Annotated in this window: 55 protein-coding genes (1 of these 55 cut by a window edge); 26 read left to right on the forward strand and 29 right to left on the reverse strand. The window is 37.4% G+C overall.

The genetic code is table 11. From position 1 onward, the window contains the following. From yegD to B0169_RS05930, 3 genes are all read left to right on the forward strand, one after another. Positions 1–1,001, forward strand: the 3' portion of a protein-coding gene (gene yegD, locus B0169_RS05920; RefSeq protein WP_235838488.1) for a molecular chaperone. The gene continues 406 nt to the left of window position 1, outside the view; 1,001 of the gene's 1,407 nt are visible here — the last part of the coding sequence; its start codon lies beyond the left edge, outside the window; the stop codon is at positions 999–1,001. A gap of 557 nt (positions 1,002–1,558) precedes the next feature. Then, positions 1,559–2,524 carry an SEL1-like repeat protein gene (locus B0169_RS05925; protein WP_077285046.1) on the forward strand — a complete coding sequence of 322 codons (966 nt, stop codon included), beginning with the start codon at positions 1,559–1,561 and terminating at the stop codon, positions 2,522–2,524. Positions 2,525–2,674: 150 nt separating this feature from the next. Next, entirely contained in the window at positions 2,675–3,337 is a 663-nt protein-coding gene (locus B0169_RS05930; protein WP_158077057.1) for a Rossmann-fold NAD(P)-binding domain-containing protein, read from the forward strand. Here B0169_RS05930 and B0169_RS05935 read toward each other — a convergent pair. Together B0169_RS05935 and B0169_RS05940 are read right to left on the reverse strand one after the other, a co-directional pair. Continuing rightward, the gene (locus tag B0169_RS05935; protein ID WP_077285048.1) at positions 3,306–3,797 is read right to left on the reverse strand and encodes a GNAT family N-acetyltransferase; all 492 of its coding nucleotides are present in this window, start codon (positions 3,795–3,797) and stop codon (positions 3,306–3,308) included. The genes B0169_RS05930 and B0169_RS05935 overlap by 32 nt on opposite strands. Positions 3,798–3,851: 54 nt before the next feature. Then, entirely contained in the window at positions 3,852–4,745 is an 894-nt protein-coding gene (locus B0169_RS05940) for a LysR family transcriptional regulator ArgP (protein WP_077285049.1), read from the reverse strand. Positions 4,746–4,898: 153 nt separating this feature from the next. Here B0169_RS05940 and B0169_RS05945 point away from each other — a divergent pair, with 153 nt between their 5' ends. Continuing rightward, positions 4,899–5,513, forward strand: coding sequence for a LysE/ArgO family amino acid transporter (locus B0169_RS05945; protein WP_077285050.1), 615 nt, complete (start codon positions 4,899–4,901; stop codon positions 5,511–5,513). A 60-nt stretch (positions 5,514–5,573) separates the two neighbouring features. Here the strand turns inward: B0169_RS05945 and B0169_RS05950 are convergent, their stop codons facing one another. From B0169_RS05950 to B0169_RS05970, 5 genes are all read right to left on the reverse strand, one after another. Continuing rightward, complete coding sequence (locus tag B0169_RS05950; RefSeq protein WP_077285051.1) at positions 5,574–5,915, reverse strand: Fis family transcriptional regulator; 342 nt, start codon at positions 5,913–5,915, stop codon at positions 5,574–5,576. 55 nt (positions 5,916–5,970) lie between these two features. Further along, positions 5,971–6,798 (reverse strand): GGDEF domain-containing protein, encoded by an 828-nt coding sequence (locus B0169_RS05955; RefSeq protein WP_077285052.1) that lies wholly within the window; start codon positions 6,796–6,798, stop codon positions 5,971–5,973. A 152-nt stretch (positions 6,799–6,950) separates the two neighbouring features. After that, a complete protein-coding gene (locus B0169_RS05960) occupies positions 6,951–7,256 on the reverse strand; it encodes a putative signal transducing protein (RefSeq protein WP_077285053.1) in 306 nt (101 codons plus the stop codon). A gap of 125 nt (positions 7,257–7,381) precedes the next feature. Next, a complete protein-coding gene (locus B0169_RS05965; RefSeq protein WP_077285054.1) occupies positions 7,382–8,365 on the reverse strand; it encodes a response regulator in 984 nt (327 codons plus the stop codon). Between the two features lie 22 nt (positions 8,366–8,387). Next, positions 8,388–11,723 (reverse strand): MHYT domain-containing protein, encoded by a 3,336-nt coding sequence (locus B0169_RS05970; RefSeq protein ID WP_077285055.1) that lies wholly within the window; start codon positions 11,721–11,723, stop codon positions 8,388–8,390. 523 nt (positions 11,724–12,246) lie between these two features. Here B0169_RS05970 and B0169_RS05975 point away from each other — a divergent pair. Then, positions 12,247–13,623 carry a hypothetical protein gene (locus B0169_RS05975; RefSeq protein ID WP_077285056.1) on the forward strand — a complete coding sequence of 459 codons (1,377 nt, stop codon included), beginning with the start codon at positions 12,247–12,249 and terminating at the stop codon, positions 13,621–13,623. 32 nt (positions 13,624–13,655) lie between these two features. On the opposite strand, the gene B0169_RS05980 is transcribed toward B0169_RS05975, so the two are convergent. Then, positions 13,656–14,546 (reverse strand): alpha/beta fold hydrolase, encoded by an 891-nt coding sequence (locus B0169_RS05980; RefSeq protein ID WP_077285057.1) that lies wholly within the window; start codon positions 14,544–14,546, stop codon positions 13,656–13,658. 105 nt (positions 14,547–14,651) lie between these two features. Here B0169_RS05980 and B0169_RS05985 point away from each other — a divergent pair, with 105 nt between their 5' ends. Together B0169_RS05985 and B0169_RS05990 are read left to right on the forward strand one after the other, a co-directional pair. Next, positions 14,652–14,843 carry a hypothetical protein gene (locus tag B0169_RS05985; RefSeq protein WP_077285058.1) on the forward strand — a complete coding sequence of 64 codons (192 nt, stop codon included), beginning with the start codon at positions 14,652–14,654 and terminating at the stop codon, positions 14,841–14,843. Positions 14,844–15,541: 698 nt separating this feature from the next. Beyond that, positions 15,542–16,711, forward strand: coding sequence for a hypothetical protein (locus tag B0169_RS05990; RefSeq protein ID WP_077285059.1), 1,170 nt, complete (start codon positions 15,542–15,544; stop codon positions 16,709–16,711). Positions 16,712–16,907: 196 nt separating this feature from the next. Here B0169_RS05990 and B0169_RS05995 read toward each other — a convergent pair whose 3' ends face one another. Together B0169_RS05995 and B0169_RS06000 are read right to left on the reverse strand one after the other, a co-directional pair. Continuing rightward, positions 16,908–17,186 (reverse strand): hypothetical protein, encoded by a 279-nt coding sequence (locus tag B0169_RS05995; RefSeq protein ID WP_077285060.1) that lies wholly within the window; start codon positions 17,184–17,186, stop codon positions 16,908–16,910. Positions 17,187–17,250: 64 nt separating this feature from the next. Further along, the gene (locus tag B0169_RS06000) at positions 17,251–18,159 is read right to left on the reverse strand and encodes a MipA/OmpV family protein (RefSeq protein ID WP_077285061.1); all 909 of its coding nucleotides are present in this window, start codon (positions 18,157–18,159) and stop codon (positions 17,251–17,253) included. 294 nt (positions 18,160–18,453) lie between these two features. Between B0169_RS06000 and B0169_RS06005 the strand changes: the two genes are divergently transcribed. Both B0169_RS06005 and B0169_RS06010 read left to right on the forward strand, forming a co-directional pair. Then, positions 18,454–20,289 carry a GNAT family N-acetyltransferase gene (locus B0169_RS06005; RefSeq protein WP_077285062.1) on the forward strand — a complete coding sequence of 612 codons (1,836 nt, stop codon included), beginning with the start codon at positions 18,454–18,456 and terminating at the stop codon, positions 20,287–20,289. A 73-nt stretch (positions 20,290–20,362) separates the two neighbouring features. Next, positions 20,363–21,286: a histone deacetylase family protein gene (locus B0169_RS06010; RefSeq protein WP_077285063.1), complete on the forward strand. Its 924-nt coding sequence runs from the start codon at positions 20,363–20,365 to the stop codon at positions 21,284–21,286. Between the two features lie 18 nt (positions 21,287–21,304). On the opposite strand, the gene B0169_RS19435 is transcribed toward B0169_RS06010, so the two are convergent. The 5 genes from B0169_RS19435 to B0169_RS06035 all read right to left on the reverse strand — a co-directional run bounded on the left by B0169_RS19435 (position 21,305) and on the right by B0169_RS06035 (position 24,637). Beyond that, positions 21,305–21,577 carry a hypothetical protein gene (locus B0169_RS19435; RefSeq protein ID WP_179143626.1) on the reverse strand — a complete coding sequence of 91 codons (273 nt, stop codon included), beginning with the start codon at positions 21,575–21,577 and terminating at the stop codon, positions 21,305–21,307. Positions 21,578–22,142: 565 nt separating this feature from the next. Next, entirely contained in the window at positions 22,143–22,433 is a 291-nt protein-coding gene (locus B0169_RS06020) for a DUF6172 family protein (protein WP_077285064.1), read from the reverse strand. Between the two features lie 404 nt (positions 22,434–22,837). Further along, positions 22,838–23,173, reverse strand: coding sequence for a ribosome hibernation-promoting factor, HPF/YfiA family (gene hpf, locus B0169_RS06025; RefSeq protein WP_077285065.1), 336 nt, complete (start codon positions 23,171–23,173; stop codon positions 22,838–22,840). Between the two features lie 135 nt (positions 23,174–23,308). Continuing rightward, positions 23,309–24,259, reverse strand: coding sequence for a DUF808 domain-containing protein (locus B0169_RS06030; protein ID WP_077285066.1), 951 nt, complete (start codon positions 24,257–24,259; stop codon positions 23,309–23,311). Positions 24,260–24,292: 33 nt separating this feature from the next. Further along, on the reverse strand, positions 24,293–24,637 hold the full coding sequence (locus tag B0169_RS06035) for a YajD family HNH nuclease (protein ID WP_077285241.1): 345 nt from the start codon (positions 24,635–24,637) through the stop codon (positions 24,293–24,295). 204 nt (positions 24,638–24,841) lie between these two features. Here B0169_RS06035 and B0169_RS06040 point away from each other — a divergent pair, with 204 nt between their 5' ends. Beyond that, complete coding sequence (locus B0169_RS06040) at positions 24,842–25,372, forward strand: Mpo1 family 2-hydroxy fatty acid dioxygenase (RefSeq protein WP_077285067.1); 531 nt, start codon at positions 24,842–24,844, stop codon at positions 25,370–25,372. A gap of 123 nt (positions 25,373–25,495) precedes the next feature. Here B0169_RS06040 and B0169_RS06045 read toward each other — a convergent pair whose 3' ends face one another. The 5 genes from B0169_RS06045 to B0169_RS06065 form a co-directional block, all read right to left on the reverse strand. Further along, complete coding sequence (locus B0169_RS06045) at positions 25,496–27,727, reverse strand: bifunctional diguanylate cyclase/phosphodiesterase (protein WP_077285068.1); 2,232 nt, start codon at positions 27,725–27,727, stop codon at positions 25,496–25,498. Positions 27,728–27,729: 2 nt separating this feature from the next. Further along, positions 27,730–29,709, reverse strand: a complete 1,980-nt coding sequence (locus B0169_RS06050; protein WP_077285069.1) for a methyl-accepting chemotaxis protein — start codon at positions 29,707–29,709, stop codon at positions 27,730–27,732. 335 nt (positions 29,710–30,044) lie between these two features. Then, a complete protein-coding gene (locus B0169_RS06055; RefSeq protein WP_412842115.1) occupies positions 30,045–31,487 on the reverse strand; it encodes an alanine/glycine:cation symporter family protein in 1,443 nt (480 codons plus the stop codon). Between the two features lie 91 nt (positions 31,488–31,578). Beyond that, positions 31,579–32,487 (reverse strand): cation diffusion facilitator family transporter, encoded by a 909-nt coding sequence (locus B0169_RS06060; protein WP_077285070.1) that lies wholly within the window; start codon positions 32,485–32,487, stop codon positions 31,579–31,581. Positions 32,488–33,737: 1,250 nt separating this feature from the next. Beyond that, positions 33,738–34,148 carry a hypothetical protein gene (locus tag B0169_RS06065; protein ID WP_085328659.1) on the reverse strand — a complete coding sequence of 137 codons (411 nt, stop codon included), beginning with the start codon at positions 34,146–34,148 and terminating at the stop codon, positions 33,738–33,740. Between the two features lie 311 nt (positions 34,149–34,459). On the opposite strand from B0169_RS06065, the gene B0169_RS06070 reads away from it, so the two are divergent. After that, positions 34,460–35,293: a DUF417 family protein gene (locus tag B0169_RS06070; RefSeq protein WP_077285072.1), complete on the forward strand. Its 834-nt coding sequence runs from the start codon at positions 34,460–34,462 to the stop codon at positions 35,291–35,293. Between the two features lie 70 nt (positions 35,294–35,363). Here the strand turns inward: B0169_RS06070 and B0169_RS06075 are convergent, their stop codons facing one another. Then, complete coding sequence (locus B0169_RS06075; RefSeq protein WP_077285073.1) at positions 35,364–35,945, reverse strand: TetR/AcrR family transcriptional regulator; 582 nt, start codon at positions 35,943–35,945, stop codon at positions 35,364–35,366. Positions 35,946–36,075: 130 nt separating this feature from the next. Between B0169_RS06075 and B0169_RS06080 the strand changes: the two genes are divergently transcribed. Further along, positions 36,076–37,119 (forward strand): alkene reductase, encoded by a 1,044-nt coding sequence (locus B0169_RS06080; protein ID WP_077285243.1) that lies wholly within the window; start codon positions 36,076–36,078, stop codon positions 37,117–37,119. A gap of 74 nt (positions 37,120–37,193) precedes the next feature. Here B0169_RS06080 and B0169_RS19355 read toward each other — a convergent pair whose 3' ends face one another. Beyond that, positions 37,194–37,343 carry a hypothetical protein gene (locus tag B0169_RS19355; protein ID WP_164474797.1) on the reverse strand — a complete coding sequence of 50 codons (150 nt, stop codon included), beginning with the start codon at positions 37,341–37,343 and terminating at the stop codon, positions 37,194–37,196. Positions 37,344–37,640: 297 nt separating this feature from the next. Here B0169_RS19355 and B0169_RS06085 point away from each other — a divergent pair, with 297 nt between their 5' ends. From B0169_RS06085 to B0169_RS06095, 3 genes are all read left to right on the forward strand, one after another. After that, positions 37,641–38,156 (forward strand): NUDIX domain-containing protein, encoded by a 516-nt coding sequence (locus B0169_RS06085; RefSeq protein ID WP_077285074.1) that lies wholly within the window; start codon positions 37,641–37,643, stop codon positions 38,154–38,156. Positions 38,157–38,259: 103 nt separating this feature from the next. Further along, entirely contained in the window at positions 38,260–39,933 is a 1,674-nt protein-coding gene (gene ggt, locus B0169_RS06090) for a gamma-glutamyltransferase (protein WP_077285075.1), read from the forward strand. A 215-nt stretch (positions 39,934–40,148) separates the two neighbouring features. Further along, complete coding sequence (locus tag B0169_RS06095; RefSeq protein ID WP_077285076.1) at positions 40,149–40,880, forward strand: EAL domain-containing protein; 732 nt, start codon at positions 40,149–40,151, stop codon at positions 40,878–40,880. 112 nt (positions 40,881–40,992) lie between these two features. On the opposite strand, the gene efpL is transcribed toward B0169_RS06095, so the two are convergent. Then, positions 40,993–41,565: an elongation factor P-like protein EfpL gene (efpL, locus tag B0169_RS06100; RefSeq protein WP_077285077.1), complete on the reverse strand. Its 573-nt coding sequence runs from the start codon at positions 41,563–41,565 to the stop codon at positions 40,993–40,995. A 193-nt stretch (positions 41,566–41,758) separates the two neighbouring features. After that, entirely contained in the window at positions 41,759–42,676 is a 918-nt protein-coding gene (locus tag B0169_RS06105) for a M14 family metallopeptidase (RefSeq protein WP_077285078.1), read from the reverse strand. Positions 42,677–43,179: 503 nt separating this feature from the next. On the opposite strand from B0169_RS06105, the gene B0169_RS06110 reads away from it, so the two are divergent. From B0169_RS06110 to B0169_RS06145, 8 genes are all read left to right on the forward strand, one after another. Continuing rightward, positions 43,180–44,256: an OmpA family protein gene (locus B0169_RS06110; protein ID WP_077285079.1), complete on the forward strand. Its 1,077-nt coding sequence runs from the start codon at positions 43,180–43,182 to the stop codon at positions 44,254–44,256. 129 nt (positions 44,257–44,385) lie between these two features. Then, the gene (locus B0169_RS06115) at positions 44,386–44,979 is read left to right on the forward strand and encodes a uracil-DNA glycosylase family protein (RefSeq protein WP_077285244.1); all 594 of its coding nucleotides are present in this window, start codon (positions 44,386–44,388) and stop codon (positions 44,977–44,979) included. Between the two features lie 147 nt (positions 44,980–45,126). Beyond that, on the forward strand, positions 45,127–46,305 hold the full coding sequence (locus B0169_RS06120) for a paraquat-inducible protein A (protein WP_235838490.1): 1,179 nt from the start codon (positions 45,127–45,129) through the stop codon (positions 46,303–46,305). Then, a complete protein-coding gene (gene pqiB, locus B0169_RS06125) occupies positions 46,298–47,956 on the forward strand; it encodes an intermembrane transport protein PqiB (protein WP_077285081.1) in 1,659 nt (552 codons plus the stop codon). Before B0169_RS06120 ends, pqiB begins: the two co-directional genes overlap by 8 nt. After that, entirely contained in the window at positions 47,953–48,561 is a 609-nt protein-coding gene (locus B0169_RS06130; RefSeq protein ID WP_077285082.1) for a PqiC family protein, read from the forward strand. The genes pqiB and B0169_RS06130 overlap by 4 nt, the downstream gene beginning before the upstream one ends. Before the next feature lie 49 nt (positions 48,562–48,610). Next, positions 48,611–49,081, forward strand: coding sequence for a Cys-tRNA(Pro) deacylase (ybaK, locus tag B0169_RS06135; RefSeq protein ID WP_077285083.1), 471 nt, complete (start codon positions 48,611–48,613; stop codon positions 49,079–49,081). A gap of 58 nt (positions 49,082–49,139) precedes the next feature. After that, a complete protein-coding gene (locus B0169_RS06140) occupies positions 49,140–49,850 on the forward strand; it encodes a substrate-binding periplasmic protein (protein ID WP_158077058.1) in 711 nt (236 codons plus the stop codon). A 224-nt stretch (positions 49,851–50,074) separates the two neighbouring features. After that, the gene (locus B0169_RS06145) at positions 50,075–50,494 is read left to right on the forward strand and encodes a hypothetical protein (protein WP_077285085.1); all 420 of its coding nucleotides are present in this window, start codon (positions 50,075–50,077) and stop codon (positions 50,492–50,494) included. A gap of 56 nt (positions 50,495–50,550) precedes the next feature. On the opposite strand, the gene B0169_RS06150 is transcribed toward B0169_RS06145, so the two are convergent. Further along, positions 50,551–51,171, reverse strand: a complete 621-nt coding sequence (locus B0169_RS06150) for a 3'-5' exonuclease (RefSeq protein WP_077285086.1) — start codon at positions 51,169–51,171, stop codon at positions 50,551–50,553. Positions 51,172–51,961: 790 nt separating this feature from the next. Between B0169_RS06150 and B0169_RS06155 the strand changes: the two genes are divergently transcribed. Both B0169_RS06155 and B0169_RS06160 read left to right on the forward strand, forming a co-directional pair. Continuing rightward, a complete protein-coding gene (locus B0169_RS06155; RefSeq protein WP_077285087.1) occupies positions 51,962–52,432 on the forward strand; it encodes a Dps family protein in 471 nt (156 codons plus the stop codon). A 281-nt stretch (positions 52,433–52,713) separates the two neighbouring features. Beyond that, positions 52,714–53,673: a LysR family transcriptional regulator gene (locus tag B0169_RS06160; RefSeq protein WP_077285088.1), complete on the forward strand. Its 960-nt coding sequence runs from the start codon at positions 52,714–52,716 to the stop codon at positions 53,671–53,673. A 152-nt stretch (positions 53,674–53,825) separates the two neighbouring features. Here B0169_RS06160 and B0169_RS06165 read toward each other — a convergent pair whose 3' ends face one another. The 3 genes from B0169_RS06165 to B0169_RS06175 all read right to left on the reverse strand — a co-directional run bounded on the left by B0169_RS06165 (position 53,826) and on the right by B0169_RS06175 (position 56,397). Next, entirely contained in the window at positions 53,826–54,455 is a 630-nt protein-coding gene (locus tag B0169_RS06165) for a putative quinol monooxygenase (protein WP_077285089.1), read from the reverse strand. A gap of 225 nt (positions 54,456–54,680) precedes the next feature. Further along, positions 54,681–55,349, reverse strand: coding sequence for an oxygen-insensitive NAD(P)H nitroreductase (gene nfsB / locus B0169_RS06170; RefSeq protein ID WP_077285090.1), 669 nt, complete (start codon positions 55,347–55,349; stop codon positions 54,681–54,683). A 40-nt stretch (positions 55,350–55,389) separates the two neighbouring features. Further along, complete coding sequence (locus tag B0169_RS06175; protein ID WP_077285091.1) at positions 55,390–56,397, reverse strand: zinc-binding alcohol dehydrogenase family protein; 1,008 nt, start codon at positions 56,395–56,397, stop codon at positions 55,390–55,392. Between the two features lie 459 nt (positions 56,398–56,856). On the opposite strand from B0169_RS06175, the gene B0169_RS06180 reads away from it, so the two are divergent. Continuing rightward, entirely contained in the window at positions 56,857–57,288 is a 432-nt protein-coding gene (locus B0169_RS06180) for a hypothetical protein (RefSeq protein WP_077285092.1), read from the forward strand. 138 nt (positions 57,289–57,426) lie between these two features. Here the strand turns inward: B0169_RS06180 and B0169_RS06185 are convergent, their stop codons facing one another. Beyond that, entirely contained in the window at positions 57,427–57,606 is a 180-nt protein-coding gene (locus tag B0169_RS06185; protein WP_077285093.1) for a DUF6435 family protein, read from the reverse strand. Positions 57,607–57,671: the final 65 nt, after the last annotated feature.

A 57,671-nucleotide genomic window follows, 5' to 3' on the forward strand; every position in this document is an offset into this window, starting at 1 on the left:
TATTGCCGCAACAAGTGGACTTATTTGAAGATATTGTTGCAGCAATGATGAGTAACGTGAAAACGCTGACTGAAGCAGCACTTGGCAGAAGCGTAGAGCAAACCGTTATCGGGCGCCCAATCAACTTTCAGGGTTTACGTGGTGAAGAGAGTAATCAGCAGGCATTAACAATATTAACGAATGCAGCTAAACGTGTTGGTTTTAAAGATGTTGAATTTCAATTTGAACCTGTTGCTGCCGGCTTTGAATATGAAGCGAGCTTAACAAAAGAAACAAAAGTGCTAGTTGTTGATATTGGTGGTGGAACCACCGATTGCTCGATGTTATTGATGGGACCCAAACAAGCCGCTTTATCAGATAGAAGCCATGACCTATTAAGTCATAGTGGTGAGCGCGTTGGCGGTAACGACTTTGACATTGCTTTTGCACTAAAAGGTATTATGCCAAGCTTTGGTTTAGATAGCCGATTAAAAACCGGTAAACCTATGCCAAGTAACAGCTATTGGCAAGCGATGGCGATTAATAATATCAATCATCAAACGGAGTTTTACAGTGCTGCTAATGGTCGTTTTCTAGAACAGCTTATTCGTGATGCTGAGCAACCTGAGCTATTAACGCGCTTGCTAACCGTGCAGCAACAGAAATTAAGTTATCGCGTCGTTAACGCTGCAGAGCAAAGTAAAATCGCCATCACTGAGCAAACACAACAGCAAGTTGATTTATCTGATATTGATACTGGCCTCTCTATTACGCTCGACAGAGATGGCTTTGGCAAAGCCTGCCAAAGAGAACTCAATTCAATTGCGAGTTTAATGACAGATGCGATCACACAAGCTAATTGTCAGCCTGATGTGGTATTTGTTACTGGCGGCACGGCTAAATCTCCGGTATTGAATCAATTTCTTCAACAACAATTTAACCACGTACCTATTGTTATTGGTGATCATTTCGGTAGCGTTACCGCCGGTTTAACGCGTTGGGCAAAAACTATCTATGCCTAAAGCGGTAACTTACCGTGTTGAATGATACTAAGCTTTAGTCTCAATTTTTACTTACCACTTTGTCAGTAACGATAACTCGCCCCAACAAACGCCCCCAACAAAAGCTCATTAACCCAATAACAGGTAATGAGCTTTTTGCTTTGATAGCAGCAATTATGTGCTGGCTCTGTGCAATAAGGTTTTCTATCTAACAAGAATAAAATAACGCCGCACAGCTCATTCAACTGATTCAGTTTGCCCAACCTATTGCGGTGCAATAGATTAAAAACCCGTGAACAGCAAATGGATTCTGTTGCTAGCTACATACTTTCAGTTTGAAAACAGCGATCATGATTTGTAAATAATGCTGCTAGAAAAAGAAATTCTTGTTGGTTAATCAGTCATGAGCATATGCTTCAAAGATGATTATAAAAATCTTAGCCTTAGTATTATTGTTTTGATAAGGTAATGCTCTTCAAGCAATGTGTTTTCGCTACAAACTTTAACTTTTATATATTCATATATTCATCAAGCATTTATAGAACTGACATTACTTTACTCTACGGCATAAAATTTAAATGGCATCTAGTCGAACATACAAAACCTTATTCAAACTAGTTTTAATCGCAGCAATACTGGCTTATGCAGGTTATTACGCAAATATACTCTTTGATAGCCCTGCTTTCTTTGCCGGTAGTTCAAAAAAAGCGGGGGCAACTTCTTACCAAAGTAGCCAAACTAGCGCTCCCCCCATGGTAGCTGAACGCTTAAACACTATAGATGCCGCTAAAATAGGTAATGAAATAGCTCCATTGGGAAAGTTACGAGTTATAACTCAACCAAATTGGCATATATCAGGGCGCTTAAGTGAACAAATTTCAGCATTACAGTCACAATTTGAAGCCGGTGATTTAACGGCCGGCTATCTTCTTGCCATGAACTTAAGATATTGTTGGAATAGCCCTTTCAATCAACATGAATTTGATACTCGTAAACAAACACAACAAGAAACCCATGCAAGTGATGCAATGCTACAGCACTTAGAAGATAAATATGAAAAATGCCAAGGGGTTGAACTAAAACAACAAAAACAGTTTTATCATTATATGCGCTTAGCTGCTGAGCAAGGCTTTATACCTGCAAAAGAAAGTTTTGCTCAATTATATGCTGAGTTTTATATGACGTCACAAGGTCATGTGTCACTTCCTAGAGCTGAATATATTGCTATGCGTGAGCAGTTTATTAACACAAAAATCAATTTTCTCACTCAAGCTGCCGAGCACGGCAGTATCAAAGCGATGACCACACTAGCCAGCCTTTACTATTCGCAAAACTATGGTCCACAGGGCTGGGTAAAAGCTTTTGCTTATAATCAGGCTATTTTAGCGTTTACCGAAGACAATGCTCTGTATCAACGTAATCAATGGTATACAGAAAAATTAATAAAAAGTTTAAGCGCACAAGAATTGGCTGATGCACAAGCAATATCAGAAAATATAATACAAGCAATTAAGCAAAATGGTACTTTATACCTTGCAAACTAATTTAGGAGAAATGTCATTAACAACACGACAACTACTCAGCCAACTGAAAATGGCAAAGTCGCTTTAATTGTTGGTGCCAGTGGCTTAATTGGTCAACACTTATTAACAAAGCTACTCGCTAGCTCGCGCTATAGCAAAGTAATTGCTTTAGTGCGAAAACCACTCGTCATAACAGATCCTAAACTTGTTCAATGGCAAATAGATTTTTCTCAGCTAGCCGTTGAATTAGAACGCCGTTCACTAGAGCAGAGAAATGCTCAGGCAAAGGTTAATGCAATAACGCAATCAGAAAAGTCTTCGTCAATCAGTAAAAATCAATCTACGCTTAACGCGCCTTTAGCTAGCGATGAGCTAGCTATCGTTGATGATGTTTTTTGTACGTTGGGTAGCACAATAAAAAAAGCCGGCTCTAAAGACGCATTTACTGAAGTTGATTATCACTACCCGCTCATTATTGCCAAACACTTTTACCGCCAAAACGCATCATTGTTCGCCATCGTAACGGCAATGGCGGCAAACGAGTCATCCAAGCTATTCTATAATCAAGTTAAAGGTAAAGTTGAGACGAGTTTGCGCGCTATTGGCTATCAACATCTTGGCATATTTCGACCATCAATGTTATCTGGTCAGCGTGATGAATATCGCCTAGGTGAACACATTGGCACAATGTTCATGCAAGCTTTAGCTTTTATTATTCCGCAGAAATATCAAGTAATTGAAGCAGAAAAAGTAGCACGTGCCATGTTGGCCTATGCGGAAAATCCTGCTTTAAACGTTAGCGTTATTCAGTCTGATCAGCTGCAAAGTCATTAAGCGTTTTGCCTGTCATGCGATAGCCCACCCACTCTTCTTGAGCTACAGCTCCTAATGAATGATAAAACTCACGTGAAGGTGTATTCCAGTCTAAACAGCTCCACTCAAAGCGAGCGCAGTCTTTTTCTTTAGCGATATTCGCCATAGTTTTTAACAGTTTTACACCTGCGCCTTTACCACGATATTCAGGCATAACGTACAAGTCTTCTAAATACAGGCCAGACTTTGCTAACCAAGTTGAATAGTTAAAAAAATAAATTGCAGAGCCAATCGCAACACCATCAAGTTCACATATTAATGCGTAGACATGACTATCATGAGCAAAAATAGTTTGCTTAATTGTTTGTTCGGTCGCTAAAACTTCGTCTTCGGCTTTTTCATAAATAGCGAGATCTTTAATAAAGGTAAATAAAATTCCGGCATCGGCTGCGGTTGCCGCTCTCACGTACAAGTTGCTCATATTGTGCTCCTAATTGTTATCTTTCTAACGATAAATTGTTTTGTAAATAAAGCCTTATTGATTATTCAATGCTTGTTGCGCACGATTGATTATCGCCATTGAAAGTTGTTTAAATACACCTTTTAATAATACCCAATGATGCCAGTATAGTGTTCTGGTGATGGTATTTTCAGGCATTAAATTAATCAGCTGTCCATTATTAAGCTCTTGCTGTATTTGCAATTTAGGGATCAAGCAATACGCTAGGCCTTGTTTTGCAAAACCGACAAAAGCTTCCGATGATCGCACTGTGTGGCAAGGGTATGAGCCGCCTTTCAAGCCAAATATTTTTTCAATATATTTGATGTGCATGTCATCTTTTTGATCATAAGCAACGGCAGGTGCTCTAACTAATGCCTGTTCATTAATACCTTGAGGAAAATAATGTTCAACAAAATTAGGCGCGGCAACTAAGAGATACTGCATGTCACCGAGCTTTTCAAAAGTACAGCCCGGCAATGCGCTATTGTGTGTACTAATGGCACCAAATACTTCTCCATCTTTTAAATAATTGATGGTTCTATTTTCATCTGAAAGGCGAAAATTTACAGATACGTTATAGTGATGGCAAACATCACCAATAGCAGTAATTAACCAAGTCGCTAAGCTGTCAGCATTACTGGCAATACTGGCAGTGATTGTTTCACTGTTATTATTGCCTGAAATGTCTGGCAAAATATCTTGCTCTAGCAATTTCACTTGTTGGTAATGGCCAAGCAATTTTTTACCAATCGCTGTTGCCACTATAGGTTGTGCTCTGACTAATACCGGTTGCCCTATAGTTTGCTCTAAGCTTTTTATCCGTTGAGAAACAGCCGATTGTGTAATTGATAAAACTGATGCCGCTTTATCAAAATTTTGCTCATCAACCACCACGCTTAACGCATGCAATAACTTGTAATCTAACAACGTACTGTATTCCTATTCATATATTCACACATACCCAAAACACATCGACATTAGCAAAACTTATTAAAGATAAAAAGCATTAATTGTACTTATACTTGTTAACTTATTAAATTAGCCGCCTTACCCTGTAGGTTATTACTTTAGGAGCAACAAATGTTTTCCCCTTTGTTACAAGGATTAATTCTAGGCGCCGGTATGATTATTCCGATCGGCGCTCAAAACGCTCATGTACTTAATCATGGCATTAAAAGAAATCATCACTTCTTAGCGGCAACAATTTGTATGCTTTGTGATGTCATTCTCATTGCATTAGGGGTGTTTGGTGGTGCCAAGTTAATCGCAACATCACCAACCTTAGTGACCATTATTTCTTGGGGCGGCATCATATTTTTATTAACTTATGCTGGCTTATCTTTTCGTCAAGTATGGCAAAACAACTATGAAGAAAATCAGCAATTAGCAAATGAATTGAAGCACAAGCCTTGGTTAGTGATTATCGCAACGCTTTCTGTAACGCTATTAAATCCGCATGTCTATCTAGATACTGTGATGATATTAGGCAGTGTTGGCGGACAATTTCAAGGTCACGAAAGGTTCGCTTTTGCCGTAGGCACTATGCTGGCATCAATTATTTGGTTTTATAGCTTAGCCGGAGCCGCAGCGAAAATGTCACCTTGGCTTAATCAAGCAAGAGTAAAACGCTCTATTGATATGGTGGTAGGGGTGATCATGTGCGCAATAGCCATATCGCTATTTAGCAGCCTGTAAATAAAGTGCCGTCAGCCCTAATACAGCGCTGATAGTTAATCATCACTAGCAACAGCCCGGTCAAGAAAGTCTTTTTTGCCAATTGCCGGCATGATAAAGCCAGCAACTCTCTTCACTATCAAGCTCAACTTGGTTATTAACATTGCTCAGTTTCAAACCAATATTTGCCAGCTTGCTAGCAATAAGTTGTAGCAAATAATTTTTGTTATGTGATTTTGCATAGTCAGCTAACTGGCTATTATTGTCGAATACACAGGTAACTTTTAAACTTTGCTCAACATTATCAAAATTAACCGTATGCGTTAGCCATTGAAAACCATCAATATCTTCTAAGGCATGATGACAAACCTCAGTCAGAGCTTTAATGATTTGATTATCGAGTTTTTTATCTGATTTACGCATTATTTATCAACACTTATACTTACTATTATTGCAACGGGTCATAGTGCCTTGATAATTAGCTATTAGCAAAACCATTTGAAAAATTTTTACTCGCTGAATGAAGAGGATTATTACCCAAAAAATTATTTTTTCCTGCTTTTTTTGTTGCTAATAGGTATTCATCAGCGGCGTTTACTAAGTCATCAAAATTAAACGCTTTCGTTTTATCATGCAAAGCATAACCTGCTGATACAGTGACAGAAAGAGTTGCTTGCTCATATTCAATAAACATATCATTGATACTGGCAATAATTCTTTCTGCCAATTCACGCATTTGTATTTGGCTAATAGATTCACACACTAAAACAAACTCATCACCTCCCCAACGTAGTAAGAGATCATGCTCTCTGATCTGAGTTGATATTGTATTAACAATGGCTTTCAAGGCCTTATCACCACCTGCATGACCGAACGTATCATTTATAAACTTAAAGTCATCACAGTCAATAATTAACGCCCCTATAGATAATTCAGGGTTTGCTTCTCGTTCAAAGCGAGAACGCAAAGCAGGTAAATATACTTTTAAATAATTACGACAAAATACCCCAGTTAATTCATCTTTCATTGATGCCACTATTTGTGCTTTCAATCTACGGTGATGAACAATAAATAACACAACAACAGCGCAAATTATCACAACTAAACTGGCAATAATAAGACTTAATACTGCCGTGTTATTGACAGTTCCTTCGATCAGCACTTCATTAGTAGGTAATATGTCTTCGGATTTAACAGAGCTTGCTATCGTGTCTTGGGCATACACTTCGCTCAGCAAAAGCAGGGTTAAAATAAAGCAAGTAGGGATAAAAAAATTAAGAATAGGTTTTCGGTTAACTAATAGCATTTGGTAAATTCCATTTAAACAAACGTTCCATCGTCAACCCATAAATATACGCTATTAAATACGGCTATGTATATAAGAAAAGTACAAATTAGCAAAATTTTTTATCTGATGAGCCTGAACACTTAATGCCAAATGTGAGTAACGAGCGGCGCTTATGCTTGCTCATGTTGGCACTGCCAACATATTTCAAATGAGGCATCATTTTTTTCGCAACATTTATTGCAAATCCAGTCATCCATACTGATTGATTTTTGTGTGCTAGCAACAACCGCTATAGCTTTTTCGTAATCACTATCTTGCTGCACCCATATTTCGGGCCAGCAATCAAAGGCTGAAATTTCACCAGCAGCCCCTTGGCTAAATTCATTTTTCAGGAAAGTAACAATACCTGCAGCCTCAATAATATTTTTAGTATTGTTAACTAAAAATAAGCTTTCGTTGGTATAAACCATTTTCATATTGGGTACCTTAGCTGTATTGAATTAACTTAGCCGTATTGGGTTAACATACTATTGGCTTAACATAGTATTGAAAATTGGATTTTAGTTTCACCAACATATACTTACATTAAAAGTACACGAACTTAGTCTTTCCAACGCTCTTTTATCTCAATAATTTGCGCTATCTGTTGCTCAAATATTTCCACTAATTGAGGATCGAAATGTTTGTTTTTTTCACTATGAATAAACTCCATGGCCTTTGGAATTGACCATGCATCTTTATAAGGGCGAACACTGGTCAATGCATCAAAAACATCAGCTAAGGCAACTATACGCCCTTCAATAGGGATTTCAGTGCCTTTTAGTTGTTTTGGATAACCCGTGCCATCCCATTTTTCATGATGGGTCATTGATACGAGCTTCGCTAATTCAATCAAATCTGAATCAGAATCACCTAAAATTTCCGCCCCAATTTCTGGATGTTTCTTCATAATGGCAAACTCTTCTGTGGTGAGTTTACCGGGTTTAAGCATGATACTATCTGGAATACCAATTTTACCAATGTCATGCATCGGCGCAGCATTAAATAAGTTATCGGCCTCAGCCTTTGAAAAGCCATAATCTAAGGCAATAATACGCGCATAATGACTCATACGCATAACGTGCATACCGGTTTCATTATCTTTGTATTCAGATGCTCGACCAAGGCGTTGTATAACTTGTAAGCGTGTTCTTCGAAGCTCTTCAGCATCTACCAAAGATAAATGCGTTTTTACTCGAGCTTTTACCACAGCAGGTGAAATAGGCTTAGAGATATAGTCAACAGCGCCGAGGTTTAAGCCTTTAGCTTCATCATCAGGATCACTTAATGCGGTAATAAATATGATAGGTATCGACTTAAATTTGGGGTTTTGCTTCAAGTGCTCGCACACTTCATACCCTGTAAGCCCAGGCATCATCACGTCTAACAATATCAAGTCGGGTGCTTCTTTCTCAACTAGGGCTAGTGCCTCTTGACCACTTTTAGCAAAAATAAGCTTATAGCTATCATTCAGTATTTGATTTAAAACACGTAAGTTGGTCGGTTCGTCATCAACAATTAAAACACTTGATTTATTCTTTCGCATTTATCTTATCCTTTACCCAACGCTAGAGGGTTGATTTTAGAGCATCAATCAAATCTTGAATTTGCTGAGATGCTTGAGAAAATTCAAAATTATTACATGAATCAACAATAGCGTTGATTTCAGCAGGCTTAATAGCAGAAAAGCCGTGAAGTTCTTCTAATAAAGCTTCATTAAATTCATTATTACTTACATAAGGAGCAAGTTTTTGTAAAGTAGCTAACACCGCCTTGAGACTATCACTTCCAACATTAGTCTCCAATGTTGGTAGCAGCTTTTCCTTATCGCTCATGGTATTAACACAATTTTTAATCACATGAAATTCAGCAATAGCCTTGGCAATATTCACTTTACAAGCATCAAGGTCTTGCTCAGCACTTGAGCGCTCTAGCGCGTCAAAAATGGTCATAAAACGATTTAATGCAAGATTACCAGACCCACCTTTAAACTTATGACACTGCTGCTGCAATTTTTGCAGTGCTTGTTGTTCAAGTAAGCTATCGAATTCAAGTATCTCTGCTTCTGCCTGCTTAATAAAGCGACAAATTTCAGCGTAGAGACTGGTTTTTGATCCCCACAAAGCAATACCTTTTTCAACATCGATAACCAATGTCGATTTATCAACCGACTCAGGCTCAATGGCTAACTCATTACCTAAGACTAAAACATTTGAAATTTCATTATTAAGCTGCTGCATATCAATAGGTTTATTTGCAAAGCCATCCATGCCCGCCTGTTCTGCAGATAATCTATCTTGCGGTAAAACACTGGCGGTAAGTGCAATAATAGGTAATTTAATTAACTTATTTTCAGCTTCATATTCACGGCGTAATTTCGCCGCGGTTAAGCCGTCCATCACGGGCATTTGAATATCCATCAAAACAACGTCAAGCATATTGTTTTTCATTTGTACTAATGCTTGCTCACCATCACGCGCTTCGATAACCTTATGGCCATGACGTTTAAGTAATAAAGTTAATAAATCAATATTGTGGTCGATATCATCAACAACCAGAATATGTAATTCAGGTAAACTCTCAGATTTTTGTACAACAATGTTTTGAGCGCATGCTGTTACCGGTTGCAAAGGTAAGCTAAAGGTAAACGCAGACCCCTGCCCTTCAATACTTGTTGCCGATATACTCCCTTTCATTAACTCAACCAATTGCTTACTAATTGTTGTGCCAAGGCCTGTACCACCAAAACGTCGGCTCATAGATTCATCTGCTTGGGCAAAAGCATCAAATATTGTGCTCAATTGGGCTTGGGTCATTCCAATACCGCTATCTTGAATAATAAATGTCACGAACTGATTAGCTGAGTTCTTGATCTCAATATTGACTTTGCCGTGCTCCGTAAACTTAATGGCATTACCGATGAGGTTGGTCAACACTTGACGAATACGATCAGGCACGCCGTTATAATGCCCTTGAACATCACTATGAATATTTAGCGCTAGCTCTAAGCCCTTATTTTGCGCTTGTAGCCATAGCGTAGAAACCACCGCATCAACTTCTTCAACCAATGAAAAATCGCGATACTCAAGTTGAAACTTTCCTTTATCTAATTTAGCACTATCAAGCACATCATTAAGAATATGCAACAAGGACTTAGCCGATTGATTAATGGTATTAAGGTGCTTACGTTGGCTATCGCTTAACTCATCATCTAATAAAATATCACTAAAACCGATAACGGCGTTCATGGGTGTGCGAATTTCATGACTCATATTGGCTAAAAAGGCAGAGCGTGATTCAGCCGCATTTTCTGCAATTTCTTTCGCTGAAATAAGCTCCGACTCCATCTTTTTACGATCGCTAATATCCATGATAAAACCGTCTAAATAATGGTCATCACTACCTTCTTCTTTTATCGCTCGGCCGTAACCCAGCATCCATTTCATCGTACCGAAACGGTCGATAAATCTAAATTCAATTTGATAACCTTGTGGATTACGTAAATCAGTTTCTTCAATGATATGTAGATCATCTGGATGAATAAAATCACCTAAACTTCGTTTTGGCGACGGTAATAAAAAGTCGACAGCGGGATACCCGATCACCTTTTCAACTTCATCATTAATAAACAAATTAGGCCAGCCAGGACTGTCGATACATCGGTAAGCAATACCGGGAATATTGGTTAATAAAGCACGGATGCGGGCTTCATTTTTCCTGAGTTCAGCTTCCATTTCTCTACGCTCACGTAAATCGGCGATAAAAGCAACAAACATATGTTCATTGTTTAGTTCAACATGACCAATACCTAACCTTACTGGGATCTCTTCACCACATTTTGCAATGGCATCAACTTCTCGGCCGGTACCAATAATTTTAGCTTCACGAGTTTTTATATAGTTTTTAAGATATTGATCGTGATGCTGTTTAAACGGCGCCGGTACAATCATACTGACATTATTTCCGAGTAATTCTTTTTCTTGCCAACCTAAAATGGTTGTTACCGCTTTATTAACGCTAATGATTATGCCATTGGCATTAATCGTTATAATACCGTCAACGGCAGTATCCATGGTCGCCATAAGGCGCTTTTCATTACGAATGGCAATGGCTGATTTGTCTTTATAGCCAAACACTAAATTCGCTGCCAACACTAAACCAATAATAAAGACAGTAATAACTGTTATACCAAAAGCTAGATATAAAGATATTTGGCCCGTTTGTTGTGATATTTCAAAGCCGGGAGGTAAAACAAAACGCGCAGCTGCCATACCAGTATAATGCATACCTGAGATTGCAGCGCCCATTACACAACTTGAAATTAACATTTTTGCTGTTCGACTTTGCTCTGTTTTATCTAAGCGATCAAGACCAAAGCTTATCCAAAGTGACAAAATAGCCAGTATTACTGCTACCAATATCGAGACGGAAAACATGAATAAGTCATAGCGTAGCAATAACGCCATTTCCATAGCGGCCATACCAACATAGTGCATGGTACCTATACCAGCACCAACTAATACCCCACCTAACACCAGTTGACTTACTTTTAGGTTTTCACGGGTAATGAGGTTTAACGCTACCCAAGAAGCAGCGATAGCAGGCAATACTGAAAGTGCGGTTAAATCGAACTTGTATGAAACATCAGTACACAGCTCAAGTGCCAACATACCAATAAAGTGCATTGACCAAACACCACCACCTAAGGCAAAACTACCAAGTAATAATGATATATGTTTGCCAATAACGGAGCGGCTTGCCGCTTGAGAAGCCACTTGAAAGCCCATAAAAGAGGCAAATATCGCAATAGAAATTGACAAAAGCACTAACCATGGGTCGTGTGCTGCCGCAGCAAGCAGGCTTTCATGAGGGTATTGAAACACTTCAGGTATGTTATTTTGCATAAGACTCCATTGCTTTAGAAATATAGCTAAAATTAAGCTCAGATATGCCTAACTTAAGTATACAAATTACATCGGTTCGTAAAGGAGTAAAGCCAAATATGCTCAGATGCCTGTAGAAAAGAAATAACCCATGTTATATGTGAAAATGACCGTCAATATTATGGTTAATTGCCATTAAAATTTAATTTAATGTACCGATTGATATAGCCAGATAATAATTTTAAATTGCAGTCGTTTAATGTCAAGTTTAAATGCCAGTTAATGTGAAATAATCTTAGCCTTAATGGGCATAATCACCTTAGCACCATTTATTATGGCTAAGTATCGTTAAATCACAAATTCAGTCATAGGATGAAAAATCGCTATGATAAAGATGTTTTTATTTACTATCTCATTTATTATTTAGTTGAAATAGCGTAAGTTTATCTAAAGCATAAGTATAAACACCCAGCTATATTGATAATTTAAGTTTAACCCTACTACTGTGCTTAGCCATACTATTGATAAGGAACAGGCAATATAAGTGAATAACATAAAACTCACCCAAGACGAAAATCTCTCTATAAAAGTCAGTTACCAGTTATTGCCCAGTGACCATCAAAGACTTGATCTTTATTTTTCTTTACCTAATGAAATGGGCATCAGCCCTAAAACCTTAACTGAAGAGCATTATTTTCATAGCAGTATACAAAGCCATAGTGCTTATTATTCAGATCAACTGCACCTACCTTTAGTACGCAGTCGATTTATCAGTCAAAAAAAAGGTCAACAAAGTGACTATCGCTTGAACTTAAACTTGTTTTCTTATCAAATTAGAATCGCCTTAGATACCGATATAAAACAAACCATTAAGTTAAAAGAAAGCGAAGAATTTTACCCTCAAGCCATTGTTTTAGCTGAGCAAATAAAATCGTTACTTAAAAAACTTAGAAGGTATACACCACCGGATCAAAAACTGAGGTCATTTTTTGAAAATGCTGATAACTACCTTAGTTGGCAAGTAGAACAGTCGTTTTTAAAGTTGTTATCTCGCGGCCCTAAAAGTAGTGACTTCACCACTGAAAGAAACTTCTTAATTGCACTGTGTCGAAGCGAAAATGAATACCGCCAAGAAAACCAATATAATTCGCAAGTCACTTTAGAAGATCCTAACCGCATCACCAATAAAATGCGTTTACTAGAACGATTAATTGAATACGGCGTGGTATTTCAAAAAGAAGTCAAAAACCTCAATAGTAATTTAAAACGAGTTGTACGCGGAACTGTAACCGCTATTATCATGACCTTCGTGATGATGCTGGTATTAAATGCTCGAGCAAATTTTACCGAAGTCACCATAGCATTAGTTGGCATGCTAGGTGTTATTTATGGTTTAAGGGAAATTTTCAAGGAAGACATTACCCGTGTTATTTGGCGCAGTATTCAAAAAGGCCTACCTAAATGGAAAAATATCTATAGTAATAGTGTCAACAAAAGTCGCGTTGCGAGTCAAACCATCTGGCTTGAATACATTCGTAACAAAGATTTACCTAAACAAGTTGATAAGCTATTTCAAACACGACGACAACAAAATAAACAAGCAGCGCAACTGCTGCACTTTCGCAGCGATACTAAAGTTAATGTAAAGAGCTTTTTACCTGGCTACGATGAAATTCAACAACGTATATACTTTAATTTAACGCCCTTTATTCGTTTTTTAAAAAAAGGAGAAGGTCGGTTATATTCATTAGATGGTAGTAAGATAACCAAGCAAGCTGTTGAGCGCCGTTATCAAATAAATGTTGTTTTAATGCAAACAGATAAACAGTATCAACAAGAAATACAGCGTTTTAAAATCACTTTAAACCGCTCCAATATTATCAATATTGAAGCGATGAAAACTGATAATGAAGCGCTCTAATTAACTATGTCTGTGCGGTTATATAAGCCGCACTATTGACTATGTTGCCATAACCATCTGGTCAATTGTGGGAAATGGTCATCAACACTTTTAGCATGAGTTAAAATATCAATATGATCATAATCGACAAGATTTCCAGCTTGCTTCGATAACACGGATAATTTTGCCTCAGTATTACCACACTCATTAATAAACAACTTAACATCTTGTTGATGCCCTAATGCATGGTCATTAATACCAGTAAAGTGCCAAGTAGGTGGCCAAGAAATCTGTTGTGCTGCATTAAAATAATCAAAACTGTCGTGTAGATCACACCATGTGCTCGACTTGACCCAGACATTACTTTCTTTCAATGACTGTTTCGTTTCGCTATCTGAGCCAAAACGAAACTTTTTGGCATCAAAATAGCCTAATTTTTTTGCCAGTATAGGTGCAACGTAACGCCACATAAACCCGAGCTTAAAGTAGGCTTCGAAGGTTTTCGCGGTGACAACTCGCTTAGTACCAAAGCAAGTTTTACTGAGCACCTGCTCAAGCCATTGCGGGTAACGTGATAAAAAACTAGTTAATAGTACACCACCCCATGAGTGAGCAATAAGGTGAAGTTTTTGTTGATTTAATTGTTGAATTTTTTCCAAAAACAACGGAATGTCTCGAGTTATTGCTTCAAATTGTCCAAAGGTCGAATTACCATCAATTGCGGGTCTGCTTTTACCTCTGCCCCGTAGATCCGCCACATAGACATCAAACCCCTGTTCGGCAAGATAACAGGCTAAACCTTTGCCTTTTTCAGTGTAAAAAATAAGTCCATTTTCAATTAAACCATGCAACATAAAAATAGGCACACCGCCGGGCTTTGTCCAAATATGCCTTAAATGGAGTTCATGCCCACCATCAGCAATAAAAATTGATTCTTGTTGCATTAATACTTATTCCAAACTATTGATTAGATTTATAAATTCACATTATTTAAAGAGTGACCTAATACAGGTCGTACCAGAGTACTTATTTTTATTCAAAAGGACAAGGTGAAAAATACCGACCATTTAAATAACTATCAAACCTATGATTTTATCACGATAAATCAAGCACTGAACTCAATGCACGGCGCAATGACGACAGTAAAGTTAGCGCTTATCTTTATTGAAGCGACGAAAACGCCTACGATATTAGTTTATTTCTTATTTTTAGCGAGCTTAGTCCTAAAATTCCCCGCTTAACGGGGCGATCTTTCGCCCTTCTGTTTTTACCGTTATTCACCACGATATCTCGTCATAATGTTGTTATTTAATTGCAGCCATTATCTCAACGACAGTGAACGTAGATTTATCAATCTGGGCTTAACAATTAGCCATGTGGTTGACATTGCCTGATGTGCACAACGGTTAGTAGCAAAATAATGTCGGTTAAATGTTCAATAAATCAACGGCTAGCTCCATTAATTATCCAGCGGTATTAATAAATTAGCTTGATGATTTAGCCCATACCGTAGTTAAGGAGGTGAATTGTTTGCTTTGTTGCTATGATTTTTAGTTTTGAAAAACGTGTTATTGATCTGTTATTTATTATTAGGTGAAAAAATGTCTAAAACTGAAAAAAGAATCAAGTAAAGTAGCAGTTGTAAAACCGAGTAAAAGAAAAGGCTAAGCTTGTCTGGGCGCCAATAACGTTGGCGCCCTTTTTCATGCCATATCAGCAAAAAAACACTGATAATATTGTTAAACACGCTCTGGCTAACGCAAAAATATCACTAGCACACAACAATAGTTTAACTGTTGAATATGCCAACAGAAATTGTTGCTTAAGCCACCAGTTTAGACTTTATCTGCTTAATTAGGCTTTATCGCTTGCGTTAGACGATTTTACACGTATCATGCCGCCCTATTTTTATATTTTTACCGTCGGAAATCCTTGTTTCATGAGAAAATTGCTTACCTCTCCTAACGCCATGTCGCTTAGTGCTACCGAACAAACTATTTACCAGAGTGCTTTATCGTTTGTTGCTGACCTTAGTCTTAATTTAATGGCTGTAAAAGTTGAAAATCATCCTGATAATTTTCTTAACTGGTGCGGTGAGTTACATCGAATTTGTTTACACGACGTTAATCGCGATTTATTAGAGCCCAGCCAAGAGAAGCCGTTAAAGAAACTACAAGAAACATTATCTACCGGTGTTAGTGCCTGCCAGTTAAAGCTTGCTCGTGTTATTCCTTGGCCTATATTTGTTGGTTTTGTCCAAGAAGCATCAAGCTTACAAGCATTACCTGAAAGGCTGAAAATGTTAGATTATATTGCGAATATACGCAGCAATAACCTAGCAGACATGATTGAAGAAGACAGATTAGCTTTTGCTGGTAAACATACATCGCAGCATGACATTAGTGTTTATGACTTTGATGTTGAGTGGTTTGCCGGTACACGCGGCGCGAAAACATTTCATCAATTATTAAAATCTCACCCTGAAGCTTTTGATAGCGCGCTGGCTAATATCCCGCTCAGCGGCGATGTTGATTTAGCTGATTATGAAAACTTTGTACAAGCTTATAAAGCTATTTTCAGCACACACACCGATGGCGAAAAAGCGCCATTAAGTGCTGCAACGCGTTTATTAGCATTGCGCAGACCTGACCAATTTGTCGCTTTAACCAGTGGTAAATTAGACACACTTTCACAAGGCTTAGGGCTGGTAAAATTAAATAACCAGAGCTTTGATGATTACTGGCACGAGATGATAGTTTGTATTAGAAGCACACAATGGTGGCGTAGCGACATGCCCACTGACGAAAATGAATTACAGCTTTGGCAAAACCGTGCCATTTTAATTGATTTATTTTTGTTTGCTGACAATAGTTTAGCTGAAAATTCAAACTATATTCGCATGCGAGATAAGCCTAAAAAAGTAAAAATAGGTGTTGCTAAAGCAATGAAGCGAAGTCAAGAGTCAGCCGAAGCAATTGTTGATAAGGCCTTTGCTGCTGAAGACCTTCCTGAATTTATTATTAATATGCGCAGCACGATAGTAAACAGTGTCAAAGACGGTAAAACGGTTGATCAAGCCATCACATTGATGCGCAATATTTTTGGTTAAGAACAAGACTAGCAGTAAATTTGCTTATTAACCGCTGACGATTATCACCTGCAGATAATGAGCGTCAGTAAACACAATTAAGCTCAACTTTTGTTGAGCTTTTTTATCATACCTGCCTACCGAACTGCTAACTCGCTATGCCTTGTTATTTCCTTGTTATCGCCTTGTTCTATCGAAAAACATTATTTTTTTCTGTTTAACGCTTTTCTGTCATATTTTTTTCTATTTCGTTTTCTATTGCATTGTTTTGCTGATTAGCTTGCTCTCGTTTCATTAACAAAAACGTTAAGTACATTTTTGTTGGCAATGAAAAGATCAAACCAAAAGCAATGCAGCTGGCAGAAATAATAATACCACTAACGCCCATAGTAGCAGGAAGATCTGCATATGAAAGTAAATAATGGCCAAGTATCAGTAAGGATATTCCCAGCACAATAAATACTTTCATTAAACGTATTTGTATTAGTTCAGACATACAGTTCTCTGTAATTACATGCTTATCAATTCAAGCAATTACTCGCTTTATAATATTAAATAAATTAGTTAGTTTGAAATAGCGTCCACTTAAGTCCAACACCAACATCATAGTTAAAGTCTTTCTTGAATAGGGGGCTATCTTCATTGCTGGCGCCGGTATAAAAACCTAGCTTAGTACTGATAAACACTGAAACATCTTGACGTACAACAAAACGATTAACCAGTGTGATTTCAGAGCCTAAATAACCACCACCGGCATGATAAGCTGAGCGTTCATTGGTAATAAATTCGTTATCTACTTGATAGAAATATTGATGTGTTTTCTTGGTGGCAAACAACGGTGAAAAAGTTAATTTAAAGCGATCATTTTCACTCAATAGCCCTTTTCCTTGGTATGCTATTTCAGGTTGAAATATGTAGCCCCGATCATCAATTTTAGAAAAGTCAGTAGAAAACACTTTTCTAAACTGCAGGTTAAACCAAGTTTCGCTCTGCTCACTGTCATCAAGTAGAAAGCTCACTTGTGGGCCAACTTCGAATATAAAGTCTAAATCTGGCATACCTTCTCGAGCAGATGAGTCATCTGAATTCGCGTTAAAAGCGGCTCCAAGCGATAAATCAACTTTAAAACGAGGCTTATCAATAGCCATCGCTTTAATCACTCCACCCTCACCTACACGAAGACGCTCACCTCGATATATAACAAAAGGAACGGGTAACAGTTTGCCTTGTGTTTGCGCTGACGCTGGATATAAAGAACTATGAAAGGCGGCAACTAAAATGCCAGCTTCCCATTTAGGCTTAGTAGTATCAGGCTGAGTAGTATCAGGCTGAGTAGTATCAGGCTTAATAGTATCAGGCTTAGGTTTTACAGCATTAACGGAAGATTGCGCTAACATCGGAAGTAGCAAGCTAAACATAGCAACTACACGGCAACACTTAGCAAATACATTATCAGTGATCTTTTTCATTTATTATGGCTTCTTCTGTTAAGGTAATTGTACCCATGATACCTAGAGCTCAATTTTGTATTTTGAGATATCGTGGCTATATGCACATTAAATAATACTGATTAATCTATAAATGTCATTATTTTAGCCTTTTTAGCCGGTTATTTAATCTAAACACCTATAAGGTTTGACTATGATCAAAAAATAACTTATTCAATAGAGCATACTCATTAAAAGATATAAAAACGCGATTTCACCGATAACCGTTGATATTAGTTAAAACACCTGATGACACCTAAACATTTGAGAGAAATTATGCCATTGAAAAAAAAGCAAAAGTCTTCTATCGATTGGTCTCAATACCTTAAATCTGGGAATCGAATTTTTATTGGTTCAAATGCAGCAGTACCCAATGCATTAATTGATGATTTAATTGCTAATAGTGCTGGTTTGCATGATATTGAAGCGGTACATATTCTGACCCTCTCTGAGAATGTTTGGGCAGAAGAACAGCATAGCGATTTATTTAAAGTTAATGCTTTCTTTATTGGTGGCGAAAAAATTCGTCGTGCGATCAATGAAGGCAGAGCAGATTACACACCGTCATTTTTATCTGAAATTCCCAAATTATTTAATGAAAACATTCTTCCTTTAGATGTTGCGCTGATCATGGTTAGTCCACCGGATGAGTATGGCTATTGCTCGTTGGGAGTTAGTGTTGATATTGTTTCTGCAGCCATCAAAAAAGCAAAGTATGTTATCGCACAAATTAACCCTAAAATGCCACGAACAAACGGTCATAGTTTTGTGCACTTAAATCAAATTCATGCTCACATGACAGTGAAACAATATTTACCTGAAATGCCAGAGCCTGAAGTTGATCAAGTGACTGAGCAAATAGGTCAATATGTCGCCATGTTGGTGGAAGACGGCGCAACTATTCAAATTGGTATGGGTAATATTCCATCAGCCGTATTACGTTATTTAGCTAATCACAAAGACTTAGGCGTACACAGTGAAATGCTCTCCGATGGTGTTATTGATTTAATGCTTTCAGGTGCCATTAATAACCGTAAAAAAACCTTTCATAAAGGTAAAACCGTGGTCAGCTTTTGTGTTGGTACACGGCGCTTATATAAATTTGTTGATGGCAATCCACATGTTGAATTTTACCCTAGCGAACATGTTAATTCGCCCGTAAACATAGCGCGTAACGACAAAATGGTATCGATTAACAGCGCCATTGAAGTTGATTTAACCGGTCAAGTTGTTGCAGATTCGATTGGTTATCATTTTTATAGTGGTATTGGTGGTCAAGTAGACTTTATTCGTGGCGCCTCATTAAGCAAGGGCGGTAAACCAATTATTGCTTTACCGTCAACCACTAAAGATGGAAAAATTTCTCGTATCGTCGCCCATATAACCGAAGGTGGTGGTGTAGTAACTTCTCGAGGCCACGTCTCTTATGTAGTAACTGAATACGGCATAGCCTCATTACAGGGCAAAAGTATACGTGAACGCACCTTAGAGCTGATCCGCATTGCTCATCCGAAATTTCGCGATCAACTGCTTAAAGATGTTCGTAAACATTACTGGGTACCTGAGTACCAAGAAAACACCCCAACATCGGTACCTGAGCTAGGTAAAGTAGAAATGAAGCGCTTTACTTTTGCGGATTTAGAATACTTTTTACGACCATTGTCACCTGCTGATGAACGCAAACTACAAGAGTTTTTCTATTCACACAATAAAGAAACCTTAATGATGCGATACAATCATCATGCGACTCAAATGACTCGGGAAAAGTCTTGTAACTTAGTCAGTGTCAATCAGCATGTCGACTTAGCATTATGCTTAACCGAACGTGATCATCTAGGAGAATCGATTCAAGCCGTTGCTCGATATTACTACCTTGAAGCGACAAATAGTGCTGAGGTTGCTTTTGTTATTAAAGAAAGTAAGCGTGGTAAAGGTATGGCAAAAGCCCTACTGTCTGAATTAATTGCTATTGCAAGAGTTCGCGGCTTAGAGCAATTAGTTGCCTGTGTTCGTCGTGATAATGCTCCTATGCTTAAAGTATTTGAAAATGCGGGCTTTTTAAGAAAACCATCTGATGACTACGACGAGGTTAGTTTGGCTTTTACGCTTTAATCTTGCTATCAAAAAACAATTTTAAACACTAAGTGAGCTACTACTTAGTCTGTAATCTATAAAGGAATTTATTATGACCGTTGGCGTTATTAGTCACCACCAATGCCTAACTCACGATATGGGCGAATATCATCCTGAAGCGCCTGAACGTATGGCTGCGATTCAAGATCAACTTATTCGTAGTGGTTTAGACTATGTACTACGACAATTTAATGCCACACCAATAGATAAAGAGTTACTTTATTTAGCTCACGACCCTGACTATATCGAGTCTATCTATAGCAATGCTCCAAGCGAAGGCACCTATCGGGTTGACGATGATACTATCATGAACCCAAACACGCTTAATGCGGCATTACTCTCGGCTGGTGCCGCTAAAGATGCGGTAGACTTGGTCATGTCACAGGAAATATCATCTGCTTTTTGCGCAACACGACCGCCGGGGCATCACGCGGAATATAGTAAAGGTATGGGCTTTTGTTTTTTTAATAATATTGCCATCGCTGCCGCCTACGCAAAAGAAAAGTATAAATTGAAACGGGTCGCCATCGTTGATTTCGATGTGCATCATGGTAATGGCACAGAAGATATTATTAAAAACAAAAAAGGCTATTTATTTTGTTCTACTTATCAATATCCCTTTTTTCCTTTTGAAATAAAAGAAAGCACCAAGGCGCCGATCATTAATACCCCATTAGATGCAACAACAAAAAGTGCTGATTTTCGTCAAGCAATTTTAGATACTTGGGTGCCAGCATTAAATAAATTCAAACCACAAATGATTTTTATTTCTGCCGGCTTCGATGCCCACGTTGAAGATGAAATGTCGCAGGTCAGTTTAGTTGATGAAGATTATCGCTGGGTTACCGATCAGCTAAAAGATATTGCAGATAAATACGCACAAGGACGTATTGTTTCAGTGCTTGAAGGTGGCTATGCACTTAGTGCGCTTGGACGTAGTGCTGTTGCGCATATCAATGGTTTAATAGGTTATTAACCCGGCTAGGTAGCAGGGCTAGATAATCGGTGTGCTTAGTACGGGGTCAGAGCATACTGCCATTGAGGTATGAAAATAAGCCCCATTAACCTCTTTATTGCTTAAGTAACCTGAAGTCTGGTTAAGTTTAATTACGCTTAGTCTATATTCGACAGTTAAGGTGATAACATTTGGGTAAGTTTTGCTGAGCTCACGTGAGTTATCTTGATTAGCCTTGCCCCAGCTTTTCATAAAAGCCTGATATTTTTCTTGGTTTCGCTCTAAGTCGGCACTACTGTTAAAAATCACCATTAAAATTAAATTAAAGTGCCCACTTTGTGGTAATTCACTAGCATATATTTTCTAATCTTTAATGTAACCTAACTTTTTTTAAACGTACCGCTTTTACCTAACTTTCTTTAGCCCAGCTAAATAAACACCTTCCATATTAGGGTCAATACGTACAGTAGTCATGGCAATAACTTCACGACTCAGATCATAGCTTTTATAGATCTCAAGCTCTGCTTTAATAGAAACGGCAAAGAGTATGCAACAAAAGCCAACTAGCTATATGATATGTATCATAGACTCTCCCCTAAATTTACCGAAAATTCGGTAAAGAAAATATAGGTACTGAACATCAGTTTGCGAGTAAGAGTATGGTGAAAATTAAGGGAATATAAATGTTAAAAAGAAAGAGGAATGCTAACTGATAACGAGAGTATCATTGAGCTCAGTCAATTAAGCCAAGTTCATTGAACTAAACCAACCGAACTAAACCAACTGAACTAAACCAATCGAATAAAACATTTGCCTGTCGCCGATGCTTTATTTCGATTGGTAGAATATTTTTACTGTCCGAAGCTAAGACTAATAACTATTTTTCTTCAAATGAACGAGTAGCGGGTTTAACTAATATTTCAAGATAAAACGAGGTAACACCTTCAGTAACCAGGGAGTCTATTTGTTGATTAATGGTTGCGACATGTATCACATCAGCTGTTGTTTCTGATTTACCAATTTTACAATCAAAATCCCAATAATCTGCATCTTCAGGTAAAGATTTATTGCGCTCACGCTTTAAATATTTTTTAACTTCGTGTTTTACTGACTCAACCATTCTAGCGGCTTTGATTTTAGGGTGAGTTAACTCGAATGTTTTTTTCATGAAATTCCTTGAGGATATAAAAGTACGCTTTATGTTGTTATGCAACTAAAGCCAATAGCGTTATTTTACGTAAACATGACTGAAATATCCATTCTTTCGGTAGATTGTTAAATAATTAACCTGAACTCTGGATAATGAGTGCTTGATATTCAAGTGGCTCAAAAGCTTAGGTGGCAAAGTAAATGCTATAGCAAGGTGAGCATCACTAATAGACACTATCAATGCTTAATTTTATGCCATTATCTACGTTAAAAGGGAGCATTGAGCAAGTGCTGCTTATTCAGAGGTCAGGTTAAATAAGCTAGGCTAGTTTTAAATGTATAATAAGTTTATCTATTACTAGTCAGTAAGAAACAAAAAAGGCCGTTTAACGGCCTTTGTTTGTCAATGTCTACAAGCTAAAATTAAACGCTTTCAAAGGCATCTGATTGCTCAACTTCATATTTCTTTTTTTGCTTAGCTGACAATACGCCTTTACGATGCGCTAATGCCGCTTCAAGTTTACTGGCTGCACTCGCTATTGCTGCATATAGCTCTTTATCAGCAGCATTAACTGACACAGTTGCTCCTTCATAACTGGTAGAAACTTCTAGTTTCTGCTCATTGGGCTCTACGGTAATAATGACATCTAAGGTCATTAAGCTTGGGAAATGTTTAGCAACTTTGGCAAATTTATTTTCAACTGCTTGATTTATGCCTTCGGTGATTTCAACGTGATGTCCAGAAATGATAATTTTCATATTGCTACCTTTTTTGTTGTCTTCAACTATATACTCTGGGCTGTCACAATAAAAAACAATAGCTAAAATGAACTAATTTGTAACTTTTATGCTAGATAGTTGAAAAGCTTGTTTTAAATCAACCTGCAGGTTTAATTATTTACTGGCAACTTGACGATTTTTCAATCGAGTCACTAAGTTAACAACGGCTAACACTATGCCACCAACTATCATGCCGGTAAGGCCATCAAGTAAAATGGGTAACGTCATTTCTGATACAGTACCTAGGTATTGACTAACCTGCTGCTCAATATGATGAAATTGCTGATTTAACCACGAAAAACTATGTACGATTATGCCACCGCCGACCAAAAACATCGCAATAGTGCCAACAATGGTCAACAGTTTCATTAAAAAAGGGGCAAATATCAAAAGACCTCGCCCCATAGACCTTTGCAAAGCGTTAAAACCACCTGATACTGACTTTCTTAACAAATAAAGGCCTAAATCATCCAATTTAACAATCGCTGCCACAAGCCCATAAACCCCAACAGTAATTGCAATAGCTAAAGCTGAAATAACCATAACTTGGGTTTCAAAAGCCGCTTCTTTAACTGAACCAAGTGCAATAACAACTATCTCTGCCGAGAGAATAAAGTCAGTACGAATAGCGCCTTTTATTTTTTCTTTTTCAAGTGCAACAATGTCAATATTGTCTTGATTAACAGTGGCAATCACCGCTTCGTGTTCTTGTGCTAAGTCTTTTTTGCTATGGAAAAATTTATGGAAAACCTTTTCAAAACCCTCAAAACAGAGGAATAAGCCACCAAAAACTAATAAAACGGTGATCAAAGGCGGAAAAAATGCACTGATCAACAAAGCCGAAGGCACTAAGATCAATTTATTTAAAAACGAACCTTTTGCCACCGCCCAAACAACAGGTAACTCTCTATCGGCTTTCACACCAGAGACTTGCTCAGCATTTAATGCTAAATCATCACCCAGTACGCCAGCCGTTTTTTTTGCTGCAACTTTCGATAAAATAGCCACGTCATCTAATACCGTTGCTATATCATCAATTAATGTTAATAAACTCGAACCTGCCACAAGCAATTCCTTTTTATCGGCTTAGGGTTAGCATTATTTTTTCAATAATGATTTTAAATCAGCAAATGGGTTATAAGTTGCCGTATCTTGATTGTTGTCGCCAGCTTTTACTTCTGTTTGATAATTGGCATGCTCGGTATATTTTGCATGTTCATTATCATGGCAATAAATACAAAGTAACTCCCAATTGCTGCCATCATTTGGATTGTTTGTATGATCATGATCCATATGATGTACCGTTAACTCTTTAATATTGGAATATTCAAATTCGCGGGCGCAACGACCACATACCCAGGGAAATAGCTTTAATGCGCGGTCACGGTAGCCTTGTTCTTGGCGTTTATAATTTAGGCTGGAGCCCAGTTTATCTGAAGACATAATATTAACTTTTTCAATAACTAATGCTGTTATTGTATGAGTAAGACCGGATAACTGCAATACGATACAGTTAATCAAATACTGATCTCTAGCTTATGATACGGCTTAGGAGTTACGTTGTGGCACCTAACTGCTGGTCAGCTCTCTTTACATATGCACTATAACTTGCCATTATATTTTACTAAATAACAAGAAGGAACTGTCATGAAAACAGTCGAAGTTCAGCTAGCAAATTACAAAAGTGTGCATTTTAATAAACAAAACATTAAATCTCATTTTATTGGTATCCCACTTATTGTATGGGCAATTACCCTATTACTGAGCCTACAAAGCATTAACGTTACCATCGGTGATGATGTACTCACTTTTACTCCTGCGATGGTACTACTAGGCATCAGCGTATTGTATTACTTCACATTGCACCTTAAATTAGGTTTTGGCATGTTAGTTTATACACTCGCTAATATATATCTTGCTAGCTTAGTGTCAGCAATGGAGTATGCATTCTGGCTAGCAATAGCGACCTTTGTGCTAGGCTGGGTCATTCAATTTATTGGTCATATTTACGAAAAAGCTAAGCCTGCATTTTTAGACGATATTATGGGCTTAGTTATTGGGCCGTTATTTCTTATGGCTGAAGTGTATTTTGCGTTAGGCTTCGAGAAAAAGCTGCATGATGAGATCACGCCCATGGCAATCGAAAAAAGGCGCTTACTCGAAAGAAGCAAAGCATAACCTTGTTAATATAGCTTGTGTTTGCTCAATAAAGTCAACGATTGGCCCATTTTTTCAAGCAAGACTGTCTAGTAGCATCTAGCAGTCTTAGTCTTATATTCAATGCGTTTCAGCGCTAACAACTCAAGCTTTTTGCCTTAACTGCTTGATATTACTTTGCTCTCTTTTTGCAATATAATCTACCAAATCTGACGCACTGAGCGGTTTGGAATATAAGTACCCTTGAATATTATCACAACCTAGTACCTGCAAGGTGCTTGCTTCCGCTTGATTTTCGACGCCTTCCGCTAATACTTCAAGGCCCAGGTTATGGGCCATGGCAATAATAGTTTTAACAAGCACAGCACTTTTTGTTTTTTTATCAAGGTCAATAACAAAACTACGATCAATTTTTAACTTATGCAGTGGCATGGTATTTAAATATTCTAATGATGAATAACCGGTACCAAAGTCGTCAATAGCAATCGAAAATCCACATTGATTCAGTTTGTTTAATATTGCGATGCTGGCAGTAGGATCTTGCAACAATGACGTTTCCGTGATTTCTAATTCAATTTGTTTCGGCGAAACTTTTACATCATTTATCCAACGCATTAAGTTGTCATAAAAACTATGGGCTAGTAGCTGTTGTGGTGAAATATTAATACTGACTTTAGCAATGGTTAATCCTTGCTCATTCCATTGCGCAACTTGGCTAAATACCTGTCGAATAATGTTTTCACCTAACGACACCATTAAGCCATTAGATTCGGCGATAGGAATAAACTCAGCCGGAGAAACGGTTCGATTAAGCGTCTTTGAATGCCAACGCACTAATGCCTCAACAGCAAAAAGTTCGCCTGATAAGCTATTTATTTGTGGTTGGTATACCATGGTAAATTCTTTAGCATACAATGCTTTTGTCATGGCATTATGTATTTTTTGAACGTCACTAAATTGCTGATTAATTTTCGGAGTAAAAACAGCAAAAGTATTATTATGTTGTCGACTAATACTCGCCAATGCTGAAAATGAATTATCAATTAAGGTTTCAATATCATTGCCGTGCTCAGGAAAGTCGCAAACCCCGATCCTAAAGTTACAGTAAATTTCACCGCCTGCTACTTCATATAATTGAGATAGTGCTGAGGTCAGTGCTATCAGTAATGCATGATTATCTCCTTCACTCAGTTGGTAATAAGCAATGTAACGACTTTCTGAAAAGTTACCCAATAAGGAGTGTTCAGTTAATTGTAGTTGAATACGCTCTTTAATTTTATTTTGCAGTAAATTAACCGTTGTTGCTGGGTATGCCGCGGTAATCCGACTAAAATTTTCCATATTAATGATCAGTAAACGGCCTGGCTTGTTTAAGGGTAAAAAATCTTGTGTAATTTGTTGTTTAAAGTGTTTTTTACTGGGCAGGCGCGTAACACTGTCGAGTTCAAGGTAATTAAAAAGTGGAGCAAGTAAATGCCGATTAGATAGGTATAAGGCAAACATCACGAGGATAAAGATCAATAAAAATTTTATCAATAATGTCAAAGTATCTTGATAGATTTTTTGTGAAACGGCGGCTTTTGGCACTGCAAAAACAATACGGCTGGCAATATGTTCAATAGCATCCGTTATATAAAAGAGTTGTGTTGACGAGTTTGTTGCATTACTCAAACTCGAAGTCACTCCCTGTTTAATAATGTTTTTAACTTCTGCCTGCCACGTTAAGTCAACGTCCTGTATTTGAGGTAAGTCAACGTTTCCATGCTGATCGACTAGAAATGCCTTGCCTGCTAAACCCAGATCAAGATCACGTAATATTGCTAAGACATAGTCAAATTTTATATGAGCGGTAGCTAAACCAACAAACTTACTGTTTTGTGTGATCGGTGATGTTACAGCTAACAGTGCTTGTAAATCACTATCAACACTGATGTATGGTTTACCAAACCTTTCTGTGTTGGCTTTTTTCCCCTCAATATACCAAGGTCGCTTTCTTGGATCATAGCCGGCAGGTGCTTGCCAGTTAGCGATACCATAATAACCATCAGAGTCAACCACATAGCCTAAATACTCTAAGCCATTATGGTTAGGGTGGCGTAGTAAGAAATATTCAAAACTGGGATGTTGCTCAAGTTCGATACCAGATAAATCAAGGTGTAGAGCAAAGTGATTAACTTGCTCTATCGTATTTTGCGTTAAATGATTTAATTTAACCGCAACTAAATCAGCTTTTAGTTGTATTTCTTGTTGAATGGCAACTTCTAAACGTTTTTTGACGTGGAAATAGGCCACCGTTGTTGAAGCTAACAGTCCAATTAAAAGTAAAGCAACAAAGCTGGCAATGAGTTTATTTTTATTACTGATCCTTAGCATCATATCTAAACGCGAAACCGGCTTGCTAAATCTTGCATGGTAGTTGAAAGGTAGGCCTGCTCTTTCGCTGTAGCAGCTATTTGTGCAGCCCCAGTAGCTGTTTCTGTCGATTTTTGCTCAATATCAACAATGTTCTGTGCGACATCTTGTGTTACCACTGACTGTTCTTCAATAGCGGTTGCAACTTGTTCTGTCATAGAGAAAATATTGCCGATCGATGTTGTAATCTCTTGCAGAGTGTTTTCAACATTTCTTGAGTTTTCTACAGCAATAATCGCTTTTTGTTGGCTGTTTTCTATCACCTGATGTGCAGCACTCGCATCAGCCTGTAACGTACTAATAAAAGCTTCTATTTCTGATGTGGAGTCTTGAGTACGTTGCGCTAAGGTTCTAACTTCGTCAGCAACCACAGCAAAACCTCGACCTTGCTCTCCTGCTCTTGCCGCCTCAATAGCCGCATTAAGGGCTAGTAAGTTGGTTTGCTCTGCAACTGACTTAATAACATCAACGACTTTAGTTATATCGCTACTACTAGCATGTAAGCTATTAATTCTTTGCGCTAAACTATCAATCTCTTTGGAAAGGGCTTCAATTGAATCATAAGATGCTTTCACCACACCCAACCCATTGTTTGCTTGGTTGTCTGCTTCTTTTGTTGAATCAGCAGTAACTTGCGTATTACTGGCAACTTCTTTCACCGTTGCAGACAGCTCTTCTACAGCTGCAGCAATAACACCAATGCCTTCCTGCTGCTCTACTAACGTACGCGCATTGTATTCACATGTGGTGGAGGTTTCTTCGGCTGCGGCTGATAAGGTTAAACTAGCATTTGAAATTTCATTAATGGTTTGCGAAAACTGCTCTAAGGTGAGGTTTAGTGCGATAGATATTTGTCCTAACTCACTCTTCCCTTGCAGCTGAGTTCGCACTGAAAGATCATTGTCATTGCGCACCTTGCCCATAACATAAGTCAATTCATTGACCCGTGAGGTTAAGTCTTTTATTGAAAAGGTAGCAATAATAACCACTAATAATAGCACTATGATGGTAGCAACCACATCGACAAGTAATGCGTTATAGGCCTTAGCATGATCTGCGTCAGCTAATAAAAGCAAATTTTTCGCTACGGTATCTTCAACCTCTTTTAACAGGCCGATTCTTAGTGTCGCCTGTTTGAACCAATAAACGGCATCAACAGAAAAGTTAGCCTGACTAGTTTTGGCTATCTGACGTAATTTGAGCACTTCCTTAATTGCTGGTTGCGACATTTTTTCTTGATAATAGCTCACATTATTAGCATTAGTTGCCGCTAGAAAGTTAGCCATATAAGTTTCTTGCTCAGTGACTAAAGAGATAAATTTAACAAACATTCCGGCTTTAAATTCATCTAACGCAAAAGTATTACTCATAACGGCCCGCTCAATACCTGCACGCTCTTTACCTTGCAAGAAATTATAATACGCCATCGTTTGCTTCGTGATACGTGCATCCGTACTAAGCTCAGCAATCAGCGTAGACACAGACAGTAACTGACTATTAAGGTTGGTGTAATAGCTGATCGCCGTTGAACTGTCTATATTTAATTGGCTAACTCTTGTGCGTATACTGTCAAGTTTTTCGAGTTCTGTAGCAATATTTTTATTTAGGGTAATAATGAGCTCATGCTGAAAATTATTGTTCGCTAAAAAGTCGTCGCGATTGGATCTTTTGGCATCGCTTGCAATTCGCTGATTTTTTAGCTCATTAGAGAAGCTTTTCCCTTTAGAACCTATAAACCCAGCAGTAGTTCCTCGTTCTTTTTGCAGTTCATGAACCAGTTCACTATAAGTAACAGAGAGACGGGTTAACTGAGTGAGTGTTTCCATCTCCTGTGTCGCTACATAGTTTTCCTTAATGGTTAAAGCACTAAGCCAGACAAAACCTAATACTGGCAGTGCCAATAAAAGAAATATTTTATTTTTGAAAGATATATCAGAAAACGTCACAACTTATCCTTTTAATAAGAGTAATGTAAAGTTTAGGAATGAGTTACACAAAAACGACAATCAAAGGCAGGTGCGTGAATAAAACTCAACGACAAGTTGCGAACAATTCTACCACTTCCTTTGGCTTTAACTTTTGATATAAATCAACTTTTTCCCTAAAAACTTGAGGCAAGTCTTTATTATAGAAAAGATTTTCAAAGTCGCCATTATTCATTAGTTTAATTTACTGACACGATAACTCTCTGCACTTCATAAAGGTCAGAGCGAGGCAAGAAACAAACATTTAGGGTGACTTTGATATTCCCAAAACATCACCAAAGCATAGCGACATTAGCTTATTTCTGCCAAATCCCAGGCTCAACTTTACCCTGATAATTTATATCTGTACTTTTAAACACCATTTCAGTATCGCTGACATTGGTCATTTTACGTTTACTATTGTAATCACGAGTTAAGGCAACAATTGTCGGTGTAAGTTGAACAATAGCAACAACGTTAACTAAGGTCATAAGCCCTAATGCAACATCAGCCATACTCCATACTTGTTTCAAACTTGCACTGGCGCCCCAGAAGACCATAGCCAAATACATTACGGTATATAGGCTGCGTCCGATTTTGTTATCAAGCCTGAAAAAGTGTAAATTGCTTTCAGCATAAGCATAATTTGCCACCACTGAAGTAAAAGCAAATAAGCTGATTGCTGCTGAAACAAAATAAACGCCACTTTCACCTAAGTGATGGGTAATAGCATTTTGCGTTAAACGGATACCTTCCATTTCGCCACTGACATTGATATCAGCAAGCAAAATGATAACGGCAGTACAAGTACAAAGTACCATAGTATCTAGGAACACCCCTAGCATTTGAACATAGCCCTGGGTAACTGGATGATTAGGTACAGGCCGAGCACTTGCAGCAGCATGTGGCACGCTGCCAGCCCCTGCCTCATTAGAATACAAACCACGTTGAATACCATTTTTTATCGCCGCACCTAACATACCAGCCCCGGCCTCTTGCAGGCCAAAAGCTGAGGTAATAATATCGTATAGCATCGCGGGTACTGCTGATATATTCATTAACGTGATAAACAGAGCGGCTAAAATAAAAGCGATACCCATAAAAGGTACAATCAACTCAGCAAAGCGGGCAATACGTTTTAGCCCTCCAAGCACAATCGCGCCGGCAAGTATGGTGATCACAGCACCAGAATAGGCACTTGGAATATTAAAAGCATGATTTAGAGAGTCGGCAATGGTATTGGCTTGCATCGCACTGAAGCTAAAGCCATAACCTAAAAATAAACACAGCGAAAATAAAATAGCTAACCAACGCTGATTAAGGCCTTTTTGAATATAATAAGCGGGACCACCTCGGTACTCTTTATGGTCATCACTGACTTTATATAGTTGACCTAAAATACTTTCAGCAAAGCCTGTTGCCATACCCAGTAGAGCGATCATCCACATCCAAAAAATTGCGCCGCTGCCGCCAAGTGAAATTGCCACAGCAACACCGGCCAAATTTCCGGTACCTACCCTAGCTGATAAACCAATAAATAGTGCCTGTAAAGAACTAATACCTGAGCTTTCTGTTGCGTTATCGTCAGCTTTAGCGCTGTTTTTCATCACAGAAAACATATGACGAAAGTTAAAAATTTGCACCAGCTTTAATTGGTAAGAAAACCAAAAACCGGCGAACAGCAAAACATAAATAAGTACTTGGCCTTCACCCCATAAAATATTATTGATACTTGCAACAACCTTTTCAAAAATTATCATGGTTAATTCTCATTGTCTTTGCTCTATTTACTGCGGCACTATGCTAGTTAATCTAATTAAAAATTATCATCAATCGGGCAGTAAAATTAATTTAATAACAGTTAGCTTCGATGCAAGCACCTTGCCGATTCACTTCAATGGTCGAGTGCTTAATCGCATATTTATTTTTCAGCATACTTTTGATCTCGGCCAAATTTACCTGCTCAATATTAGCGGCAAGCTCTAATTTGCATTCTAAAAAAAATTTATGTTCATCAAGCTGCCAAACATGAATATCATGGGCATGAGTGATATCTAAATTCAATTCAATGTCTGCTTTAATAGCACTTACATCACATGCCTCTGGCACCGCCTGCATCAAGATTTTAATACTCTCAAGCGCAAGTAAGCCACCATGATAAAGCACATAAATAGAAATCAAAATAGTAGCAATAATATCAACAACATACCATTGATAAAGTATGATTAAGATACCAGCAACAATAACGGCAACAGACGCCAAGGCATCAGAAACATTATGAATAAAAGCGGCACGTAAGTTCATGCTATCTTTTGCACCAGACATATAAGTGAGTACCGCGGTAGCAATATCAATAATCAATGCAATTCCCGCAATATAAATCACTAGCCAACCATTAATTTCAGTCGGATTAAAGTACTTGTTTACAGCTTCATAAATCAGATAAAAACCGATAAAAATAAGGGTGATGCTATTAATTAATGTACCAATAATCTCGGCTCTTTGATAACCAAAGGTCATATTTCCATCAGCATTTTTGGCTGAAACTTTACGAGCAAATATGGCAATAACGATTGCACCTGCATCACTTAAATTATGCAACGCATCAGCAATTAATGACAAACTGCCGGAAAGTATGCCACCGACAATTTGTACAATCGTCAATAAAACATTAATAAAAACCGCTAGGGTTAACTTTCCATTAGCAGTATGAGAATGGCTGTGAGAGTGACTGTGCGAATGACCATGAGAATGGGACATTTTGACCTCTTAAATATAATACTAGCGCTTAAAAGTTAACCTAAAGCCATAATATAAGCCTAGCTTATACCATTTACATTAATAATGTGACCAATTTTGTAGCGAGGATAAATGAATAAAATCAAGGCATTTATTTTTCTATATAGTTGTTCTATATATAAAATAAATAACGCAGCTTTTATTCATTTAGACCGTGAAAAATGATCAGCTTATTAGTGTAATTGGTATTAACAAGTTCATGTTATAACAATAATTCTTTATCTTTAATCGGTAAAGTCTAGCGTTGTAAACTGACTATTTTGTTTTTGAAAACCCGCTAAAAAGCGCATATAAAAACCACATGGAAATAAAATAATATTTTGATTTACAGGAGGTATAAATTAACAGTCTGTTAACTTATTGCAGGACGGTGATCGGATGCTAGTAGAAAAGCAAACAACGCTGTTTTACCTGCAATAACACTGTTATTGCTTTTATATGACGAATTTGACTCTTTAGTACAGAGAATAAAACACCAGCAGGTACAAGGTAATGATGACAGTGATGAGAACCAACTTTATCTTGCCTATCATGACTAACAGCGCCAGGCTGGTCACTCGACGTAGATAAGGGACCTTCAGGGGGGGGAATTTATGTGATATATCCAAGCTGCGGTGAGATAACTGCTGCCTAGTATGAATTTTTTGCAGAATGCTATGTGCATAAAACGCTACAGCTACTGTTAGATTAACAAGAATCAAGACTAGATTGTGATTAATATGTGATTAAAGACAGCCAAAACTTCCTCAAAAAACAAGCCGCTGTTTAAGATGATGACTCACGAGCTTTAACTGCCCTAAAGGAGTTGCTCAACAATACATCAACTCAGTTACTCAGCAACTTGTTGACTTAGTTAGCAAAAACAAACACACCTAAAAAATACTTTACTTTACAATAACTTATAAAAGTAATATTGATAGTTTCGTGATAAAAAACCATGCACTATCAGTACAAACTTTAACAATTAAAACGCTACTTAACCTTAACTCTGGATAATGAGTGCTTGATATTCAAGTGAATCAAAAGCTCAGGTAGTAAAGTAAATGCTATAGCAAGGTGAGCATCACTAATAGACACCATCAATGCTTGATTTTATGCCATTTCCAAGGCAAAGCGTTGATGAATAGCGTGCTATTTATCGACCTTTTAACGCAGATAATCGCTTAAAACGGAGCATTGAGCAAGTGCTGCTAATCCAGAGTTCAGACTACTTAAGCTAACTTACTATGAAATTCATCAATGTATTCATGCAGCCATATCTGCGCATCATCTTCATTGTCGAAATATCGAATATTTTGCGGAGCTTTTGATTTTACCAATATCCGCTCAATAGCAATAAGTGCTGGAGAGGTGAATATTAATGCCTTAGCCACCATATTGGTATTATTGAGCCAAGCATTAAAGCTTTCAGATTCTGCAAATACTTCAGGGGTTCCACCATCAAACGCCAGTAAATTCATCATGATGGTAAATGGCGCGTGCTGATAAGCCTTGACATTATTTTTCAACTCAACGGCTAATGCTTTTGCACCTATATCATTAAAACCACCGCGTAAAACCACTTTAATTATGCTGCCATATACTTCAATGTCGAACTCACCATGCATTGTCTGCAATTTCATTTACCAAGCAAAATTAAATGTTAATTTCATCATTACATTGAGCCAAATTATTTTCAATAAGTTTACGCTAATATTACATATATTTTTTTAGCTTATGATCAAGATCAACTTACCTCCTTGATTAAATTAGCATATTTATTCGTTGGCCATTAAGGTAACGCAGTCAAATTTGCGCTAAGTACAGGCGTAATGTGTCTAAGTATTTATACATGATTGAAATATTTTCGACACTGACGAGGTCTTTTCGCTAAGTAATAACAAGCTCGCAAGATTCAAATTCGCAATTTACTTTACAAAGAAAAGATATTTAAATGAAAAAATTACACTTTACAGCCCTGCTAACTTTACTCGCAATATCGCTAGGATTATTAGGTAGCAGCATTCTATTAATGGGTCATCATCGTCAAATTGGCTTAGCAACTGACTTTTTCGCCATCAGCGACTTGCTACCAGATGTTGTATTCAATCAACTCGCTGGCTTAGCTTTTTTAGCGGCAGCAGCACTCTCAGTGCTAGCAATCAAACATATTGAATTAAGAGCCAAACTTGGCGCTCTCATCATTGGCCTAAGCATCATTGCATTATTACCACTTTTAGGTAGCAGTATGTGGATTGAATCTTTAGGCGGATTTCCAGCTATTGGCTCAGGTCAAGGGGTGATCAAATATTTTGCCTTACTCTCGATCGGTATCTTTTTGACTAAACCTTACTTGGAAAGCCATAAAGCCATTTGGTTAAATGCTTTTCCTGTGGTCCTGGTATTGCTTTGGATAGGTGGTATGAAGTTTACCTTACTTGAAGCGAAAGGCATTGAAGGTTTAGTGAGTAGTTCACCTTTAATGGCATGGATGTATGGTTTTTGGGACATTCAAACCACATCTAACCTCATTGGTGTATACGATATACTAGCGCTATCACTGGTCATATCAGCCATTTTTCAGCAAAAATTATTAATACCGGCTGTGCTCATGTCAGGTGCCGTGTTTGCAGTAACACAAAGCTTTTTCTTAAGTTTCTCAGGGGCATTATCAAGCGAAACATTACTGACAACTACCGGCCACTTTCTGATTAAAGATTTATGGTTTATTGGCAATTTACTTATTTTTACCACGTTAATTCGCAACAAATCAGCAAACTTAGCTTAGTATTCACAAACGCTCATTGTCGCCAGACAGCTTTAAAAGCCGTTTGGCGACATCGTGTATGTACAAAAATTTACTGACACAAATCACTAAAAAGTTGCTCTGCCAACTCATGCATTATTTCTGCTTCGGGATGAGTTTGCGCATAAGTGCGTAAGCCATAAATTCCCATGATAAAAAACCGAGATAATTTTTCTGCCGAACGTTTTCCCGTCAATTCACCAGCCGTAATGGCTTGTCTAAATACCTCTGCCACTGACGATTGCCAATCAGCTAAATTTTCAATCAAAATACCCTGAACTTCATCATCTTGCTCTGCTAATTCATTTAACGCTTTAGTTAACAAGCACGCTTGTGCTGCCTCACAGCTCAGACATTCTTGCACAATATGATCAAGGTATTTTTTCAATGCTATTAGTACTGTACCTTGACCAGCAAAAAAACATTCAAATTCAGTTGCTCGATCGGCACGATACTGACCTAGTGCTGCTAATAACAAGCCCCGTTTGTTTTCAAAAGCGCAATATATAGAGCCTGGATGCAAGCCCGTAGCCGCTTTTAAATCTTGCATACTGGTTTTTGCATAGCCTTTGTCCATAAAAGCAATCATAGCGGCTCTAAGCACGGCTTCTTTGTCAAATTCAGCATTTCTCATGGTTAAATCGCCTAACGCTACTGTATCAATGATGCAGTGTACCCTTATTTGAATGTTTGTTCAAAATAATACTTGAACGCGCATTCAAATAAAGGTATCTTGAATGAATATTCAAGAAAGAGATATTGTCATGACTGAGAACCTATTCCAACCTTATGCCCTTAACGACACAATTACGCTAAACAATCGTATATTAATGGCGCCATTAACACGTTGTATGGCAGATGAAAACTTAGTACCAACTGAAGCGATGGCGCAATATTATGCTCGCAGAGCTGACGCGGGTTTGATTATTTCTGAGGCCGTTATTATTCGCCCTGATGGTCAAGGCTACCCAAACACTCCGGGGTTATTCAGCCCAGCCCAAATTAAAGGTTGGCAGCAAGTTACCAGTCAAGTACACCAAAATGGTGGCAAAATATTTGCCCAGCTTTGGCATACAGGTCGTGTAGCACACCCACACTTCTTTGCTCAAGGCGATGTGCTTGCGCCATCAGCAATAGCAGTTGAAGGCAGTGTACCTAGAATGCGTGAACTAACTTATCAAGTGCCAAAAGCAGTGACACAAGCAGATATCGACGGTCTAGTTAATGACTATGCACAAGCTGCAGAAAATGCTATTTCAGCTGGCTTTGATGGGGTAGAAATTCATGGTGCTAATGGCTACCTTATCGATCAATTTTTACATTATGGTAGCAATCAACGTAAAGATGAATACGGGATCACCGCAGAAAACATGTCACGCTTCCCGCTAGCCGTTGTTGATGCAATTATTGCACGGATCGGAAATGAAAAAACCGCATTAAGAGTATCGCCAGCGGCCTACTTTAATATGCCAACAGACGAAAAAGATCGTACGGTATTCGATTATTTACTGCCAGAACTCGAAAAAAGATCTTTAGCCTTCTTACACATAGGTATTTTCGATGATGCGATGGAGTTTGATTACTTAGATGGTAAAGCTTCTAGCTATGTAAGAGCAAACTATAACAAGACCTTGGTTGGTGTAGGGAGTCACACAGCTGAAACTGCCAGTAAAGCAATTGCAGATGAACATTTTGATTTAATTGCCATAGGACGCCCTTTTATTGCCAATCCAGACTACGTTGAAAAAGTTCGTCAAGGCCAGGAAACTACAGCTTATTCAGAAGAAATGTTAACTAGCTTAATATAAGCTTCTTTGTACTATCGTAAGAAAAAAGGCCGATATAAAATTTATATCGGCCTTTTTAACATCATAATTTTTTTTTATTCGTAAGAGCGCTCTAACCAAGCAATTTGCATTTTTAGGTCGGCAATTTCATCATGCGCATCAGTCAACTGTTGCTCAATAGTTTTTGCTGTATCCATAGTATGGTTGTTTGGTTCAATTGCTATTACAGTTTCTTCGTGAGACATCATGCTCTCCTAATTCACGTTACAACAGCTGTATTATTACATACTAACTTTCATTTCACCTAAAGAATCAGTAAATAAATTTCACAATGAAAGGTAAAAACAAACAAAACGAAAGGAAATCAAAAGTAAAAATGATGAACCAAAACCTTTAGCAAAAGTAAAATATGAAAAGACAACAATTAAAATAGCGTTGTCGAACTTTATGTAACATTTCATTATTAGCACATTACAGTTTACTATTGATTTAAGTGCTCGCTATCCCCATAAATGACGAATATTTAACAAAAAAAATTACCTATGCGCATATTGAAATCAACTAAAGTCTCCGATCTTCACCCTAATATTGACAACCGCTTTACCCGCAAGGCAACTCGCGCCATAGTCATGAAAGGTGAGGAAATTCTGTTACTTTTTACTGAGCGTTATCACGACTATAGCTTACCTGGTGGTGGTATCGATGAAGGTGAAGACCACATTAGTGGTTTAATTCGTGAATTGCGAGAGGAAACAGGTGCCCATAGCGTTACCAATATTCAAGAATTTGGCTGTTATGAAGAATACCGTAATTGGTATAAAGCAGAGTTCGATGTGGTTCATATGTTATCTTATTGCTATACCTGCGATATTGATGCTGAACTATTAGCCCCAAAACTTGAACCTCATGAATTACAAAATGGTATGCAAGCTCTTTGGCTGAACATTCATGAGGCTATTAAACACAACGAAGATGTAATTAAAAATAGTCACAAAAAAGGCCTATCAATTGAGCGGGAAACTTTCTTACTCAAACGAATCGTTACGGAATTACTTTAATGGCATTGGATGAATTATTTACTTATTTTTCAGCCACTGTTTGTACATTTTTTATTAACACGTTAGTCTGTTAGCAAATAGCCAAATTGCGATATAAATTAGCATGATAAAAAAACTGTTTTTCTCAATCACTTTACTTAGCTATTCACTATCTTGTTGTGCTGCCAGTGCAATACAGGCCAAACAACAAGCTGCTGTGGCCATGCCTGACAGTTTTAGCGCTGATGTTTCAGCGCAAATATTGGCCCAAGGTGGCAATGCCATTGACGCTGCTATCGCTGCACAGTTTGTCTTAGCCGTTACCCTACCTGAAGCGGGTAATATTGGCGGCGGTGGCTTTATGGTGATTTATAAAGATAATGTTGCCGATTTTCTTGATTATCGTGAAGTGGCTCCAGCAAAAGCCCATCGTGATATGTATTTAGATGAAAACGGTGATGTTATTCCTTTTCAGTCTTTATATGGCGTTTTATCATCCGGTGTACCGGGAACAGTGGACGGTATGTGGCAAGCGCATAAGAAGTATGGTTCGCTGCCTTGGAAAACTCTCGTTATGCCTGCAATAGCATTAGCTAAAAATGGTTTTATCGTTCATGAAAATTTAGCCGAAAATATTAAATGGCGAATAGACAGCTTCAAAGAAGACGGCATACGCGTTAATTTTTCCAAACATTTTGCACAAGCAAAAGCCGGTACTGTATTTAAACAAACTAACTTATCAAAAACCTTACAACGTATTGCTGATAAAGGTCGTGATGGTTTCTATCGAGGAGAAACCGCAAAAATAATCACAGATTTTATGACCAAACATGGTGGTATTATTACTAGTGATGACTTAGCAAATTATCGCACTACTTGGCGTAAGCCATTAGAAAAATCTTGGCGTGGCCATCAAGTGATTACCGCACCGCCTCCAAGTTCAGGTGGTATTGCGATTCTACAGTGGCTAAATATGTATGACTTATTAGCCGAGCAAAAAAAACCATTAAAACATAACTCAGCCGCTTATATTCATCGTTTGGCCGAAATAGGAAAGCGTGTGTTTGCTGACCGCGCAGAGTATTTGGGTGATCCAGACTTTTATGACGTTCCCCAAGAGAGTTTACTAGCCGACAGTTATTTAAAACAACGTATCTTAGGTATTTCGCCTGATCGTATTTCTGTAACTAAAACGATTAAGCCTGGGTTGAAAGAAAGCCCAGACACGACACATTTTTCAATTATCGATAAATGGGGTAACGCCGTATCAAATACCACAACCATTAATTATACATTTGGTAGTGGCGTCATTGTCGATGGCGCTGGCTTTATCCTCAATGACGAAATGGATGACTTTAGCATTAAAGCCGGGGTTGCTAATGTTTATGGTGCGGTTGGCGGTGAGGCCAATGCAATTCAAGCCAACAAACGTATGCTGTCATCGATGACACCTACAATACTTGTAAAAAATGACAAAGTGAAGCTAGTCACAGGCTCACCTGGTGGTACCACTATCATCAGCTCTGTTTATCAGTCGATCCTAAATGTAATCGAGTTTAATATGACTGCTGATCAGGCGGCGAACTCGCCAAGATTTCATCATCAGTTACTACCTAAAGATGTTATCAAACACTACCCAGGTATTGCAGAGAAGGAAATAGAAGTGCTTAAAAACATGGGGTATACACTCAACGAGAATAAATTTGGTTTTGTTCAGCTGATCATAAAAAATCAACAAACCCTCGATGCAGCGGCAGAATCTGGTGGTAGAGGAAAGTCAATTGTTATCAAAGAATAATAAATAATATAAGCACTCATTAATTGCCAGTTGGTATCACATTATCTCTGGCCATGTAATCTATAAATACATCAAAATTAAGCTTTAGCTATTTTATTAAATAATATCAGTACATTACTATCAGTTAATATTTACATGCAAATAATTCTCATTTAAAATAAGATTTTGTAGTCAATGAGGATGTGCACAAATGAAGCATTTATTTGTGTCTGCAGATGAATAACAAGCCAATCTCCCCACTAAGTTTAATTGAGTTAATAGAATCACAACGCTATGGTGTTGAGTATCAACCTATTGTTGATTTAAAATCTAAAGATATTATGGCTTATGAGTGCTTAGCGAGGTTTTCAGATAGCAACAAGCAAAATATAGCTCCTGACATTATTTATGCTGCACTACATGACAGTCCACTGACCCTGTTCCAAGTTGAATATCAACAAAAATTACTGCAATTGGATTACGCACCAAGCCAAAGCGATATATTTGTTAACTTAGATCAGGACTCATACTTTTCTACCGGTGAAGATAGTGACAAAAATCCTTTTCTAACATTATTTAAAAGCTTTAAAAGTGCCAATATTGTGGTTGAATTAATAGAGAATTCAGAAGTTAACGATGCAATTAAAAGTTTAGCGATGATAGATACTTTGGCTAAAAGTGATATTAATACAGCGATTGATGATGTTTGTAATCCACTTTCAATGGTATCAACATCTGTTATTCAGCTCGTTGATTATATTAAGCTCGATAAACATGTGGTAGCAGAAAAACACAATAACCAGTTTATGCTACTTGTAGAAACATTAATTAATTATGCGCATAGTGCTGGTAAAAAAGTTATTCTTGAAGGAGTTGAAACAGCAAGCGATATTGTCTTTGCTCGCAAAATTAATGTTGATTATGTACAAGGCTTTTTATTTAAAAAGTGGTTTCATTATTATAAATAAATGGCTTTAAGCGAAATGTGTTGGTAAGTGATTTACTCGCTAATAAGACTTTAGATAAAAAAACCAGTGCTTAGCGCACTGGTTTAGTATTCAATAAGTTTACAGTTAATACTTACTTATCTGCGCGGCCCATAAACTTACGCTCTTCGGTATTAATTTTAATTTTATCACCGGTTGAGATATGCTCAGGTACTTGTACTGTTAAGCCTGTTGATAAAATAGCAGGCTTAGTACGAGCTGTAGCAGAGCCACCTTTAATGGATGGGTCAGTTTCTGTGATCACTAACTCTACACTTGATGGTAAATCAACAGCAACAGGTACACCGTCGACAATAATCACTAATAAACCCTGCGTATCTTCATTTATGAATAACGCTTCTTCTTCAATGGATGATTTGTTTAAGTTGTATGGCGTGTAATCTTCGTTATCCATAAAAACGTATTCTTCACCATCGATATAAGAAAACATCGCTGGGCGACGCGTTAAGTCGGCAAAGTTAAGCATGTCTTCAGCTTTGAATGTTTCGTCAACTTTACCGCCAGTCACAACATCGTACATACGCATTCTATATAAGCTGCCACCTGCACGACCTTGAGGTACTGAGCGTTCAATATCTCTAACAATCATTACTTTGCCGTTATATTCTATCGCGGCATTCTTTTTAATATCACTTGCTTTTGGCATGAAAAAATCATCCTCAATTATTTAATGCAGGAAAAATAACATGTATCACTGATTATGCAAGGAAATATATCAACATTCGCGCTATATACCAGGTAAATTACCCTTCGCGCCGATTAGACAATAACAAAAGATAGTAACTCGGCTCCCTTGCATAATATTATGCAAGGGAGCCTAAATTATAACGTCAAAGAAATTATAGTGTGCTTAAAAAATTCAGTGCGCCGGTGATCACCGCAACTTGCGCTATAATACAGCTTTCATCGGTAGCTCGCTCGCTATCCGGATAGACTTCGGTCGTGGTGACATATTCAGCATCAGTTAGCCCCATACACAAACCAAGCTCACGTGCAGCGTAATTTATCACTCCAAATTGGGCTAAAGGCACGCCAATTAATTTATTTTCATCGTCTGCTGGGGCAATATGGGTACATTGCTCAACTGAATCAATAATAGCTTTTTGAAAATTGGCTTGAGGTTTAGTACTGTCGCCAACTAAATAAAAGCCATCGGGTATATTCCAACTTTTCTGTTCAATAGCATCTCTTGCAGCAAGTGCTGGTCTAAATTCACTATTATCACTATCCGTTGTTTCATGCAGGTCGATGTGCGCCATGAATTTAACAGCAAGGGTTTTAATATATTGCATTACCGCTGAAGACTCTTGAGCGGGACTGTTTTCATAGAAACAGCGATTAGGATCTAGCGTTAAAGGGTTCCAACGATTAATCGTTTCATATCCCCATGGACTAATACAAGGAAGCACAACAAAGTTAAATTTACCTTGATATTGTGCGGCTGCATCCTTTAAAAAACGTATCGCGCCTTGTACACCACTGGTTTCATAACCATGCACGCCACCGGTAATTAAAATAGCCGGTTTATCTGCAAGCCAATTAACCGACTTTAACGCATACAATGGATAATTTTCAGTATCGTAAAGTAAATTACCATATTGCTCGATAATAAAATCCGTGCTCAATTCATCCAACTTTGTGACAACTTGTTCAAAGTAACTACGCTTTTTATGTTGTTGTTGGAACCACGTTTCCTTGTCACCATCTGTCCACTTCTTGCCAGGAGTTCCGATAGCATAGGCTGCTTCTGTGTTCATATTACTTCCTAATAATGCCTTTTTGGTCAAGTGACAACTCACTTAACGATAGTTGTAAATTTAGAAGGTCGTGCTGATATACACCAACATAGTTATCACCGTTTCAAACAAGTTGATGCGCCCCTTTCATGCTTAGCGACTGTAGAGCGACAGCAAAAGTCGTGTCTCTTAAACCATTTAATCGTTTGTTGTATCTATCACAAACTTAAAACAAACATTATAGCTTGAGAAAGCTGTGCTCGAATATAGTTAAATTTTTTAATCTATCAATAAACATTTAACAAGCTCAACACCAAGTTATTGTGACAAGTAACACGACAATTTTGCGGTAAATAAAATGTAAAATTGACAATTGTTACTTGAATTTATAAATCATGCTAATATTCTATATAACTAATTTGTAGTGTAAATTTTGATATATATGCTGCAATCACTATCGATATACAATAAAATGATCATAGTGATACATTTCATTAACAATTTATCTCAAAAGGAATTTTATTGTGCGTTTACAAAAAAAATCAGTTCTATTAATTTCAAGTATACTCTGTGCATTGAGTGCTAACGCACAAGAACAACCTAAAGCAGAAGATCTTGTTGGCAAATATTATGGCGGTATTCACGGTATGCGAATGAATACTGATGATGATAGATTAGCGCCAAATGATGTAGACTTCATCAAACACGCTAATGGTATTGGTGCTGAATTCGGTTACCGTTTAAGTGAGTTTTCAGAATTAAGAGTTTCTTATACTGACCTTAACTTGACTCGAACGGGTTGGGCTCCTTCGACCCCATCAGGCAAAAATATCGCAGCAAATTACTTATATTTCCCTAACAAAGAAAATTTTTATGTTATGGGTGGAGCGAGTGCTATAGACGTTATTGATACTGAATTGTCAGCAAATGTTGGTGCTGGCTACCGTCATTACCTTAGTGAACGCAGTGCTGTTTACTTTGAAGGTAATGGGCATTACCAATTCGATAACAAATACACCGATTTAAGTGCGCAGATTGGTTTTATTTACTTTTTTGGCGATAGCGCTAAAAAAGTTGTACGTTCTACCCCTGTTAAACCGGCAGCAGTAGCGCCAGTTGCTGTTCAACCTATGGATACTGACAACGACGGTGTTGTTGACAGTAAAGACCAATGTAAAGCAACGCCAGAAGCAAACAAAGTAGATGTAAACGGTTGTACTATTTTCACTGAAGAAAATGACGCTTTACACTTACATGTTAAGTTTGATAACTCAAAAGCTATCGTCAAAGCTGAGTATTTAGAGAACATTAAAGAAGCCGCGGACTTTTTAAAGAAATATCCACATACTTCTTTAACGATTAAAGGTCATACATCAAGTGTAGGTCCTGCAGCATTTAATAAAAAGCTTTCTCAACAGCGTGCTGATGCCATTGTTGAGGTTCTAGTGAATACATTTAACATAGATTCATCACGTCTTACCGCATCAGGTATGGGTGAAGAGGAGCTACTAAGCAAAGCTAATACAAAGCAAGCTCATGAAGCAAACAGACGTATTGAAGCTAAAGTTCGTGTTGAGAAAAAAGTAGCCGTTAAACGTTAATCCTTATTAACTAAGCTACATTTTATTATCTAAAACGCTGTTATCATTTGTTGATAGCAGCGTTTTTTTTACTAACGTTTTTGATCATTACACAGCCCAGATAGCAAAAGGTTAGTTAAATTGTCCGAAATATTTACTCAATTACTTAATGATGTTCATCAATGCACGCTATGCCATAATTTTTTAGCGCTTGGTGCTAACCCTGTTGTACAAATATCACCATCCGCTAAAGTACTAATTGCTGGCCAAGCACCAGGACTAAAGGTGCATCAATCAGGAATACCTTTTGACGATAAAAGTGGTGAAAGGCTGAGAGCTTGGTTAGGTGTTGATGCAGCAACTTTCTACAATGATAAATTTTTTGCCATACTGCCAATGGCGTTTTGTTATCCTGGTAAAGGTAATGCAGGTGATTTACCGCCAAGCGTTGAATGTGCCAGACAATGGCGAGAAAAAATACTTCAACAATTATCACAAATAGAGTTAATCATCGCCATTGGTAGTTATGCGCAAAATTGGCATTTAGCTAAAAGTAAAATGCCTACTTTGACCGAAACGGTAAAACATTGGCAACAGTATTATATTAATTCTACGCCTGCAATCATACCTATCCCCCATCCTAGCCCGCGCAATAACATTTGGTTAAAGAGAAACCCTTGGTTCGAAACAGAAGTTATACCTATTTTACAGGCACATATTAAAAGCTTACACAGACCCGTTTAATGAACTGAATCAGTACATGAACATACTAAAGTCAGCCATAAATCATCCGAAAGAAAAATTATTAAGTCAATTGTCATTAAATATATGCTAATTTAAAATACCAACGTTAAAATTACTCAAGAGCGGCATGCTAAGTGCCATAAGAATTTGTCAAACAACAAAACATATTCATTTGAAGTTCAGTGTCACGAATGTGCTCTGATAGTCAAACTGCCAGATCTGCAAGAAAATCAAAAGGCGCAATGCCCGCGCTGTGGTTATACCTTGAGTACAATTCATCGAAATGCGGTCGAAAGAGTTATCGCTTTTGCTATTACAGCATTAATTTTTTTATTAGCTTCCTTACCTTTTAACTTTTTGTCATTTAGCAGTAACGGTTTAGAAAATCACTTTGCCGTTATCTCGAGTTTTTTTGTGTTAATCGATAATAATTATCATATTTTGGCGCTGATTGAATTACTGACTATTTTTGCCATTCCTAGTGTGGTGTTGTTATCAGTTATTTATTTACTAATTCCTTTGAAAAAAGGCCTCTACCCTAGACATGGTCGCAAAATATTAGATATTGTTTTTAAACTGTTACCTTGGAGCATGGTAGAGATTTTTCTCATAGGCACATTGGTCAGTTTGATAAAAATTATTTCTATGGCTGACATCGCATTAGGTTTATCTTTTTATGCCTTCATTTTATTTACAATATCAATGACGCTCGTGGTATTACATATTGATAAACGACAGCTTTACCAATTATTAGCGCAAGTTGAATCCGCACATAATATTGAAATTCAACAAAGTCAGCATAAAATTGCTCGGGTAGATCCAACATCGCAAGCGCTAAGCGTACAAAAAACTTGGGCTTTGCTCATTACCGCTATTATTTTATATATCCCTGCTAATGCTTACCCAATCATGACCACACACTTGTTAGGTCAAGATGACCCTAGCACAATTATTGGCGGGGTTATTTTACTATGGCATTTAGGCTCTTACCCTATCGCTATCATTATATTTATTGCCAGTGTTCTGGTGCCTGTCGCAAAAATATTGGTATTAGTTTGGTTAAATTATAGTGTTCAAAAACAAAGTGATAGATTAAGCTTAAAGAGAGTAAAATGGTATCGAATGGCCGAGTTTGTCGGTCGTTGGTCTATGATAGATGTTTTTGTTGTTATTATTCTGGCCAGTTTGATCCAACTTGGGCCTGCCATGAGTATAACACCAGGTGTCGCAACATTAGCATTTTCGGGTGTTGTTGTTGTTACTATGCTAGCCGCGATGAGTTTTGAGCCTCAATTAATTTGGAAAAATACAAACGATTATGAATGATGTACAAACACCCAACGCAAAAATAAAACCTGTTAAAACCGTCTCTACAATCTGGTTTGTACCACTTATTGCCGTTTTTATTGGCTGCTGGATGCTCTACTATCAATGGAGTAATGAAGGAGCAGAAATCACCATCAACTTTTCTACGGCTGAAGGCATGGAAGCAGGAAAAACGAAAATCAAATCACGAAATGTTGATATCGGTGAGGTGAGTCAAATAGAGCTAAACGACAGTGGCGATGGTGTTATTGTGACGGCTAAAATAAAAAAAACTGCGAGTAAATTCCTCGTTTCAGATAGCTTGTTCTGGGTAGTTTCTCCACAAATATCACACACCGGCGTCTCAGGTTTAAGCACTTTAATATCAGGGGTTTATATCGAAATATCACCAGGAAAAAGTAATAAGGAGAGTGAACAATTTGACGCTATCGACTCCCCGCCTTTAACGCCTGCGGGCACTCCTGGCTTACACATCACCCTCAACAGTAATGATCAATTCGCCTATAAAAAGGGAGATCCTATTATCTATAAAGGCTTAACCGTTGGCCAATTTGAAGATATTTATTTCAACTTTGAAGAACGTGTTGTTTATTATAATGCTTTTATTAAAGCGCCCTATCACCAGCTCATTACGAGCAATACCAAGTTTTGGGATGTCAGTGGCTTACAATTTGATTTAAATGCCGATGGTATCTCTGTAAAAACCGGTAACTTTGAAACGATGTTAACCAATGGAGTTACCTTTGGCGTTCCTGATGGTATGGATATTGGTGATAAAATTGGCGAACGTTCATATTATGATATTTACGAGAGTTATGATGCCGCCAATGATGAAAGATATCGACGTTCTATCGAATTTGTTGTTCTCGTCAGTGACTCCATTCGAGGGCTTTCTGTGGGGGCACCTGTTGAATACCGAGGGGTACAAATAGGTAAAGTAAAATCGACCAACATAGCACTGACGAGAAATGAAAATAAACTCACCAAAGCAGATTTTAAAATTCCTGTGTTGATAAGTTTACAGCCTGGTCGTATCGGTTTGCCTGATAACCAAGAAGGCGAAAATTTAATGCTAGAGCAAAATGTTTACTGGATCAAACATGGCTTAAAAGCCGTACTGCGTACTGGTAATATTTTAACGGGTAGTTTGTATGTCGATTTACAGCACAATAAAGATCAACCCATCAGTAAAATTGAACAATATGGAGAGTTCGCAATTATACCAACCAGTAGTGACGATTTTGCTCAAATTACCACTAAAGCTGAACAATTTATGGATAACTTGAATAGCATTCCACTAAATGACTTAAGTAATAATGCCAACCAGTTAATGTTAGATGTTGCACAAACAGCGAAAGAATTACAAAGTGCGAGCCAAAGCCTGAATAAATTGCTCAGTCAAGTTGAGCAACAAAAAATCAGCAGTGAGCTCAATAAAACCTTACAGGGTATTAATAACTTAACGAAAGATTTATCTTCCGGCTCTCGGGGGTATGAAGATTTACGTACAACATTGAACACACTAACGGCAACCATGAATGAATTAAAGCCGTTACTCAATCAATTAAAGCACAAACCGAACAGTTTAATTTTTAATAACGGTGAAGTGTCTGAGCCTATGCCGATAAAACGTAATGGAGCAACACAATGAAACAGGCTTTAATCGTCTTTAGTTTGTCAATTATGCTAATAACCGCTTGTAGTAGCAATAATACAGCCAAAACACAGTATTATTTGCTCAATAGCCCTACGCTAAATAAAGCTAGCGATAATAACAATAACAACAAGCCTGTGGTTATTATCAACTTATTAGAGTTACCTGAGTATTTAAGACAGGCAAGCTTGGTATTGCAGCTTTCAGAGCATCAATTACATTACGCTCATTTTCATATGTGGGCTGAGCCATTACAAGTGAGTATTACTGAGGGATTGCTGCAAGATTTAAATGCGATAGATAGCCACCATAATTATATGCCGGTGTTGAATCCGCAGCAGTTAACATCAACCACAGAAGTAATATTGAAAATCAACGCATTTCATTCAACTCACCAGTCACAAGCAATACTCACGGGACGTTATTGGCTGAAAGAAAAAAATAAGAACAACGCGGTAAAAGTACATAATTTTACCTTAACAGCAGATTTAAACGCTAATGGTTACCCACATGCTGTAGAGAAAATGCGTGCAGTTATCACTGAACTAGCGAATGACATTCGCAAAAACATGGCTGTTGACACATTAAATACAGCAAATTAACCTATAAAAACATTTTATTTAAACATTAGATGCGAGTTAGGAAAATAAGATGACACCAGCGGTTAAACAACTAAAAAAATTATCTATCCCTTATAATTTACATCAGTACCAACATGATACTGATTGTAAATCTTTCGGCTTAGAAGCTGTCGAAAAGTTACAAGTTAGTCCCAATAGCGTTTTCAAAACACTGGTGGTTGATGTTGATAATCGCTACTTAGCCGTTGCAGTTATTCCTGTCAAAGAAAAGCTGAGTTTAAAAAAACTGGCAAAAATACTACAGTCTAAAAAAGTAAAAATGGCTAATGAAAACAAAGTAGAAAATTCAACTGGCTATATTCTTGGGGGTGTTAGTCCATTAGGACAAAAGAAACGCTTAATAACGATACTAGACCAAAGTGCTGAGTCATTAGATTCACTATTTATTAGTGGTGGCAAGCGCGGTTTAGAAATAGAATTGTCGCCACAAAATCTTGTAATAACCTCACAAGCTAGCTACGCTAATATTACTATCGATTGATGCTAGTAAAAGTTTAAGTGAGTTAACTATAAAATCTATTCTTCCAAAACATATTATCGTGTTTATCATTGCCCTGTTCACATCAACAAACAGTGTTGCAAAACAAAAATTTAAGGTTGTTGTTGGGCTTTCGAAACCCCCTTATGTCATTAAAGAATCACAAGCTGGATTTGAGTTAGAGCTGATTCGTCAGGTATTAACGAATATAGGGAAAACACCTGAGTTTATCTTTATTCCTTATGGCCGCTCAGAAAAAATGCTTGAACTGTCTGACATCAGTGCGGTTATGACGGTTAATCAACAGATGTTTCCAAAAAATGATAAACTCAGTGAAAGTTATATTAACTATCAAAATGTTGCTATCTCATTAAAAAATAGAGCAATAAAACTTAGGTCTATTTCAGACATAGCAAATTATTCTGTTGCTTCTTTTCAGCTTGCTCACAAAGTATTAGGTCAAGAGTTTGCTGCGGCAGTCACAGATAGCGCTATTTTTATTCAGGTAGCAAACCAAAGAAAACAAGTAGAACTGCTTTTACTTGGACGTGTTGATATTTTAGTCATGGATATTAAAATATTTTTACATTACTTACATGCCCTTGGTATGAGTGAAAAACAAAATGATATCCAGTTTCATTATATTTTTCCATTAAGTCCTTATCGCGTAGTTTTTAAAAATGTTGATGACGTTGCACGCTTCAATCAAGCAATGCATAAGTATAAATTGAGTGCAGATTATAAAATTTTACTCAAAAAATATAATTTCTAAAATTCAGCTTCGAATTAAAAACATATAAATTGAGTCTCTTTACCAGATACAAATCTACAACAATTCTCCCGTCTATTTACTTGCTGTTCTACCTTAATTAGCCTGATAATTGGATAAAGTAGACAAAATCACCTATTTTATAAATACATCGATAAGAAAGCTGCGGGTTTACAACCATTGGTTTCATCATTGATAAAGTCAAACCACAGAGGAGCAAAAAAAGTATGAAGTTGAATACTAGTTTTGGCCAAATTAACTTTCTTGATACAAATATTGCTGAAGTCATCATTAATGAAAATATAGAAATAACCTTAGAGATAGTTGACGAATACGATGCTTTATTGGCAAAACGATTTTCGGGTAATTACGCGGTGCTGGTTAATAGAATAAACAGTTATAGCTTTGCCTATGAGGCACTGCTTTGTGTTGGCTCTGCCGAAAATTTAAAAGCACTAGCTATCATTAATTACAATAAGGCGAGCGAACAACAAACAAAAGAATTGATATCAGTGCGACATATGGACAACTTAAATCTTAAAGAGTTTTCTGGACTAGAGTTGGGGCGTGATAATGCTATTCATTGGCTTAATGAGCAGCTAACAGCAATAAACAAAAATGAAGCGATAGTACAACCATCAAACTAAGCTATCTATCAAGTTAAAGGGTCTTATTCGCGTAATAAAGACCCTTTTCAACAATGCTATAGCCTATCGGCATAATTTCTCAGCAACTTAATCACTTGTGCTTTTGGCGTTTTCGCTAAACGCTTAATTAAACTAAAAGGAATATTATCTAAGCCAAAACGTGCTCGAATATCACTTAACATAACTAGCCATAACTCAGCGGTCATTTCTGCATCAAATAATGCTCTATGAAAATCACCGTCAACAGCAATATTTTTATAATTAATTAATGTACCCAACTTATGATTTGGTGCATCTTGGTAGATACGTCGAGAAACTAATAGCGAACAAGTAAACTCACCGATCACCTGACGATTTAAACGAGCAAGTTCCGCCTCCAAAAAACGAGCATCAAAAGAAGCGTTATGGGCTAATAAGTTGCTATTGCCAATAAAATCAGAAAAATCAGCCATGACCTTCGCACAAGATGGAGCACCAGCTAACATACGGTTATTGATACCCGTATAATTTTCAATAAAACTATTAATGCGCCGCCCTGGATTCATCAACGCTTGGAATCTATCGGTAATGACACCATTTTCAAGTTTGACCGCACCTATTTCAATCGCCCGATCCCCTTGATCAGGTGATAAGCCAGTGGTTTCAAAATCCAGAACAACTATCGAATCAGCAAACACCTACACTTCCTTTACGACTAATACATTAACTAAAACAAAATTATGTCATATTTTTAAAAATATAACCTACGCTCGTTCTAGCAAAAGGCAGAAAACTGTCATTACCTTCACTGCAATAAGCGCTAAAAGTATGTATGTTGACTTATGTCAACTTAACCGCCAATGAATACATCAATATCTTGCTTTAATAAGTCAATAAGCGCATCTTTTTGATATGTACTAATACAAATAATCAAGCTGATAGCGAAGCAATTGAGACAATGGAATATGCAGAGACGATTAAAACAGCCGAAAAACAATATATACCCAAGCCACTTGAACATGCATTTTCAAGTGGCTTGGGTATATCGCTATATGACGCTAATCTCCATGGCGGGCTTATGTTTAACATGCCATAGTGCAACATCCACATGATAAGGCGATCGGGTTTAATCTAGGTGATGTTAAAGGCGCATTTACTCTGCAAGAAATAACGTTATCAAACATTGAATAAATGCCTTGATTAATCTTCGTTACAGACATTTGATGGCCGGCAGATTTTATTGAATTGTCATGACAGATAATATAACAATATAAATAATTTTTTTACCGTCAGTAATTCTATTAAATTGAACAATAACATCAGTTTTTATTATTTTACAGGACATAAGTATTTAGTAATAATAACTACATCTTAGTTATACAAAATTAAATAAAATAAAGAGCTCTGATTAATTTTTATTTTTCAGCTGTTAACATTAACGCAGTTCAAAGCGCTTTAAATTCACAACACGACATATGAGGTAATAACATGACTGATATCAATATTGGTATTAATAAAGAAAATAGACTAGAAATCGCTAACGGTTTAAAGCGACTTTTAGCTGACTCTTACACGTTATATTTACAAACTCACAACTTTCATTGGAATGTAACAGGTTTACAGTTTCGTGAATTGCATCTAATGTTTGAAGAGCATTACACTGAATTAGCGGTTGCTGTTGATGATATTGCTGAACGTATTAGAACGCTTGATGTCGCGGCACCAGGTACTTATAAAGAGTTCTCAACACTTAGCTCAATTAAAGAGGTTGATGGCGTGCCTAGCTCTGCTGAGATGGTAGAACTACTGACTAAAGGTCATGAACAAGTGATCCGAACAGCAAGAGAAGTGTTAAAAGTAGCGCAAGCGGCAGATGATGAATCTACAGCATCTTTAGTTTCTGATCGCATGGGTATTCATGAAAAAACAGCTTGGATGCTAAGAGCAAGTAAGAAATAGCTCGCCCCCCATGAAGCGATAATACTATTATCGCTTCAGCTTTTTACTATCATTATATGAGCCAAGCTGCTGATTTAAAGTCTAAGTAGATGGAAAATAAAAGTCAGTTTAAACACTCCCTAGGATGTAAAATAACTCTATTCTTCCTATATCTTAAACAATCTACACTAGTGTAATGCGCCGCATCAATGACAAATGAGTGATGTTATTGTGATGTAAAATACTTCAACAACACCTGTGTTTATCCTAATATATAACATTTTAAGTACGGAGTCTTTTGCATGATCACCACCAATCAACTTGCGTTATTTATTGATGTAGTTCAACAAGGCTCTTTTGCTAAAGCGGCAGCACTCCATGATATGGATAATTCATCGTTATCAAAACAAATTAAAAAACTTGAAACCAGTTTAGGTGTGCAATTACTTAACCGCTCTACCCGCTCGTTTGCTTTAACACCTGCAGGAGAAGAGATTTTAACGCAAGCAAATGTGCTAATTAACACATTGCATCAAATACAAAACATTGCTGATTCATATCAAAAAACGCCTAAAGGGCACATTCGCATTACCTCTTCAATAGCCTTTGGACAAATGTACCTTCAACCGACAATTTCACAATATTTAAAAAAATTTCCAGAGGTAAAAATCACTTTATCATTAGACGATAAAAGAAATGACATTATCGCAGATCACTTTGACTTGGCATTTAGGGTCGGTAAACTTAGCGATTCTAATTTGATCGCTAAAAAAATAGCCAAGACCAATTTCGCCATTATTGCTTCAAAAACCTTTATTGCAAAGCATGGTATGCCTGAAACGCCCAATGAACTGATAAAGTTACCTGCTGTTATTTACAGCAATGGCAAGGTAACACTTGATCAAATGCAATTGAGCTCATCACCTACAAGTAATGAAATGAATAGCTATCGAATGAAAGGTAATTATAAAGTAAGCGACGTTAAATCGATCATTGAAGCCGTAAAGGATGGTGTCGGCTATGCTATGGTAGATTTATTCAATTTAGAGCAAAACATTAACGAACTTGACCTAGTTGCCTTATTGACAGACCATAAAATCTCTATGATGGATACAGGAATATACGCAATTTATCCACACCGCAACCAAACACCGTTAATTACAGAGTTTATTAACCATTTGCAAAATAATATCGGCACACCGCCTTATTGGGAGCGCCATATCACTAACTATCATAGTTTATATCGTTCACAAGAAAATTAATATCGACGCACTTTAAGCCGTGACTTTACTACATTTTATCTTAATGCTTCTGGATAAAAACTTGTTAATTTGAGGTTTTGGGCGATATATCAGATATCATTATTATACCCTTAGTATTTTAGCCTGCGTGCTAAACAGGCTACTTTCTTACATTAGCATTCTTCAACGAAACTCATGTATTGCTTTAAATCGCCTACAACGGCTTCATTAAGTAGCTTTGCTGTTTCAACTGCATAGGCTTGATTAAAGTGAATATCCCATAGATCAGACTCTTTACGCCAATGTTCATAAACAACAAATTTATTTTCTTGGCCCGCAACCGTGTATAGATCAAATACTAAATTACCTTGCTCTAAACGGGTAGCACTGACATGACTATTAAAGCATTCGAGCAGCTGCTGTCGGTATTCAGGCTTGATGTCAAAAATGAAGAAAACAGAGAATACATCATCATCATCTTGAACCACTTTACTGTTACTTTCATGCAAGGGTGTGGGCGTAGTATCGTTAAGCACCATTACCTGCGGCGCGCACTTTGCAGCAGTTTCAAGCATAGCTAATACAGTATTCACATAAGGTTGCTCAGCATGTGCGGCTAAGGCTGCTTGGTCTTTGAAGCGTTCATACGCGAAAAAAACACCCGCTTGATTTTTATCTTGGAATAAACGTAACTCAAAGCAGCCTTGCTCATTATCTGCGCCTTGCTTATCAATAATGAGCGCCGCTTTGAATGTTTCAATGTGCTCTGGTTTTATCTCAAACTTTACGATTTGTGTGATCATTTTAGCTCCGAATTATAGCAATTTGATTAATTAAGTGATCTACTTTTTCATCAGGATAAATGGATAATGACAAGGCATAGAATTTAGTCAGTCGTTATGCTACAGAGATATTATAAATCGCCGTCATTATTGATGTTAGCCCTTAAAAATTAGCAGTTAATTAATCAATTGGGGATTATTTAACGGTTATCGATGGAGCTAGTGGCTTCATCGCTAATGTTTAATTTATACTTCTGTTAAAATATCTGAATAAGGTAATCGCGATTTTGGTAATGTTGCGTTAAAGTCATTCTTAGCATCGCTATACCCTAGTGTCACAACGAATAAGCTGGTAAATCCTTTTTCGGTCAGTCCAAACTCTTCATCTAATACCGAAGTATCAACCCCTTCCATTGGCGTAGCATCAATACCAAGTGTTGCTGCACCTAATAATAATTGGCCTAAGTTCAAATAGACTTGTTTATCTAGCCAGTGATTTAAATCATTAAATTTATCTTTGTGTAAATTAATGAACATTTTGCGACCTGCATCCATACCGGCTCTGAACGTTTCAAGATCACCATCAAAACGACCATCTTTTTCTTCTTGAACCAGTAATTGTTCTAAATACCCTTCAGGTGTTTCCAATCGACTCGCAAAAACAATAACATGTGAAGCATTGCGTATAGAGCCGCTATTAAACGGGTAAAGGTCATCTGTTGATTTGGCAATTTTATTTTTACCTTCTGGTGTTGCAGCAAGCACAAAATGCCAAGGCTGAACGTTAACACTTGAAGGGCTATAGCGAAGCAGCGCTTTTAGTTTAGCGATATTCTCAGGAGATATTTTTTTACTCTCATCATATGCTTTTACTGTTTTTCTGCGTGTGCTGTAATAAGTAATGTCATTATTCATCATGGTCCCTTATTGTAATGCCCTGATTAAGAAATAAAGTTTAAAAGCCTGCTAACACTATTTTACCTTTAGTTTTTCCAGTCTCTAAAAATTGATGCGCTTTACGCAAGTTCTTTGCATTAATTTCACCAAAGTTTTCACCCACCGTTGTTTTAAGTAAGCCATCATCGATGAGTTTTGCCATTTCATTCAAAATGTCATGCTGCATCTGCATATCTTCAGTTTTAAATAATGAACGAGTAAACATAAGCTCCCAGTGCACAGAAATAGCTTTAACTTTGAATGGCATAATATCGAGTACTTCAGGGTCATCAATCAAACCAAACTTTCCCTGAGGCTTAATGACTTTTTCTATTTCTACAAGGTGTGAATCGGTATTATTTAAACTAACCACGTAATCAACTTGCGCTAAATTTTTCTTTTCAAATTCATCACTCAGTTTATTACTGTGATTAATAATATAATCTGCACCTAGCCCTTCTAACCATGAAACAGTTTCAGCGCGAGAAGCAGATGCTACAATAGTTAAATCGGTTAATTGTTTCAGTAATTGCACCATGATTGAGCCAACACCACCCGCAGCACCAATAACTAAAATGCTCTTTTTACTGTCGCTTTTAGAAACATCCAAACGATCAAATAACATTTCCCATGCGGTTAATGAGGTTAAAGGTAAAGCGGCAGCGTCACTAAATGAAAGTGATTTGGGCATATTGCCTACAATACGCTCATCAACCAACTGCATTTCGGCATTACTGCCTGAACGGGTAAGGTCTCCGGCATACCAGACATTATCGCCAGGTTGAAATAGCGTAACGTTATCGCCAACCGCTTTCACAACGCCAGTAGCATCCCAACCGATAACTTTCCACTCACCTTCAGGGGCAGGTGAACTCGCTCTAATTTTATAATCAACGGGGTTAACAGAAATGGCTTTTACTTCCACTAGAATATCGTGTCCGCTAGCAGTAGGTTGATTAATCTCAATATTTTGTAATGAATTTTCATCTTCGATAGGTAAATTTTGTTGGTACGCAATTGCTTTCATCTTCAACTCTTTTATTTGTCAGGTCTTGTTACTTCAATGGATATAGTATGACGCCAACAAAAAAGAAATAAATGACCACAAAGCAAAAACATTATGGACATTATGTACCACAATAGAAGAACTGTACACTAACTTAAGGCTGAGCTTAAGACACTAAAATTACAGTAGGTTTCTCTGTGAGAGCCGCTAGCAATAATATTAGCGGCGAGCAAAAACAATAATTTCATAGACGATTACTAACTTAAGTCAATTTTATATCTCTTACTTCTGTAGACTAAATCATAGAAAGCATAGCAACCGAATAGATTATAGTTGCCATGTTCATCGGCCGTTCTAATGTTTTTTTTAAATAAAATTAAATTATTAACTTAATGTATTACAATGATTTATTAATTCCGATATACGGACGTTAATCTAAGATTAGCACAATTGCTAACGGCGACAATAAAAAGGACCACTATGAAATTAACTACACTTGTTCTGTCTTTATCACTAATCTCTTTATATAGCTCTGCTAACGAATACGAAACAACCGTGGGTCTCGGCCACCAATATGGTGGGGTGCTAGGCGCTCAGTTTGCATATAAAACAGCATCAACCAAATACTATGCTGCCTTAGGTCTAGTTGGCGTTTCAGCCGGCTTTCAAACAACATTTAGCGAAAACTCTCACCATGCTTACGGACTTTCTGTCGGTCAAGAAGAAATACAAAGTGAAGATGGTTTTATTTTTGCTACTTATGATTACCACTTCAATGGTTTTTTACAAGACGGTCTGGTCATTGGTACAGGTATTGGCATAACTCGTGAAGATAAAGGTGGTTTTTATTCAGACTCCGGCCAAAGTGAAACATCAGCCGCTGTAACCTTAAGCATTGGCTATAAGTTTTAAAACTGACTTGCACGCTAAATCACTTTGCTTATTATAAATAATTTAGTTAACAAGTAAGTTATTTATCAGTGCTGTTTTACATTAAAAACAGTACTGAATACTAGCAGATATGACCCACGTATACTTTACAGCGAGCAACTAAGTTTTTATCGTTTGCTTTAACGCATTTAATTGTGTCGCTATTTCTTCCGCTTCAGCGGTGAGCATGGCGTAACCTTTAATGTCACCATTTCTTTGTGCCAACATAGCCTGCTCTAGCTTAGCTTCATAACTTTTATTTAATTTTTTACTCGGATCTTTTTTAAAAATAGAAAACATAAATAGTACTCTTAATTAGACTGATGAATTTTAATCTCAACTTCAATTGTGAACATATAAAATGT

The organism is Cognaticolwellia aestuarii, assembly GCF_002000025.1.
Classification (GTDB): Bacteria; Pseudomonadota; Gammaproteobacteria; order Enterobacterales; family Alteromonadaceae; genus Cognaticolwellia; species Cognaticolwellia aestuarii.

Bases quoted from the DNA above. Each gene is read 5' to 3' on its own strand.
- B0169_RS05925 (WP_077285046.1), top strand. From the start codon at position 1,559: ATGGCATCTAGTCGAACATACAAAACCTTATTCAAACTAGTTTTAATC.
- B0169_RS05935 (WP_077285048.1), bottom strand. From the start codon at position 3,797: ATGAGCAACTTGTACGTGAGAGCGGCAACCGCAGCCGATGCCGGAATT.
- B0169_RS05945 (WP_077285050.1), top strand. From the start codon at position 4,899: ATGTTTTCCCCTTTGTTACAAGGATTAATTCTAGGCGCCGGTATGATT.
- B0169_RS05950 (WP_077285051.1), bottom strand. From the start codon at position 5,915: ATGCGTAAATCAGATAAAAAACTCGATAATCAAATCATTAAAGCTCTG.
- B0169_RS05955 (WP_077285052.1), bottom strand. From the start codon at position 6,798: ATGCTATTAGTTAACCGAAAACCTATTCTTAATTTTTTTATCCCTACT.
- B0169_RS05960 (WP_077285053.1), bottom strand. From the start codon at position 7,256: ATGAAAATGGTTTATACCAACGAAAGCTTATTTTTAGTTAACAATACT.
- B0169_RS05965 (WP_077285054.1), bottom strand. From the start codon at position 8,365: ATGCGAAAGAATAAATCAAGTGTTTTAATTGTTGATGACGAACCGACC.
- B0169_RS05970 (WP_077285055.1), bottom strand. From the start codon at position 11,723: ATGCAAAATAACATACCTGAAGTGTTTCAATACCCTCATGAAAGCCTG.
- B0169_RS05980 (WP_077285057.1), bottom strand. From the start codon at position 14,546: ATGCAACAAGAATCAATTTTTATTGCTGATGGTGGGCATGAACTCCAT.
- B0169_RS05990 (WP_077285059.1), top strand. From the start codon at position 15,542: ATGAGAAAATTGCTTACCTCTCCTAACGCCATGTCGCTTAGTGCTACC.
- B0169_RS05995 (WP_077285060.1), bottom strand. From the start codon at position 17,186: ATGTCTGAACTAATACAAATACGTTTAATGAAAGTATTTATTGTGCTG.
- B0169_RS06000 (WP_077285061.1), bottom strand. From the start codon at position 18,159: ATGAAAAAGATCACTGATAATGTATTTGCTAAGTGTTGCCGTGTAGTT.
- B0169_RS06005 (WP_077285062.1), top strand. From the start codon at position 18,454: ATGCCATTGAAAAAAAAGCAAAAGTCTTCTATCGATTGGTCTCAATAC.
- B0169_RS06010 (WP_077285063.1), top strand. From the start codon at position 20,363: ATGACCGTTGGCGTTATTAGTCACCACCAATGCCTAACTCACGATATG.
- B0169_RS19435 (WP_179143626.1), bottom strand. From the start codon at position 21,577: ATGGTGATTTTTAACAGTAGTGCCGACTTAGAGCGAAACCAAGAAAAA.
- B0169_RS06020 (WP_077285064.1), bottom strand. From the start codon at position 22,433: ATGAAAAAAACATTCGAGTTAACTCACCCTAAAATCAAAGCCGCTAGA.
- hpf (WP_077285065.1), bottom strand. From the start codon at position 23,173: ATGAAAATTATCATTTCTGGACATCACGTTGAAATCACCGAAGGCATA.
- B0169_RS06035 (WP_077285241.1), bottom strand. From the start codon at position 24,637: ATGTCTTCAGATAAACTGGGCTCCAGCCTAAATTATAAACGCCAAGAA.
- B0169_RS06040 (WP_077285067.1), top strand. From the start codon at position 24,842: ATGAAAACAGTCGAAGTTCAGCTAGCAAATTACAAAAGTGTGCATTTT.
- B0169_RS06045 (WP_077285068.1), bottom strand. From the start codon at position 27,727: ATGATGCTAAGGATCAGTAATAAAAATAAACTCATTGCCAGCTTTGTT.
- B0169_RS06055 (WP_412842115.1), bottom strand. From the start codon at position 31,487: ATGATAATTTTTGAAAAGGTTGTTGCAAGTATCAATAATATTTTATGG.
- B0169_RS06060 (WP_077285070.1), bottom strand. From the start codon at position 32,487: ATGTCCCATTCTCATGGTCATTCGCACAGTCACTCTCACAGCCATTCT.
- B0169_RS06065 (WP_085328659.1), bottom strand. From the start codon at position 34,148: ATGAAATTGCAGACAATGCATGGTGAGTTCGACATTGAAGTATATGGC.
- B0169_RS06070 (WP_077285072.1), top strand. From the start codon at position 34,460: ATGAAAAAATTACACTTTACAGCCCTGCTAACTTTACTCGCAATATCG.
- B0169_RS06075 (WP_077285073.1), bottom strand. From the start codon at position 35,945: ATGAGAAATGCTGAATTTGACAAAGAAGCCGTGCTTAGAGCCGCTATG.
- B0169_RS06080 (WP_077285243.1), top strand. From the start codon at position 36,076: ATGACTGAGAACCTATTCCAACCTTATGCCCTTAACGACACAATTACG.
- B0169_RS19355 (WP_164474797.1), bottom strand. From the start codon at position 37,343: ATGTCTCACGAAGAAACTGTAATAGCAATTGAACCAAACAACCATACT.
- B0169_RS06085 (WP_077285074.1), top strand. From the start codon at position 37,641: ATGCGCATATTGAAATCAACTAAAGTCTCCGATCTTCACCCTAATATT.
- ggt (WP_077285075.1), top strand. From the start codon at position 38,260: ATGATAAAAAAACTGTTTTTCTCAATCACTTTACTTAGCTATTCACTA.
- B0169_RS06095 (WP_077285076.1), top strand. From the start codon at position 40,149: ATGAATAACAAGCCAATCTCCCCACTAAGTTTAATTGAGTTAATAGAA.
- efpL (WP_077285077.1), bottom strand. From the start codon at position 41,565: ATGCCAAAAGCAAGTGATATTAAAAAGAATGCCGCGATAGAATATAAC.
- B0169_RS06105 (WP_077285078.1), bottom strand. From the start codon at position 42,676: ATGAACACAGAAGCAGCCTATGCTATCGGAACTCCTGGCAAGAAGTGG.
- pqiB (WP_077285081.1), top strand. From the start codon at position 46,298: ATGAATGATGTACAAACACCCAACGCAAAAATAAAACCTGTTAAAACC.
- B0169_RS06130 (WP_077285082.1), top strand. From the start codon at position 47,953: ATGAAACAGGCTTTAATCGTCTTTAGTTTGTCAATTATGCTAATAACC.
- ybaK (WP_077285083.1), top strand. From the start codon at position 48,611: ATGACACCAGCGGTTAAACAACTAAAAAAATTATCTATCCCTTATAAT.
- B0169_RS06145 (WP_077285085.1), top strand. From the start codon at position 50,075: ATGAAGTTGAATACTAGTTTTGGCCAAATTAACTTTCTTGATACAAAT.
- B0169_RS06155 (WP_077285087.1), top strand. From the start codon at position 51,962: ATGACTGATATCAATATTGGTATTAATAAAGAAAATAGACTAGAAATC.
- B0169_RS06160 (WP_077285088.1), top strand. From the start codon at position 52,714: ATGATCACCACCAATCAACTTGCGTTATTTATTGATGTAGTTCAACAA.
- B0169_RS06165 (WP_077285089.1), bottom strand. From the start codon at position 54,455: ATGATCACACAAATCGTAAAGTTTGAGATAAAACCAGAGCACATTGAA.
- nfsB (WP_077285090.1), bottom strand. From the start codon at position 55,349: ATGAATAATGACATTACTTATTACAGCACACGCAGAAAAACAGTAAAA.
- B0169_RS06175 (WP_077285091.1), bottom strand. From the start codon at position 56,397: ATGAAAGCAATTGCGTACCAACAAAATTTACCTATCGAAGATGAAAAT.
- B0169_RS06180 (WP_077285092.1), top strand. From the start codon at position 56,857: ATGAAATTAACTACACTTGTTCTGTCTTTATCACTAATCTCTTTATAT.
- B0169_RS06185 (WP_077285093.1), bottom strand. From the start codon at position 57,606: ATGTTTTCTATTTTTAAAAAAGATCCGAGTAAAAAATTAAATAAAAGT.